Source organism: Amphibacillus sediminis NBRC 103570 (genome assembly GCF_001552275.1).
Classification (GTDB): Bacteria; Bacillota; Bacilli; order Bacillales; family Amphibacillaceae; genus Amphibacillus_B; species Amphibacillus_B sediminis.
This window is the reverse complement of record NZ_BCQW01000010.1, coordinates 1-57,671: the sequence shown is the minus strand read 5'-3', so window position 1 is coordinate 57,671 and position 57,671 is coordinate 1. Positions and strand designations below refer to the sequence as shown.

At 38.4% G+C, this 57,671-nt stretch carries 49 protein-coding genes, 1 tRNA gene, 2 pseudogenes and 1 riboswitch (1 of these 53 running past the window's edge); of the genes and pseudogenes, 33 read left to right on the top strand and 19 right to left on the bottom strand.

Features of this window, described 5'->3' with window-relative positions; translation table 11 throughout:
• The 7 genes and pseudogenes from ASE01S_RS08180 to ASE01S_RS08150 all read left to right on the top strand — a co-directional run.
• On the top strand, positions 1-1,566 hold the 3' portion of the coding sequence (locus tag ASE01S_RS08180; RefSeq protein WP_067840870.1) for an ATP-dependent Clp protease ATP-binding subunit. It extends 552 nt beyond the left edge of the window; the window shows 1,566 of its 2,118 coding nt (coding positions 553-2,118); the start codon falls outside the window, past its left edge; it ends in the stop codon at positions 1,564-1,566.
• 283 nt (positions 1,567-1,849) lie between these two features.
• Complete coding sequence (vanG, locus tag ASE01S_RS08175) at positions 1,850-2,896, top strand: D-alanine--D-serine ligase VanG (protein ID WP_067840867.1); 1,047 nt, start codon at positions 1,850-1,852, stop codon at positions 2,894-2,896.
• Entirely contained in the window at positions 2,893-3,657 is a 765-nt protein-coding gene (locus tag ASE01S_RS08170) for a D-alanyl-D-alanine carboxypeptidase family protein (RefSeq protein WP_067840865.1), read from the top strand. Before vanG ends, ASE01S_RS08170 begins: the two co-directional genes overlap by 4 nt.
• Positions 3,654-5,812 (top strand): annotated as a pseudogene (gene vanT, locus ASE01S_RS08165) (serine racemase VanT catalytic subunit). The gene ASE01S_RS08170 and the pseudogene vanT overlap by 4 nt, the downstream one beginning before the upstream one ends.
• Before the next feature lie 267 nt (positions 5,813-6,079).
• On the top strand, positions 6,080-6,919 hold the full coding sequence (locus ASE01S_RS08160) for a dimethylarginine dimethylaminohydrolase family protein (RefSeq protein ID WP_067840862.1): 840 nt from the start codon (positions 6,080-6,082) through the stop codon (positions 6,917-6,919).
• A 227-nt stretch (positions 6,920-7,146) separates the two neighbouring features.
• Positions 7,147-7,479: an ArsR/SmtB family transcription factor gene (locus tag ASE01S_RS08155; RefSeq protein ID WP_067840860.1), complete on the top strand. Its 333-nt coding sequence runs from the start codon at positions 7,147-7,149 to the stop codon at positions 7,477-7,479.
• 449 nt (positions 7,480-7,928) lie between these two features.
• A complete protein-coding gene (locus ASE01S_RS08150; protein WP_067840858.1) occupies positions 7,929-9,935 on the top strand; it encodes a heavy metal translocating P-type ATPase in 2,007 nt (668 codons plus the stop codon).
• A 337-nt stretch (positions 9,936-10,272) separates the two neighbouring features.
• Here ASE01S_RS08150 and ASE01S_RS08145 read toward each other — a convergent pair whose 3' ends face one another.
• From ASE01S_RS08145 to abc-f (ASE01S_RS08120), 6 genes are all read right to left on the bottom strand, one after another.
• Positions 10,273-11,052, bottom strand: a complete 780-nt coding sequence (locus ASE01S_RS08145) for an ABC transporter permease (protein ID WP_067840855.1) — start codon at positions 11,050-11,052, stop codon at positions 10,273-10,275.
• The gene (locus ASE01S_RS08140; protein ID WP_067840853.1) at positions 11,049-11,951 is read right to left on the bottom strand and encodes an ABC transporter ATP-binding protein; all 903 of its coding nucleotides are present in this window, start codon (positions 11,949-11,951) and stop codon (positions 11,049-11,051) included. Before ASE01S_RS08140 ends, ASE01S_RS08145 begins: the two co-directional genes overlap by 4 nt.
• Before the next feature lie 22 nt (positions 11,952-11,973).
• A complete protein-coding gene (locus ASE01S_RS08135) occupies positions 11,974-12,177 on the bottom strand; it encodes a PLDc N-terminal domain-containing protein (RefSeq protein WP_067840850.1) in 204 nt (67 codons plus the stop codon).
• A gap of 169 nt (positions 12,178-12,346) precedes the next feature.
• Positions 12,347-12,982: an SdpI family protein gene (locus ASE01S_RS08130; protein ID WP_067840848.1), complete on the bottom strand. Its 636-nt coding sequence runs from the start codon at positions 12,980-12,982 to the stop codon at positions 12,347-12,349.
• Entirely contained in the window at positions 12,979-13,251 is a 273-nt protein-coding gene (locus ASE01S_RS08125; protein ID WP_067840845.1) for an autorepressor SdpR family transcription factor, read from the bottom strand. Before ASE01S_RS08125 ends, ASE01S_RS08130 begins: the two co-directional genes overlap by 4 nt.
• 444 nt (positions 13,252-13,695) lie before the next feature.
• Positions 13,696-15,264, bottom strand: a complete 1,569-nt coding sequence (gene abc-f, locus ASE01S_RS08120) for a ribosomal protection-like ABC-F family protein (protein ID WP_373277941.1) — start codon at positions 15,262-15,264, stop codon at positions 13,696-13,698.
• A gap of 534 nt (positions 15,265-15,798) precedes the next feature.
• Here abc-f (ASE01S_RS08120) and ASE01S_RS08115 point away from each other — a divergent pair.
• The 3 genes from ASE01S_RS08115 (at position 15,799) to ASE01S_RS08105 (ending at position 18,496) form a co-directional block, all read left to right on the top strand.
• Positions 15,799-15,871: transfer RNA gene (locus ASE01S_RS08115), tRNA-Ala, on the top strand.
• A gap of 149 nt (positions 15,872-16,020) precedes the next feature.
• Positions 16,021-16,479, top strand: a complete 459-nt coding sequence (locus tag ASE01S_RS08110; protein ID WP_067840843.1) for a PH domain-containing protein — start codon at positions 16,021-16,023, stop codon at positions 16,477-16,479.
• A 469-nt stretch (positions 16,480-16,948) separates the two neighbouring features.
• Complete coding sequence (locus ASE01S_RS08105) at positions 16,949-18,496, top strand: FAD-dependent oxidoreductase (RefSeq protein ID WP_067840841.1); 1,548 nt, start codon at positions 16,949-16,951, stop codon at positions 18,494-18,496.
• 205 nt (positions 18,497-18,701) lie between these two features.
• Here the strand turns inward: ASE01S_RS08105 and abc-f (ASE01S_RS08100) are convergent, their stop codons facing one another.
• Complete coding sequence (gene abc-f / locus ASE01S_RS08100) at positions 18,702-20,522, bottom strand: ribosomal protection-like ABC-F family protein (protein WP_067840839.1); 1,821 nt, start codon at positions 20,520-20,522, stop codon at positions 18,702-18,704.
• 97 nt (positions 20,523-20,619) lie between these two features.
• Positions 20,620-20,766, bottom strand: coding sequence for an RAxF-45 family protein (locus ASE01S_RS16335; RefSeq protein WP_281176894.1), 147 nt, complete (start codon positions 20,764-20,766; stop codon positions 20,620-20,622).
• A 141-nt stretch (positions 20,767-20,907) separates the two neighbouring features.
• Between ASE01S_RS16335 and ASE01S_RS08095 the strand changes: the two genes are divergently transcribed.
• From ASE01S_RS08095 to ASE01S_RS08080, 4 genes are all read left to right on the top strand, one after another.
• Positions 20,908-21,438, top strand: coding sequence for a PadR family transcriptional regulator (locus ASE01S_RS08095; protein ID WP_067840837.1), 531 nt, complete (start codon positions 20,908-20,910; stop codon positions 21,436-21,438).
• An 86-nt stretch (positions 21,439-21,524) separates the two neighbouring features.
• Positions 21,525-22,214 carry an ABC transporter ATP-binding protein gene (locus ASE01S_RS08090; protein ID WP_067840835.1) on the top strand — a complete coding sequence of 230 codons (690 nt, stop codon included), beginning with the start codon at positions 21,525-21,527 and terminating at the stop codon, positions 22,212-22,214.
• Positions 22,215-22,225: 11 nt separating this feature from the next.
• Positions 22,226-22,939: an ABC transporter permease gene (locus ASE01S_RS08085; RefSeq protein WP_067840833.1), complete on the top strand. Its 714-nt coding sequence runs from the start codon at positions 22,226-22,228 to the stop codon at positions 22,937-22,939.
• 125 nt (positions 22,940-23,064) lie between these two features.
• Positions 23,065-24,774, top strand: coding sequence for an ABC transporter ATP-binding protein (locus tag ASE01S_RS08080; RefSeq protein ID WP_067840830.1), 1,710 nt, complete (start codon positions 23,065-23,067; stop codon positions 24,772-24,774).
• Positions 24,775-24,903: 129 nt separating this feature from the next.
• Here ASE01S_RS08080 and ASE01S_RS08075 read toward each other — a convergent pair whose 3' ends face one another.
• The 5 genes from ASE01S_RS08075 to ASE01S_RS08055 all read right to left on the bottom strand — a co-directional run bounded on the left by ASE01S_RS08075 (position 24,904) and on the right by ASE01S_RS08055 (position 30,054).
• Complete coding sequence (locus tag ASE01S_RS08075) at positions 24,904-25,173, bottom strand: SDR family oxidoreductase (protein WP_067840827.1); 270 nt, start codon at positions 25,171-25,173, stop codon at positions 24,904-24,906.
• Between the two features lie 116 nt (positions 25,174-25,289).
• Positions 25,290-25,649 (bottom strand): MarR family winged helix-turn-helix transcriptional regulator, encoded by a 360-nt coding sequence (locus tag ASE01S_RS08070; RefSeq protein ID WP_245630342.1) that lies wholly within the window; start codon positions 25,647-25,649, stop codon positions 25,290-25,292.
• A gap of 606 nt (positions 25,650-26,255) precedes the next feature.
• Entirely contained in the window at positions 26,256-26,696 is a 441-nt protein-coding gene (locus tag ASE01S_RS08065; protein ID WP_067840822.1) for a flavodoxin domain-containing protein, read from the bottom strand.
• Positions 26,697-26,711: 15 nt separating this feature from the next.
• Positions 26,712-27,761, bottom strand: a complete 1,050-nt coding sequence (locus ASE01S_RS08060) for a ribonucleotide-diphosphate reductase subunit beta (RefSeq protein ID WP_067840819.1) — start codon at positions 27,759-27,761, stop codon at positions 26,712-26,714.
• 16 nt (positions 27,762-27,777) lie between these two features.
• A complete protein-coding gene (locus ASE01S_RS08055) occupies positions 27,778-30,054 on the bottom strand; it encodes a ribonucleoside-diphosphate reductase subunit alpha (protein ID WP_067840817.1) in 2,277 nt (758 codons plus the stop codon).
• A gap of 392 nt (positions 30,055-30,446) precedes the next feature.
• Positions 30,447-30,530, top strand: a riboswitch (cyclic di-GMP riboswitch).
• Positions 30,531-30,689: 159 nt separating this feature from the next.
• On the opposite strand from ASE01S_RS08055, the gene ASE01S_RS08050 reads away from it, so the two are divergent.
• Both ASE01S_RS08050 and ASE01S_RS08045 read left to right on the top strand, forming a co-directional pair.
• Entirely contained in the window at positions 30,690-32,789 is a 2,100-nt protein-coding gene (locus ASE01S_RS08050) for a FapA family protein (RefSeq protein ID WP_067840815.1), read from the top strand.
• A 607-nt stretch (positions 32,790-33,396) separates the two neighbouring features.
• Positions 33,397-35,220, top strand: a complete 1,824-nt coding sequence (locus ASE01S_RS08045; protein ID WP_067840812.1) for a methyl-accepting chemotaxis protein — start codon at positions 33,397-33,399, stop codon at positions 35,218-35,220.
• Between the two features lie 163 nt (positions 35,221-35,383).
• Here the strand turns inward: ASE01S_RS08045 and ASE01S_RS08040 are convergent, their stop codons facing one another.
• Positions 35,384-35,632, bottom strand: a complete 249-nt coding sequence (locus ASE01S_RS08040; RefSeq protein ID WP_067840810.1) for a YuzB family protein — start codon at positions 35,630-35,632, stop codon at positions 35,384-35,386.
• 223 nt (positions 35,633-35,855) lie between these two features.
• Between ASE01S_RS08040 and ASE01S_RS08035 the strand changes: the two genes are divergently transcribed.
• On the top strand, positions 35,856-36,509 hold the full coding sequence (locus ASE01S_RS08035; protein WP_245630341.1) for a helix-turn-helix transcriptional regulator: 654 nt from the start codon (positions 35,856-35,858) through the stop codon (positions 36,507-36,509).
• Positions 36,510-37,069: 560 nt separating this feature from the next.
• On the opposite strand, the gene ASE01S_RS08025 is transcribed toward ASE01S_RS08035, so the two are convergent.
• A complete protein-coding gene (locus ASE01S_RS08025) occupies positions 37,070-37,495 on the bottom strand; it encodes a helix-turn-helix transcriptional regulator (RefSeq protein WP_067840803.1) in 426 nt (141 codons plus the stop codon).
• 135 nt (positions 37,496-37,630) lie between these two features.
• Between ASE01S_RS08025 and ASE01S_RS08020 the strand changes: the two genes are divergently transcribed.
• A complete protein-coding gene (locus tag ASE01S_RS08020) occupies positions 37,631-37,912 on the top strand; it encodes a hypothetical protein (RefSeq protein ID WP_067840800.1) in 282 nt (93 codons plus the stop codon).
• 120 nt (positions 37,913-38,032) lie between these two features.
• The gene (gene recX / locus ASE01S_RS08015) at positions 38,033-38,839 is read left to right on the top strand and encodes a recombination regulator RecX (RefSeq protein ID WP_067840797.1); all 807 of its coding nucleotides are present in this window, start codon (positions 38,033-38,035) and stop codon (positions 38,837-38,839) included.
• Positions 38,840-38,994: 155 nt separating this feature from the next.
• On the opposite strand, the gene ASE01S_RS08010 is transcribed toward recX, so the two are convergent.
• A complete protein-coding gene (locus ASE01S_RS08010) occupies positions 38,995-39,975 on the bottom strand; it encodes a metal-dependent hydrolase (RefSeq protein ID WP_067840794.1) in 981 nt (326 codons plus the stop codon).
• Positions 39,976-40,355: 380 nt separating this feature from the next.
• Here ASE01S_RS08010 and mutY point away from each other — a divergent pair, with 380 nt between their 5' ends.
• The 4 genes from mutY to ASE01S_RS07990 all read left to right on the top strand — a co-directional run bounded on the left by mutY (position 40,356) and on the right by ASE01S_RS07990 (position 44,705).
• A complete protein-coding gene (mutY, locus tag ASE01S_RS08005) occupies positions 40,356-41,444 on the top strand; it encodes an A/G-specific adenine glycosylase (RefSeq protein WP_245630340.1) in 1,089 nt (362 codons plus the stop codon).
• A 60-nt stretch (positions 41,445-41,504) separates the two neighbouring features.
• Positions 41,505-41,684 (top strand): gamma-type small acid-soluble spore protein, encoded by a 180-nt coding sequence (locus ASE01S_RS08000; protein ID WP_067840792.1) that lies wholly within the window; start codon positions 41,505-41,507, stop codon positions 41,682-41,684.
• Positions 41,685-42,223: 539 nt separating this feature from the next.
• Positions 42,224-42,754 (top strand): nucleoside tri-diphosphate phosphatase, encoded by a 531-nt coding sequence (ntdP, locus tag ASE01S_RS07995; protein WP_067840789.1) that lies wholly within the window; start codon positions 42,224-42,226, stop codon positions 42,752-42,754.
• Positions 42,755-42,947: 193 nt separating this feature from the next.
• Positions 42,948-44,705, top strand: a complete 1,758-nt coding sequence (locus tag ASE01S_RS07990; protein ID WP_067840787.1) for an ABC transporter ATP-binding protein — start codon at positions 42,948-42,950, stop codon at positions 44,703-44,705.
• A gap of 214 nt (positions 44,706-44,919) precedes the next feature.
• On the opposite strand, the gene ASE01S_RS07985 is transcribed toward ASE01S_RS07990, so the two are convergent.
• Together ASE01S_RS07985 and ASE01S_RS07980 are read right to left on the bottom strand one after the other, a co-directional pair.
• Positions 44,920-45,996 (bottom strand): FUSC family protein, encoded by a 1,077-nt coding sequence (locus ASE01S_RS07985; protein WP_067840784.1) that lies wholly within the window; start codon positions 45,994-45,996, stop codon positions 44,920-44,922.
• A gap of 287 nt (positions 45,997-46,283) precedes the next feature.
• Positions 46,284-47,591 (bottom strand): glutamate-1-semialdehyde 2,1-aminomutase, encoded by a 1,308-nt coding sequence (locus ASE01S_RS07980; RefSeq protein ID WP_067840782.1) that lies wholly within the window; start codon positions 47,589-47,591, stop codon positions 46,284-46,286.
• A gap of 165 nt (positions 47,592-47,756) precedes the next feature.
• Here ASE01S_RS07980 and ASE01S_RS07975 point away from each other — a divergent pair, with 165 nt between their 5' ends.
• The 6 genes from ASE01S_RS07975 to ASE01S_RS07950 all read left to right on the top strand — a co-directional run bounded on the left by ASE01S_RS07975 (position 47,757) and on the right by ASE01S_RS07950 (position 52,502).
• Positions 47,757-48,191 (top strand): potassium channel family protein, encoded by a 435-nt coding sequence (locus tag ASE01S_RS07975; RefSeq protein ID WP_245630339.1) that lies wholly within the window; start codon positions 47,757-47,759, stop codon positions 48,189-48,191.
• Between the two features lie 53 nt (positions 48,192-48,244).
• Entirely contained in the window at positions 48,245-48,715 is a 471-nt protein-coding gene (gene bcp / locus ASE01S_RS07970) for a thioredoxin-dependent thiol peroxidase (protein ID WP_067840776.1), read from the top strand.
• A 370-nt stretch (positions 48,716-49,085) separates the two neighbouring features.
• Entirely contained in the window at positions 49,086-50,036 is a 951-nt protein-coding gene (locus ASE01S_RS07965; RefSeq protein WP_067840774.1) for a D-2-hydroxyacid dehydrogenase, read from the top strand.
• A gap of 2 nt (positions 50,037-50,038) precedes the next feature.
• Entirely contained in the window at positions 50,039-50,605 is a 567-nt protein-coding gene (locus ASE01S_RS07960) for a cob(I)yrinic acid a,c-diamide adenosyltransferase (protein WP_067840772.1), read from the top strand.
• 202 nt (positions 50,606-50,807) lie between these two features.
• Complete coding sequence (gene perR / locus ASE01S_RS07955; RefSeq protein ID WP_174520234.1) at positions 50,808-51,239, top strand: peroxide-responsive transcriptional repressor PerR; 432 nt, start codon at positions 50,808-50,810, stop codon at positions 51,237-51,239.
• 390 nt (positions 51,240-51,629) lie between these two features.
• The gene (locus ASE01S_RS07950; RefSeq protein WP_067840768.1) at positions 51,630-52,502 is read left to right on the top strand and encodes a nucleotidyltransferase-like protein; all 873 of its coding nucleotides are present in this window, start codon (positions 51,630-51,632) and stop codon (positions 52,500-52,502) included.
• Between the two features lie 606 nt (positions 52,503-53,108).
• Here ASE01S_RS07950 and ric read toward each other — a convergent pair.
• Positions 53,109-53,822 (bottom strand): iron-sulfur cluster repair di-iron protein, encoded by a 714-nt coding sequence (gene ric / locus ASE01S_RS07945; RefSeq protein ID WP_067840766.1) that lies wholly within the window; start codon positions 53,820-53,822, stop codon positions 53,109-53,111.
• Between the two features lie 361 nt (positions 53,823-54,183).
• On the opposite strand from ric, the gene ASE01S_RS07940 reads away from it, so the two are divergent.
• The 4 genes and pseudogenes from ASE01S_RS07940 (at position 54,184) to ASE01S_RS07930 (ending at position 57,208) form a co-directional block, all read left to right on the top strand.
• A complete protein-coding gene (locus ASE01S_RS07940; RefSeq protein WP_067840763.1) occupies positions 54,184-54,873 on the top strand; it encodes a Crp/Fnr family transcriptional regulator in 690 nt (229 codons plus the stop codon).
• Between the two features lie 388 nt (positions 54,874-55,261).
• Positions 55,262-56,215 carry a UV DNA damage repair endonuclease UvsE gene (gene uvsE / locus ASE01S_RS07935; RefSeq protein WP_067840761.1) on the top strand — a complete coding sequence of 318 codons (954 nt, stop codon included), beginning with the start codon at positions 55,262-55,264 and terminating at the stop codon, positions 56,213-56,215.
• Between the two features lie 163 nt (positions 56,216-56,378).
• Positions 56,379-56,471: pseudogene (locus ASE01S_RS15775) on the top strand (acetyltransferase); the annotation flags it as partial.
• A gap of 59 nt (positions 56,472-56,530) precedes the next feature.
• Complete coding sequence (locus tag ASE01S_RS07930) at positions 56,531-57,208, top strand: NAD(P)H-dependent oxidoreductase (protein WP_067840758.1); 678 nt, start codon at positions 56,531-56,533, stop codon at positions 57,206-57,208.
• Positions 57,209-57,671: the final 463 nt, after the last annotated feature.

Below are 57,671 nucleotides of genomic sequence, written 5' to 3'. Positions count from 1 at the left end.
CAACAACGAAATAATGTTATTCTGTTTGTTGACGAAATTCACTTATTGGTTGGTGCCGGTACCGCGGAAAGTTCACAGATGGATGCGGGGAATATTCTAAAACCAGCCTTAGCTCGTGGCGAACTGCAATTGATTGGTGCAACCACATTAAAAGAATATCGTCAAATTGAGAAGGATGCGGCACTTGAACGTCGCTTTCAACCTATCATGGTACAAGAACCTTCAACAGCAGAAGCCATTGCAATCTTACAAGGTATTAAAGATCGCTATCAGGCTTATCATCATGTTACTTATAACGATGAGGTAATCGAACAAGCCGTTCTATTATCAAAACGCTATATTCAAGATCGCTTCTTACCAGATAAAGCGATTGATTTAATTGATGAAGCAGGTGCTCGGCTAAACTTGGTACATGCTGAATCAGATAAATCTATGATCGAAGCACGTTTAGCTGAGATTGCGAAAGAAAAAGAAGCAGCAGCTGAACAGGAAGATTATGAGCGTGCTGCTAACTTACGTCACCAAGAGCTTAAGCTTGAGAAAAAACTTGCAGAAGCAGAGCAAAAGCCTTCAGCTGAAGTAACGGTTGAAGAGATCCAAACGATTATCGAGGAAAAAACGGGGATTCCCGTTAAAAAGATGCAAGCAGATGAACAGGCTAAAATGAAAAACCTTAAAGAACAGCTGGCTTCTAAGGTAATTGGTCAAGAACATGCAGTGACTAAGCTTGCCAAAGCGATTCGTCGAAGTCGAGCTGGTTTAAAATCGGCAGACCGGCCGATTGGTTCGTTCTTATTTGTTGGGCCAACAGGTGTCGGGAAAACGGAATTGACGAAGGTGTTAGCAGAAGAGCTGTTTGGAACAAAAGATGCCTTAATTCGCCTTGATATGAGTGAATATATGGAGAAACATGCCGTTGCTAAGATCATTGGCTCACCTCCCGGCTATATCGGCCATGAGGAGGCTGGTCAGTTAACTGAGAAAGTTCGTCGTAAACCTTATAGTTTAATTTTACTTGATGAGATTGAGAAGGCCCATCCTGATGTGCAACACATGTTTCTACAAATTATGGAGGATGGTCACTTAACCGATAGTCAAGGTCGAACAGTTAACTTTAAGGATACAGTGATTATCATGACAAGTAATGCTGGGACAGCTTTAAAGAGAAATCAATTAGGGTTTACTCAAAATAATAATGAAGCAGTATCCACATTAGAGAACTTAAGAGACTATTTTAAACCTGAGTTTTTAAATCGCTTTGATGCGATTATTCCATTCCAAGCCTTAGAACAATCTGATTTAGTTAAAATCGTTGACTTAATGTTGAGCGAGCTAGATCAACGTTTGGACCAACAAGGCTATCAGCTAGAAGTGGCGGAGGAGGCCAAGGCGTATTTAGCAGAAAAAGGCTATGATCCGAACTTCGGTGCTCGACCACTTAGACGCGTTCTTCAAGAAACGGTTGAGGATGGCATTACTGATTTACTTTTAGAAGAAGAGGATGTTAAGTTAATTAAAGTGAACTTAGAGAAAAACCAGATTGTCGTGACAAAAGGACAAGAATAAAAAGGATCTTGCTAAATTAACCAAGGGCAGAACGTAACCACGTTTTTGCCTTCTTGGTTTATTTTGTGTTTAATCGTGCGAAATTGTGCGAACCAATCTCATGACATGCTAAGTCCAAACTTGTCAACTAGGAGAAACATAGTCTATCAGATGATTAGACATTTCTATACATAATCGATATGATCAAAGAAATGAAACCTTTATCATTAATCTTTCGTCATTTTAATTAGAACAACTATAGTTAAGAGATTAATAAAAAAATAGAGTAAAGGGTGTAAACATCATGAAAACAGTCGCAGTTTTGTTTGGGGGACATTCTGGTGAATATCAGGTTTCTCTTCAATCCGCTTATTCAATTATTAATAGTATTAATTTAAAAGAGAACAAGCTTATTTTAATTGGAATTACACGTCAAGGTGAATGGTTCAAATACTCAGGAGATATCGAAGCCATTAAGAATGATACATGGTGGCAAGATTCTACTTCATGTGTTCCTGTAGTTATTTCCCCTGACCGCAAAACGAAAGGTCTGCTAGTATTCAAGAATGACACCATAACGACAATGCCCATTGATGTTGCTTTTCCTGTTTTGCATGGGAAAAATGGTGAAGATGGTACGATTCAGGGTTTATTAGAGTTAGCAGGGATTCCATATGTAGGCTGTAATACACTGAGTTCTGCTCTTTGTATGGATAAAGATCTTGCCCATAAGCTTGTAAAAACGGCTGGGATCAAGGTTCCGGAATCGATTGTGATTTATGACAAGTTGTCAGAGGATGAGCTGTTGAATAAAGTCAGTCATTTGGGCTACCCATTGTTTGTTAAGCCTGTTAATGCGGGGTCATCATTTGGGATTACCAAGGTATTAGCAAAAGAAGAGTTAGCGAAAGCAGTAGAAACGGCTTTTGAGCATGATAGCAAGGTGATTATTGAGGAAGGAATTAATGGCTTTGAAGTTGGCTGTGCGGTACTAGGGAATGAAACTCTTACCCTTGGTGAAATAGATGAAATCGAACTAGTTGATGGCTTTTTTGATTATACAGAAAAATATACACTCAAAACAGCCAAAATTCATTTGCCAGCAAGAATTAATCGCGAGGTAGCTAATCGAGTCAAACAGGCTGCTGAAATTATTTATCGGACACTAGGATGTTCGGGATTTGCAAGAGTTGATTTATTTTTAACACCAGATCAAGAAATTGTCTTCAATGAGGTTAACACTATTCCTGGCTTTTCAACTTACAGCCGTTATCCCAATATGCTGAAAGGGATTGGGATGAGCTATGAGCAAATTGTCAATCAATTAATTGAACTAGCGGTAGGCTCATGAACACTCTAGTTTTTGAAAAAAGCGACATCACGAAAGGCTATTTAGTCCTTGCAAATGCATCACACCCTGTAAGCGGAAAGGTCACGTCAAACAAGCTTGTACCGATCCGATCAGACTTTGGAGAGATTTTACTGGATCAACAAGCAGCGATTATGTTGGCAAATATTACAGCTGTACTAGATTGTGCTGATCAGGTTCTGCCCGTTAGTGGTTATCGTTCCTATCAAGAACAAGAAATGATTTACCAACAATGCTTGGAAGAACATGGTCGAGCTTTTACCGAAAAGTTCGTCGCTTTACCGGGCTGTAGTGAACATCAAACCGGTTTAGCAATTGACCTTGCTGAAGCCAAAGCAGAGATTGATTTTATTTGCCCTGACTTTCCTTACACGGGAATTTGTGGGCGTTTCAGAGAGCTAGCGATTGAATACGGCTTTATAGAGAGGTATCCTGCTTGGGCTGAAGCGATTACGCAGATTGGTCATGAACCATGGCATTTTCGTTATGTCGGCTTTCCGCATTCAAGAATTATCACAGATAAAAGGCTAACATTAGAAGAATATACCGAGTATCTTAAGTCATTTTCCTTCGCTAATCAGCCCTTATGCTTTGAATCAGATAAACAAGTTTATGAAATAGGTTATACAGCGGTGAATGATCACCAGCCAACGATCATAGAAATTCCAGATGGTGTGGCTTATCAAGTCTCTGGTAATAATCAAGATGGTGTAGTAGTAACCGTATGGAGGGAGAAAGAATGACAGCAGTAACGAAGAAAAATTATCCAGGAATTGATTACTTTAGAATAATTGCTGCCGTTTTAGTTGTAGCAATTCATACATCACCATTATTAGGTATTAATGAAACAGCAGATTTTATTTTGACTCGAATTATCGGACGAGTTGCTGTTCCCTTCTTTTTTATGACATCAGGTTTTTTGCTATTTGCTAGAGCGAAAGAGGGCCAGCTACCTTTTTCACGCTTAAGCAAATTCTTGAAAAAAACATTAGTATTATACGCTGTTGCCATACTCGTCTATCTACCGCTAAACATTTATACAGGAACTTTGCTAGAATGGGATCTTGCTAGCTTTGTTAAAGCACTTGTATTCGATGGAACGTTTTATCATCTTTGGTACTTACCAGCTGTAATGCTAGCTGCTTTGATTACTTGGATTATGTTAAGATTTTTACAGCCAACTGTTGCCTTTAGCATTGGTATTCTTCTATACTTAATCGGACTTTTTGGTGATAGCTATTATGGCTTTATTGCAGAAACTCCATTTTTTGAGTCGATTTACCAACATATTTTTCAAATTTCTAGTTATACACGAAATGGTCTATTTTTTGCACCGATTTTCTTTTTACTCGGGGCAAGCTTAGTCAGAATGAAGAAAGAAATCTCGTTCAAGGCAAGTCTAATCGGTGTGCTGATATTTTTCATACTTATGCTTAGTGAAGGGCTGTGGCTACATAGCCTTGGCGTTCAACGTCATGATAGCATGTATATCATGTTGTTGCCATGTATGTTGTTTTTATTTCAAGCATTACTATTTTGGCAGGGTAAAAGTTATGTTTACTTTCGAGATCTATCTATGCTGATTTATTTGATTCATCCGGCTATCATTGTTGTTGTTCGTGGAGTCGCCCAGGCAACGGGCTTACAGAATTTATTAATTGATCACAATCTTATCCATTTTATTGCTGTTACAGTCGGTTCAATTGCTGTATCCGTCATTCTTGGCTGGTTCTGGCAAAGAGGGGGGAATTCGTCATGACTCAGGTGATGACTCGGTTAAATGATCGTGCGTGGCTCGAATTAAATCTGTCTAACTTACGTCATAATGTCGCTGTTTTGCAAGCTGCCTTTCCAGACGAGTGTAAATTGATGGCAGTAGTCAAAGCTAATGCCTATGGACATGGTGCTGGTAAAATAGCACTCTACCTCAATGATTTGGGTATCGATGCTTTTGCTGTTGCGACAATTGATGAAGCGATTGACCTACGTAACCAAGGACTAAAAGCAGACATCTTAATTTTAGGTTATACCGATGCGTCAAGAGCTGAGGAACTCTTTCGTTATAGTCTTACACAGGCCGTCATTGATTATCAACATGCTGAAGAGCTAGCGGCTTTTAATCTGCCTATCAAAGTGCAAGTAAAAGTAGATACAGGCATGAATCGATTGGGACAAAGCTATCAGGATTATGATCAGATCGCTAATATTTTTAGCTTTGAGCATCTTGAAGTGACTGGAATCTTTACACATTTATCAGTAGCTGATAGTTTAATGGAAGCGGATGTAGAGTTTACGAGGAAACAAATTACGCGTTTTTACAGCTTGATTGAGCAATTAAAAGAACGAAAGATTCCAATACCAGCTACCCATATCCAAAGTAGCTATGGTATTTTAAATTATCCTGAGCTTCGCTGCCAATATGCTCGAATTGGCATCGCCTTGTATGGTGTGCTAAGCTCATCTAACACTCCGACTCGGTTGCAACTCGATTTAAAGCCAGTGCTTGCTTTAAAAACGAAGGTTGCATTAGTCAAAAATGCTAAGCCGGGTGAATATGTGGGGTATGGCCGTGCCTATCAGGTTAAAAAAGATACAACGATTGCTATTATACCAATTGGCTATGCAGATGGATTGCCTCGAAGCCTTTCAGAGCAACAATGCGATGTTTTGATTAATGGCTCTCGTGCCCCAATAATCGGACGAGTTTGTATGGATCAGCATATGGTTGACGTCACGGATATTCCTCATGTAAAAAGAGGCGATATTGTCACACTAATTGGCAAAGATGGAACTGAAGAAATACGTGCAGAAGAAGTTGCTGGACATGCAGATACGATTACAAACGAACTACTTAGCCGGTTAAGTGAACGGATAGAGCGATTTTTAACGAATCATTAATTGTTAGGAAAAAATCTGGGCATGCCCAGATTTTTTTTATCATTTTTAGAGGTTATTACTTTTGCTAGAAGCAAGTCGTTTACTATCTGGACAACTTATACTCGTTTTTTGAATATTAGACGGTCACACACTTATATGAATAAATAAATGATAATCGTGAATCATGTAAAGTAAAGGTCTCGCATTTCCACAAGCTGGCAGATATCAGCTTGGACAAATACAAACTTCTGCTATAATATAAAGAGACATAAAACGGGAGGTCAGGCCATGCTTGTAGAACAAGTTGTTTGTCAAAACGAGTACGATAGGCTAGAACATGTTGTTGTAGTACCACCTAAGTTTATGCGGATTGGTAAAGTGATTAATGAAACTCAGAAGCTTTACAAAGAGGATAATATTGATATTAACAAGGCAACGGAGCAGCATCAACAATTTGTTAGTGTTTTAGAAAGAGAAGGCGTCAATGTGATCAAACTTGATCCTGACCCTTCATTAAATGAACAGGTGTTCACTCGTGATATTGGATTTACAATTGGCGATAAGGTCATCATTGCTGCAATGGCTAGTAAAGTTCGAGCAGAAGAAACGAAGTATTTAATTGAAAAGCTCGACGATTATCAGATACCTTATCAAGAGCAGCGTTCGTCTTCGATCGAGGGTGGTGACGTTCTAATCGATAATAATAAAATTTGGGTTGGGATTAGCGATCGTACCACTCAAGAGGCGATTGATCATTTAAAGTTAGAGCTTCCTAATTACCAAATTGAGTCGATTACCTTAACTGAAGGGATTCTCCACCTTGATTGCACCTTCAACATCGTTTCACCTGATTTAGCCCTGATTTATCAGGCTGGAATGGTTAAGTCTGATTACCAAAAGCTTAAATCCACTTATCAGCTTATTCATGTCGATGATGAGGAACAATTTACGTTAGGGACGAATGTTCTCTCGATTGGTGAGCAAAAGGTTATTAGCCTTCCTGAAAATAAAGAAGTTAATCATGCATTACGTGAACGAGGTTTCAAAGTTATTGAAGTTCCATTTAATGAAATTATCAAATCAGGTGGCTCATTTCGATGTTGTACCATGCCAATCACACGTCTGTAATTTAATAACCAAATAAAAGAGGGATTTAACTTCCTCAGCAAAGTCCCCACTTCTATAAGTGGAGAGATGAATACCCATTGGTCTTTCAATCAGTGGGGTACAAACCTCGGCTGAATCAAGTTAAACCCTCCAGCGAATACCACAGAATTTCAGTGGGAATTTATCGAGCAAAGCATCTGGGTGTAAATACGCCAAGACAGATTTGATATAGGAAGTGGGGAGAGATTATGTCTGAAGAAATAAATGATCAAGAAATGACACAAGAGGCTTATGATTTGGATGAGGAGACGCTCTTTGTTGTTTCTCAAACTTTTAAAGCATTAAGTGATCCAACACGCATTCGTATTTTGCATTTACTATCTTGTAAATCACATTCGGTTAATGAGATTGCAGAGCAGCTTGATCTGAGACAATCAACTGTCTCACATCAGCTCCGTTTTTTGAAAAATCTACGCTTAGTAAAGTTCCGAAGAGAGGGGACAACCTTGTACTATACGCCAGATGATCAGCATGTTATGGACATGCTCAATCAAATGATCGAGCATGCCTGTCACAATTAAGGATCATGTTAAGTAATGGTCTCACTAAAAACACTAATGTTTAATCACAGCCTGATTTATGCTGTATGCATTAGTGTTTTTTATGTAGTGTAAGTGGCTGGGGCTGCGATTACTCGCCCATCGAAGGGCTTCTGTAAGACACCCACTACAAGAAATAAAGGAAGATCATGTCTAAGTGTGAGATCAATAGCCAGTAACGGCCCGATTGGTTCAACTAACGATCAGTGGGGGAGAGAGGACGCTGACTAAGTTTGCGACGTCGTGTCGCAACGTCTGCACCAGCACATCCTCTGCGCCGAAACCCCCACTGAACGAAGTTTCACTTTTCAATAAATTTTTGGATATGCAACTTATTAGGAAACGAGTGATTAAAGCCTATTGTTTTCGATTTTAATATATGATAATATGTTCATATATTAAAATTACAAATTTGAATAGAGGGGATAGCTATGACAACACAAGGAGAAACTCTAAACGGGGATTATCATCACCACCACAAACATAATCATGGTGGGATCTTTGGTGAACAAACTGAATTAATTTTTTCAATTATCTCTGGCCTTATGCTAGGTATTGGCTTTTTGTTAAGCTTCATTAATACAATAGATACTTGGATTAGCGTTTTGCTATATGTGAGTGCTTATTTTTTTGGTGGTTATTTCACGACCAAAGAGGCCTATAACACGATGAAAAAGGGCGGATTTGAAATTGATTTTCTAATGCTCTTAGCTGCGATCGGGGCGGCAATTCTAGGTCAATGGGCTGAAGGAGCATTACTGCTATTTTTGTTTAGCTTAGGCCATGCTTTAGAGCACTTTGCTTTAAATAAAGCAGAAAACTCAATTGCAGCATTAGCACGTCTTACCCCTAAAACGGCGATTGTTCGTAAAGGGAACAGACAGGTTGAAGTCCCTATTGATCAACTCAAGGTTGGTGAGACAATAATTGTCAAACCCAATAGTATCATTGCGGCTGATGGTCTAGTGGTTAAGGGGAAAAGTAGTGTCAACCAAGCACCAATTACAGGAGAGAGCATCCCGGTAGATAAACAACCAGCTAATGATGATTCGCTTGCTTTTGACCAATTAGCACCGAGCCATCAAGTCTTTGCAGGAACAATAAATGGTGCTCAAGTTCTTGAGGTCAAAGTTTTAAAAAAGGCACGTGATACAACCCTCGCTCGACTTATTGAGCTTGTTAATGTGGCCAAAGAACAGAAATCACCAACACAGCACTTTACCGATAAGTTTGAAAAGTACTATGTTCCAGCCATCTTGGTTATCGTTATTTTATTACTTTTTGCTTTTCTTGTGATTGATGAGCCCTTTAGTGAAAGTTTTTACCGTGCTATTACCGTTCTAGTCGCAGCAAGTCCGTGTGCGCTAGCCATTGCAACACCAAGTGCTGTTTTAAGTGGTGTGGCACGTGCAGCAAAAGCCGGTATTTTAATTAAGGGGGGTGGGCCACTCGAAACACTTGGCCAGGTCAAAACGATTGCTGTAGATAAAACAGGTACGTTAACTAAGGGTGAGCCAAGATTGACAGACGTGATCCCTTATCAGGATATAACTAGAAAAGAAATACTGACCACTGTACTGGCTGTGGAACAATTAAGTGATCATCCATTAGCAAAAGCTGTCGTTCAAGGTGCATTATCAGAGTTAAAGGATCAACCGAAGGAACAAGCTCATGCGTTGCAAGCCTTTAATGGGCGTGGCGTCCAAGCTATCTATCAGAATTGTAAGGTGTTTATTGGAAACCGAAGCCTTTTTGAAGAGGAATTATCGCTTTCACTTCCAGCTGAGTTGGCAGAACGGCTGATTGAACTTGAAGCAACGGGAACAACGGCTATGGTAATTAGAAAAGGAGAGCAATACCTAGGCATCATAGGACTCATCGACCAGCCTCGACCAGAGTCTCATGCCGTAATTAGACAATTACAAGAAATCGGGATTAAGCGGATCGCAATGTTAACAGGTGACAACCAACAGGTAGCCAATCGTATTGCTGCTGAAATTGGGATTAACGATGTTTATGGGAGCTTACTGCCTGAAGATAAAGTGACAATTATAAATCAATTAAAAGAACAAGAAGATAAAGTTGCGATGATAGGTGATGGGGTAAATGATGCACCAGCAATGACCAATAGCTCGGTAAGTATTGCAATGGGTGCAGCTGGCTCAGATGTTGCCCTAGAAACAGCAGATATTGCGTTAATGGCAGATCATTTAAAAGCTCTCCCATTCGCCATGCAATTAAGTCGGAAAAGTAAGGCGATCATCAAACAGAATCTTTGGCTCAGTTTAGCCGTTACAGCACTCTTGATTCCTGCCTCGATCTTTAATTTTGCAGGCATTGGTATTGTGGTACTTATTCATGAAGGGTCTACTATCGCGGTTGTATTTAATGCGCTTCGCTTACTTGCCTACCAAGTAGATGAAAAGTTACCTGTTTAAACCTTTAACCAAATTCCACTAGGGGAAACGGTGATCTGACCATAATTGGCAGCCGCAGTTTCTCCTAATGGAAAAATTCCTATTTATCGTAGTGTAACTGTCTGGGGCTGCGATTACTCGCCCATCGAAGGACTTTTGTAAGCCTCCCCTTCAAGAAATAAGGGGACACGTCATGTCAAAGTGGGCGATCCAACATCCAGTAACGTTCAGTGGGGGAGAGAGGAAGCTGACTAAGTTCGTGACGTCATGTCGCAACGTCTGCACGAGCATATCCTATGCGTCGAACCCCCCACGAATGAAGTTTTACTTTATCCGATCGCTTTCAACGTCGACAAACTTATTTGAATAAAAGTTTTTGCTTTAATGTGTAGCAGGAGGTGATGAGTAAAATGATACTTAATATCACCGTGATCAGAGCAGTTCCCCAAAGCTCAGGAGCGATGTGATGACTGTGCAACATGACGCCAATATGCTGACTTAAATTGTTTGGAAACCATGGTAGTCGATTAGAAAAAATACTATTAAAAATGGACATGGCAACCAGTGTAAGTAAAGTTAGTCCAGCTACTAAACCAGGCGCTTGAACGATTGTGTTAAAAAAGATCGCTAATGAAATAACAAATATAATCCAACAGCTATAAAAGATGATCATCATAATCCAATCGCTAAATGGGATGGTTGCATATAAAATATTGACATAGTACCAGCCTACAAGCATTGCAAAGATAAATGCAGGAATGAAGAAGGATAGTTTTGTTAACCATTTAGCTATAACATAATTATGGAGCTTAACTGGCTTAACTAACACGAGTTCAGTAATGCCACTTTTCCGCTCACCGGCAATGGTTCCCATCGTTAGTAATATAACAATTAGCACGCCAAAGGTACTGAATTGAGCCAAGCCCATCATTATGGCGTCGGCAGCGGAGATTTCAGGAAGCTCTAACAACATTCCCTCTGGAATTCCATCAACTTTCTCCAAAATGATAGGTAAATAATAATTCGAGATCGGGTCCATAATAGCAAAAAGGACGAATACGATAGGTACCCATATCCAACTATAATTTCGTGCGATTTCTTGCCATTCTTTTTTGTAAATAGTGATAAGTTGTTTCATTTGCCAACCACCTCCACGAATAGATCCTCTAGTGTGGTACGAGAAACGGTAAACTGCATTAATGGCCAATTATGAGCTAAAGTGGCTTTAAGTATAGATTGACGAGCAAGTTCAGTGTCATCAATGATACACACCAAGTTATCTTTAACGATATGGACATCAATGATATGATCAAGCTGCTTAAGCTGTTCAATTTGTTGTTCGGTGTATTGAATGAGGCTGAGCTCAATTTTTTGTGTTTGGTACTTTTGACGTAACTCCTTTAAAGTGCCTTGTTCTACTAATTTCCCCTTATCCATTAACAGAAGGGCATCGCTGATTTCTTCAGCATCATTTAAAATATGTGTTGAGAATAGGATGGTCGTTTCTTGTTTTAACTCCTCTAGTAAGGTAAGGATCTCACGGCGACCAATTGGATCAAGTGAAGAAACAGGTTCATCTAGCATGAGCAGCTTTGGCTGATGGATCATGGCTTGAGCAATTCCTAATCGTTGCCTCATTCCGCCAGAATATTTACTTATTCGCTTTTTCTTAGCCTCAGCAATCCCAACTTTTTCGAGTAAATGTTTAGCACGTGCTTTTGCCTGATCTTTAGTTAAGTTAGCTAATTGACCAACATAGACGAGAAACTCTTCACCTGTCATCCAGCCATGGAAGACGGGGTATTGTGGTAAATAACCAATATATGACCGAATATCTGTGTGGCTATCTGCCCCGGCAAAAGCGATTTCACCTTTGGTAGGCTTAATCAATCCTGCTAACATTCTAAGTGTTGTCGTTTTACCAGCCCCATTGACACCAAGCAATGCCACACAACTACCAGGCTGTAGAGAAAAGGAAATGTTATTGACAGCGAAAATGCTATCATAATTTTTGGTTAAGTTGTTAACATGAAGCATATCTGTTCAGGCTCCTCTGCATTTAATTTTGTCGTCGTCCAATTACGAAGAATGAAATAGGTCCAATTGCACTAACCGTGAGGATAATAAATAACCATAACCACTTAGAGCCTCTTGTCTCTTCTGTCTTAAACCAAACAATAAGTGCAACAACCATTAAAATAAACTGTAAAATGATAAGTGGGAGAAGAAATTCAAGTATACCTTGTAATTCTGCCCATTCCATCTTAATCACCTCCTTTTTAGAAAATTAAGCTTAAGCGGATTGGTAAAAAATAATGATTTAGATTTATTATCATTATCAAAAATGATAATAAACTAAGTTTATCTCTTTCATTTAAGCTTGTCAAGATTGAAGGACAGTTTGACCGAGACAGCTCGATCAAACTGCAGTTCTATTTCGTAAGTTTTCGATGAAGCAGATACGAATAGACGAACGGGATAATAACCAAAATTAGAATGGTCAATAGAATAATAGGTAATAACATTGCTTCATTAAAGAAAGGCATAAAACAAAAGATAAACCCAGTTGCAATCAGTAATCGTGCTCCAATCCGGTGGGTTTTACGCCAAACTTCCTCATTCTCAAGGGTCCAAGGTGTCCGAAAGCCAACAAACCAATTAGGGCGAATGGTTTGCATATGATTGCCTACTGTAATAAACAGCACTCCGATTAAAATAGGAACGAAATGATGAATACCGATATCGTAGCCAATGCTGGTTAGAATAGTTAACAGATTAATAGCAAAAAATAAAACTAAGATACTGTAAGTGATCGTGCCGTAAGATTTAGAAAAAATCTTATGCTTATTCTTTTTTGGATCAACCTTTGGTAGGTTAAAGATTAAACCATATATAATTAGATATAAACCTAGATTTGATAGCATAGCAACCATTCGAGGTGCATACCAGTTTACGGTTCCATCAGCACCCCATTGCATTGGAACTTGATCTGGAAGTTGCTTATAGAAGAAAACCCAAGTACCAACTAAAATGATAAACATGATCAGAGGTAATAGATGTTTTTTCATTCCGATTCATCCCCTTTATTAATAAAATGCATCGCCCAACTAATTAATTCTTGAAATACAGTCGCATTTAAACTGTAAAACACAAATTGCCCTTCTTTTCTATCATAGACAAGCTCCGCCTGCTTAAGAATTTTCAAGTGTTGTGAGATACTAGGTTTAGACATATTAAAATGGTTTGAAATTTCTCCAGCGGTTAAATCCTTATTTTTTAATATGCTTAGAATCTCTCTTCTGGTTGGGTCAGCTAACGCCTTAAACGCTTCTTTCATCATCACTTCCCCTTTGTAAATTAGTTAATTAGTTATTTACTTAAATATTAAATTATTTTCTCTAAGTTGTCAATAAGATGAATACAAATAGGCAAAAAAATGAGTCTGAGACAAAAGTATAATTAGATAGATGAGATCCGAACATTAATACAAAGACATATACCGTTTCGACAAAACCCTTCGCTTTTACTTGCCAGCACAAAGGAGACATCTTGATAAATTCAGTGTCTCCCTAGCACTTACCAGCATAAAGGAGACATCTTGATAAATTCAGTGTCTCCCTAGCCGTGGGCACGGCTTTAGCTAACTGTGTGAAGAAAGGCACTTCACACAGTGGATCTTCAGCTCGTGCTTTCCCATAGGAGTCTTCGTTTTTGTTTCCACTATGTTAAATGTTCGGATTCTCATGCTATCTATTTCGTTTTGTCCCAGCCTCATAGAACTTTACTGGTCATTATTCAACTGTTGTTTCTTTTTTAATAATTGTTGGAATTCTTGTTCAAGTTCTTCACTAGGTTCGATACTAAGTTTACCTAATACTTCTGAAATACGTGTTTCCAAAATCATTAGATCTAGTTCTTCTTCTTCAGGCATTAGCCGTTGTTGATAGTCGTGTAGTGATCCAGGGAAGAAGCTGAGTTGTTGATGCTCAATTAAGATCAATTTTTCAGCTAGCTGCTCAACCAAACGTTGATCATGGGAAACAAAGATCAGCGTGCCCGGATAGTCAAGCAAAAGTGATTCGAGTGCTTCAACAGCCTCTAAATCTAGAAAATTCGTTGGTTCATCTAATATTAGAGTATTGACATGACTCACAAAAAGCTTGGCTAAGGTCACTTTTACTCGTTCTCCACCGCTTAGCACTTCAACAGGTTTATAGACATCATCACGATAAAAATGGAGTCTTGCTAAAACTGTTCGAATTAATGTTTCCGATTGTTGTGAAGTCTCACGGACATTGTTTAAGATTGAATCGTAAAGCTTTAATTCGGTAAGTTTTTGACTAAAGTAGCCAATTTTGAGAGCAGGGGAGAGGGACATACCCTCGACCTGATCGATGATTTGCTTTACTAAGGTCGACTTCCCCACTCCGTTATTACCAATAATGGCTACTTTATCCCCACCATTAATTTGAAAGCTAGCTGGGGCCCATAACTTGCGAGCACCGACATAACCTTCTATGTTGGCAGCTCTAATTACAACGCGGCCTGTTAAGCGATCCACTTCAGGTAATTCCATTTTAATTGGATCCTCCTGATAAACTTTATCAACTTTTTCAAGCTTGTTTAACCGAGTTTCAATGGCTTTTTTTGTTTGTTCAAGCTTTTTTTGCTTTTTGGCAAAGTATGGTTTAGCTCCTGTAATCTTTGCTTCTGATCGGCTAACTTGCTTTGGCTTTTTAGTTGCCCGCTGTGCTTTTTGTTCCTTTAAAACTAAGGCGCGCTCAAGCTGCCTTTTTGTTTGAAGATATTGTTGATAGGCAGCCTCTTGTTGTTCAATTTCTAAGCGTACTTGCTTTTGATAGTCACTGTAATTGCCTTGATAGACTTTAATTTTTTTTTGGTCAATTACCCATATTTGCTTACAAATTGTATCAAGGAAATAGCGATCATGGGCAACGACAATAATCGCACCATGCCAACGCTTGAATTGCTGAGCTAATTTATCGATGTGTTTTTTGTCCAAGTTAGTTGTTGGTTCATCCGCTAATAAAAGATCAGCTTTTTTAGCTATTGCTTTGTCAATATAGCGTTGTGATACTTCTCCTCCACTTTCCGTTGTGCTCGTGTCCTTAAGCTGTGGCAACAATTGCATTGTACCGAATCGTTTAACATGACCATGTTCCGGTTGATCATGTCCAGCTATTAAGTTTAGCAATGTTGATTTACCTGAACCATTTTTACCAATCAAACCAATTCGCGCCTGCTTATCAACTTGCAAGTGATCAATTTCAAACAGGCTTGCTCCGTTTATTTCTTTTTTTATATCAGTTAATTCAATCAAAATCATCATATCACTCCATTATCTGGAGACAAAAACGCCTCCTTATTCTAAATGGCAAGAATAGGAGGCATAGGCTAATAAGCATACTTAAACAAATTAGCTACATTGTTCAGTGGTTCATGTTATACCGATGACATCCTATTCTTGTTTATTAAATCAAGACATATTAAAATAAGCTTCTAAATAAGCTGAAAAGTTCACTTGATTTAATTAACCGTGTAAAAATAGGATTAATACTTCATCGGCCTAACCATTCACCCTTTCCGTTTTAAATTAATTATAGTTTAACCAATGACAGCTAGCTTTGTCAAACCCCAGAACGCCTACATTTCTATAAGTGGTCAGATCAATCTACCATGCAGTGAGGAGCAGTGCCGCTAAGATAAAACCTCTAGCGGATGTCACGGACTCCAAGAAGAGCAAAGCTTGATAAAGTCTGAGCGCAAGTACACCAAGGCACTTTTGACTAAGGTTAAATTAAAGTCAATTAAGGATTGTACTTTTTATTAAAATCCGCTATAATATTCTAGGAATTAAAAAAACGGGGCCTTAGCTCAGCTGGGAGAGCGCTACGCTGGCAGCGTAGAGGTCAGGGGTTCGATCCCCCTAGGCTCCATCATTGGGTATGTTGACTTTCTTTCGATTTTGAAAGAGAGTTTTTTATTTATTATTTAGATTAAGGGCGTGATCTGCTTAGTTTATCTATTCTTAATCAGATGCTGATGCAACAATGACAGTGTAAATGGGAGAGGGGGCTATTTTCTTATGATGTTTCGTCCAAAAGTAGATGCCTTTTATATTAACTTAATGATTATTGTTATACTGACGATCGGACTGGTGTCATTTTTGCCATTAGGACTTGACGAAGGAGTTAAATTACCAGCAATTCTTAAATCAGTTTCACTCTTCTTGGTTATGGCTGGTTTTATCTTATGGTGTTGCTGTACAGTCAAATATGTTTTTCATCAAAACTACTTACTAATAAAGGGTGGGCCATTTAGGAGTCGAATTTCGTATCAGGCTATTACAAAGGTTGCACCAACAAAAGCAATTTTATATGGCTATAGAATACTGACCTCAAAAGATGGGATTGAGATTTTTTATAAAACAGCTGCTTTTGGTAGTGTGAAAATTTCACCAAAAAACAAAAGTGAGTTTATCGCAGAGCTTAAAAAAAGATGCTCACATTTGCAGATTCATGGATACGGAATGGACGATGCTTAGCTATTTTTGATTCATAAGAGCTCATCATTTTTTCAATTCGATAGAGCTAGAAAGCACACCTTTTTCGATAAAGTGAAACTTCGTTCAATGGGGGGGTTCCATTCCCCACTGAACGTTAGTTAAACCAATCGGGCCGTTACTTCCGCTTATAAATGACGTGTTCCCTTATTTCTTGAAGTGGGAGGCTTACAAAAGCCCTTCGATGGGGCGAGTAATCGCAGCCCCAGCCAGTTACTCTGCGATAAATATCCCGATCTATTAAATGTTACTGTTGCCACTGTGTCAAGATGTAGACTAGCCTTCTCAGTACTCAAAAGAGTATTGAGAAGGCTGTTTGTTTTTGAAAAACTTATCTTGGGGGAGCATTTGATTTTCGCTTCAGGCAACACACAAGTGAAAGTTCCTCGTTTAAAAGAACAAAAATTGGAAACCCTAAAGGAGATATCAATTGATAAATGGAGGGTTACTGGTGACAGTTCAAGAGCCATATTGGCGAGATAAGATAAGTATACCGAATTTTAATCCATTGAATGAAGATGTGAAAGTGGATGTTGTAATCGTGGGAGGAGGACTAACAGGTATTACGACAGCCTACCTTTTAGTCAAGGAAGGAATAAAGGTTGCTTTATTAGAAGCAGACCATTTACTGAATGGTACTACAGGTCACACCACTGCCAAAATAACTGCTCAGCATAATTTAATTTATGACGAGTTTATTAACCATTTCGGCCAAAGTAAGGCAAGGCTGTATTACGAAGCTAATATGGAAGCGATGCAATTGATTAAGGACACGATCGATGAACATCAAATCAGTTGTGACTTCAGCCAACAAGATGCCTATTTATATGCAACAACTGAACAATATACAAGTAAACTGAAGCAGGAGTTTACTGCCTATCAAAAACTAAACATTAATGCTGAGCTAGTTGATGATATCCCATTTAATATCAAAGTACAGGGTGCTTTGAAAATGGAAAACCAAGCGCAATTTCACCCGCTCAAGTATTTGACGCAGCTCATTAAAGTGATCACAGATGGGGGCGGGCTAATTTTTGAACAAACAACTGCGGTAAATGTAAAAGAAGATAATCACCATACAACTGTCCTTACCCGTAACGGGCACCGTGTTAGCGGAAAACATGTTATTGCTTGCTCACATTTTCCTTTCTATGAAGGAACAGGATTTTATTCAACAAGAATGTATGCAGAGCGTTCGTATGTGCTCGCATGCAAAACGAAAAAAGACTATCCCGGGGGCATGTATTTAAGTGTGGATCAACCAAGTCGATCGCTTCGATCTGCCATGATGAATGGAGAGGAAATTGTCCTGATCGGTGGAGAAAGTCACAAATCAGGACAGGGAAAGTGTACCTGTGAGCATTATAAAGCGTTGGAAGCATTTGGACAGGATGTCTTAGGGATCGATCAAGCGATCTACCGCTGGTCCACACAGGATTTAATTACTTTAGATCGAATGCCATATATTGGTCCAATTACCTCAACACAACCCAATGTTTTGATCGCAACGGGCTTTAGAAAATGGGGGATGACGAATGGGACAGCAGCTGCACGCTTACTTAAGGATATTGTCTTAGAAAACGATAATCCATATCAATCGTTATATACACCATCTCGCTTTTATGCAGATCCAAGCCTTAAGCGATTTTTTAGAGAAAATGCTGATGTGGTCAAGCATTTAGTTAAAGGAAAAATGGAAGTGTCTCACAAGAAGCTACAAGATTTAGCTAACGACCAAGGGGCTGTAGTGAACTTAAAAGGGGAACGAAAAGGTGCTTATCGAGATAATGAAGGTCAACTCCATATCGTTGATACGACTTGTACGCATGTTGGTTGTGAAGTGAATTGGAATGCAGCTGAACGAACGTGGGACTGCCCTTGTCATGGTTCAAGGTTCTCTTATACGGGCGAAGTTATAGAAGGACCTGCGGAAAAACCATTACAGCGAGGCCATCATGATATGCTCGACAACATTACAGATAAGGATTCGGGTTACTAAAGCAATAGCTAATCTCTAATCGAGCGATGCCAGTAGAGATGGATAGGCTAAATTGACACTTCTATTTCGAGTTAATAGCTTTAGTTTTCAACAAATGAAAGGCTAGATTTAAGCTTTATACAAAAGAAATAGGCAACTCATATCGAGCCCTGATTAAATAAACCAGCTTGCACCGTTGCAAGCTGGTTCTCTTCATGAACTATACCTAGTCAAGGGTCTCAACAAGCTTAGCCCACTCTGCTTCTAGCCGTTGTTTTTGCTGAACAATTTTTGATTGTTCAGGCCCGATGACCTGCTCTAATTGTTCTTCTAGCTTGATAATGTCTGCCTCGAGCTTGTTCAGTTTAGTTTTTGATCGATCAGAACGGGTCTTGGATGTTGCTTGTTTATTCGAAAACACTTGGCTAGCAAGCTGTTGTCTTTTCTGTTTTGCTTCTTGATAATTACCTAAGTAATGATGAATTTGCCGGTCTTCAATCCAATAAATTTTAGTGAATAATTTATTAATAAAGTAGCGGTCGTGGGATACGGCAATAATCGTGCCTTGGAATTGCTCAAGGACATCCTCAAGCACCTCAATTGACTCAATATCTAAATGGTTGGTTGGCTCATCTAAAACAAGTAAGTTAATATCTTGCTGCATCAGTTGAGCTAGCCTGAGCCGCATTCGCTCACCCCCGCTTAGCTGGCTAATTTTCTTATACACGTGGTGTCCGTAAAACATAAAACGAGCTAAAAAATGACGCGCTTCAGACAGTACTACCTTATCTCTAAAGACATCCATGACAGATTCGGATGATAAGTGAGCAAAGGGTTGTTGTGATAAATAACCAATCTTCAGCTGACTACCCTGCTTAACTCCACCTTGGTCTGGGTCAAGCTCGCCAAGCATTATTTTTAATAATGTTGACTTGCCAGTTCCGTTATCCCCTATGATAGCAACACGATCTTTGAAGTAGACAGAAAGATTAATGTCCTCAAAGAGAAGTTGATCCTGGAAAGCTTTACTGACATTCTTGAGTACGATGACGTCTTGACCACTACGATTTGCTGCACTAAGATCTAAACCGATTCTTTTTGCCTCTAAAACAGGCTTAGACAGCTTCTTCATTCTTTCTAAAGCACGTTCCATATTTCGTGCTCGTTTATGCAGCCCTTCATTAGGTGGGTTAGCTTGATTTGCCCATATCCTCAGTTGTTTGATTGTTTCCTTCATTTTTTTTATCTTTTTCTGCTGATCTTGGTAAGCCTTAAATTCAGCTATGAGTCTTTCTTCCTTAGCTTTCATGAATTGACTATAATTCATTGGATAAATCGTTAACTGACCCTCCTCTAAATCAATGATTTTATTGACGATTTGGTCAAGGAAATAACGATCATGAGAAACAAGCAACACGCTACCAGAGTAGTCTTTTAGAAAATCACCTAGCCATTCGATTGCGGACATATCTAAGTGGTTGGTTGGCTCATCTAGGATAAGCAACTCTGGTGCCTGTAGTAAAGCATAGGCAAGCCCAAGTTTGGTCTTTTCACCACCACTTAATGTACAAAAGTCCCGATCTAATAAATGACTGATCTTTAGCCCCGAACTAATGCGAGCAATTTTAGCATCAATCTCGTAGCCGCCTGATAGGGAAAATTGGTCCTGCAATTGCCCATATTGATCAATTAACCGATCATAATATGGTAAGTCAGGTTGGGTTAGCTTTTGCTCAATGCGTGTCAGCTCATGTTTTAATTTTAGCAGGGACGAAAAGGCCTCTAATAAAAATTGATAGGCTGTTGTCGTGTTAGGTGTGTTTGGTATTTGAGCTAAGTAGCCGATGTTCAGGTTTTTTTTCCAATGAACAGCGCCATGATCAGGTGTTTCTTCACCGGTGATGATTTTGAGCAAGGAGCTTTTTCCGCTACCATTGCGACCAACTAGGCCAATTCGTTCACTTGTTTTAATTTCGAATGTTATATTTTCAAAGATAGTGTGACCACCATAAATTTTACTAATCTGATTTACGCTACAAATAATCATGTGTTGTCCTCCTAAATAGAACTCTACACACATGAACAGAAATAAAAAAAGCCATGGAGAACAACGTCTCTCATGGCTCAACAAATCGATTTTTACGTCATGTGGGTAAGAGATGTTCTGACTGTAGTGTTGCTATACGGTTACTAAAAAAGGGCATACGTATCCCGTCAACAACTAAAATGGCAAATTTTGCTCGGCTGCAAAGTAAGCATTTAATCATATTTTGACAAACCGAAACAGTCATATTCAACATCTTTACCCACCTCCAATCTTTTGATTATAGTCTATTTTACGTGAAATGATTAAATTTTGCAATTTTATCTTGACAGGATCATTCCATTTAAGTATATTATGAATATTCAAAGTTGACTATATGGAGGTTGAGATGACAAAATTATTAGTATTGGCTTTACTAGAAATTAAGCCAATGTCAGGCTATGATATTAAGCAAATGTTACAACTGTCAGATGCAGAGCGTTGGGCTGGAGTTTTAATTGGCTCGATCTACAATGCCTTGAAGAAGCTGGAGCAGGATGGTTATATCAAAGTAAAAGAAATTGCCCAAACAGGTCATCGCCAGAAAGCGATTTATCATATTACAGCTGAAGGGCAACGATACTGTCGGGACCTGATTGTTGAGTCGCTACAGAACGCGACAGTGAGTTATCCAACAACTCTATATGCCGGCTTATCCTTTGCGGATCGACTCAGTGTAGAACAAGCTAGAACAGCACTCTTAGAACAAAAAGACAGGCTAGAAACTGAATTTACCGCATTAGAGGAAGGCCTAGCTCTTAAAAAATCTGCTACAGGCAATGTGCTGCCACCTATGACCGAGCTAGTTTTTAATCATATGTTTGATGTCATTGCCCTGCAACAAAAATTTGTTGACCAAGCATTGGCCATTATTAAATAATTCCTTAGTCGCCTTTTTTAAGGCGATTAAAAAATAACCATATAGTCAAAGTTGAATATACATTCTTGTTTAAAGGGGTGAATTATATGAATTTAATTGAAACAAATCAGGTTAATCAGTTTTACGGTAACCATCAGGTCATACATGATCTAAATCTATCCATACCTAAGCATAAGCTTATCGCTTTGATTGGTCCAAATGGGGCTGGTAAGTCAACAACGATTGCTTTGCTGTTGGGCCTAATTAAACCTACAGCTGGCACAATTACTTATTGGGAAGAAGCGTTTCATGCCTTAACGGGAGTGCAATTACAGAGTACGCCTTTATTCTCAGACTATACGGTTGAAGAAAATATTAAACTTTTTGCAAGCTTTTATCGTATTGACCTGACTGAAGAGCTCCTAACAGAAAAGCTGGCCAGCTTTGACCTAGTCAAAAGCCGAAAAACGCAAGCTGCTAAGCTCTCGATTGGTCAACAAAAGCGATTAGCGATTGCCTTAACTACGATTCATCAACCAGAATTGGTTATTTTAGATGAGCCAACTGCGGGATTAGATCCGAAGGCACAAAAGCAGATACGAAATATGTTAATAAGTATGAAGGATGAAGGGGTGACCGTTTTATTCTCTTCACATGATATGGAGGAAGTAACACAAATTGCTGACTATATTATAATGCTCAATCACGGTGAGATTGTCGCTCAAGGTATTCCAACAGAGCTTGTCGAAAGACATCAAGCCAAAAATCTCGAAGAACTATTTTTTCAATTCGTATAGGAGGGGTTGTCATGCGTACAATTTTTTGGATCACGATCAAACATGCCTCTCGTGATCATTATTTATTAACGTGGTCGATTTTTATTCCATTGGTCGCGATTATTTCCTTAACATATTTCTTCGATTTTACACCGACTATAACCATGTTATTAGCAATTACTGCTATTAGTATTTTAATGTATGGTTTTATGACGACAGCTTTTCAAATTTTATCCCAACGAAGACGTGGTGTCTATCATGTATTACGCCTTACGCCAATGCCATTCGTACATTATATCATCAGTACCGCCTGCTCTTGGGCCTTTATTGCTAGTTTAGCAGGAACGATTATCTTCCTATTAGGTATGCTTTTCTTTCAAATATCGATTTCATTGATTGCTTTACCACTTATAATAGGATTGCTGTTTTTAGCAGCAGTCGGGTATGTCAATCTTGGTTTTCTCATTTCGAGTAAGGCAAAGAATGAGGGGCAGATGAGTATTATGGCAAATGTGATAACCATGCCACTTATTCTTGTTAGTGATGGCTTTTATAACTTAGACTTAGCACCTAGGTGGGTTCAGCAATTGGCTAGATATAACCCTTTTCAATGGCTATTAAATGGTTTGAGGGCAGCTGTCGAACACAACTATCATCAATATTTATTAATTGTACTTTTTTTAATAGGCTTTATCGTTGTAAGTAGTTTAATTGCTGCTCGGACATTTAATTATCGAATTGACTAGATCGTAAAATTACAAATCCCAAGACAAGTTACTTGTCTTGGGATTTATTTAGCGATATAATATAATTTACTTTTTTTTGAGTTGCAATAGAAAAAGAAGCAGCATGTTAAGAGGGGGGGATATCGTTGCTATCACGTTTTTTCGCATACTATAAGCCATATAAGGGCTTATTTTTGCTAGATTTTTGCTCAGCAGTTTTAGTAGGTTTGTTGGAGCTGGCTTTTCCGCTTGCCGTTAACTTTGTGATTGATCGGTTGCTGCCGGAAGGGAATTGGTCAGTTATTTTATGGTCCTCACTAGGCTTATTGTTGATTTATGCTCTAAATACCGGGCTTCATTTTGTTGTCACCTATTGGGGGCATATGCTTGGGATTAATATTGAAACGGACATGCGCCGTAAGTTATTTAAGCATATGCAGAAGCTTTCCTTCAGTTATTATGACAACAGTAAGACTGGACATTCTATTTCCCGGTTAACTAAGGATTTAGAGGAAATAGGAGAGGTTGCTCACCATGGACCTGAGGATGTTTTTGTAGCTCTGATGACATTAATAGGCTCATTACTTATCATGTTATCAATTGATTGGCAGCTTGCTCTTATTATCTTTACTGTGGTGCCATTAATTGTTGTCTTTGCTATCCATTTCAACAAAAAAATGACGACAACCTTTAGACGAATGTTTCGTGATGTTGCAGATATTAATGCAAGAGTGGAGGATAGTTTAGGTGGTATTCGTGTGGTTAAAGCATTTGCTAATGAGCAATATGAGCAGGAGCAATTTGCTAAAAACAATACCCAATATCGAAGTACCAAACTAGCTTCCTATAAAATTATGGCCCAAAACGTCACAGCAAATTACATGCTGATGCGTCTTATTACGCTATCTGCTCTTATGTTTGGTTCTTATTTTGTTATTGGTTCATCTCTATCACATGGTCAGTTTGTTGCCTTTATTTTGCTAACCAATATTTTAATTGGACCCATCCAAAAAATTAATGCAGTTATTGAAAGTTATCCGAAGGGCTTTGCTGGCTTCAAACGTTACACTGAAATTCTTGATACAGAGCCAGAGATTCAAGATGCACCAGATGCAGTAGACATTAATGTCGTAGGAAACATTAAGTATCAGAATGTTAGCTTCGGCTATGAAGGGTTAGAAAATGTCCTAAATGATATTAATTTGACGATTGCCCCTGGTGAAACAGTGGCCTTTGTTGGGCCGTCAGGTGCTGGTAAAACAACACTATGTAGTCTTTTACCACGTTTTTATGATGTGACAGCAGGTGCGATCACCATTGATGACATAGACATACGCAAAGTTAAACAATCATCATTAAGAAGTCAAATCGGTATCGTACAGCAGGATGTATTCCTCTTTTCGGGTACAATAAAAGAAAATATTGCCTATGGCAAGCTTGATGCTACTGATGAGGAGATTCTAGCTGCTGCACATAAGGCACGATTAGATGATTTTATTAAAGAACAACCAGACGGTTTAGAGACCGTTATCGGTGAACGAGGGGTTAAACTATCTGGTGGTCAAAAGCAACGTTTGTCTATTGCCAGAATGTTTTTAAAGAATCCGCCAATTCTTATTTTAGATGAGGCAACCTCTGCCTTAGATACCGAAACAGAGATAGCGATTCAAAAATCACTGAATGAATTGGCTAAAGGCCGGACAACGCTAGTGATTGCACACCGTTTAGCCACTATCAAGCACGCTGATCGTATCGTCGTTGTGACGAAGAATGGTATTGAGGAAGAAGGCTCCCATGAGGAATTAATCACTAAACAAGGTCCATATAGTCGCTTACATCAAGCGCAATTTGGCTAAAAATAAGAGGCTGACTCAAAACATTTAGAATAGTGATATGCTCCCCCTAAGGTAGACAGATTAAAAAATAAAAATCTGTTTTGCCTTAGGGGGAGCTTTTTATGTCCAATAAGTTTTATTCAAGTAAGTTTAAGTATGAAGTAGTGTCATCTTATAAAAACGAGAACTGCCCGGTGAGGCCAAATCAGGGTAATAAGATATATAGACAGCACTTATCCCCTCCAACAGTGGTCTCCAGGTGGCTTGATCATTCCAATTAAAAGGTAGTTTGCTGGATCGTGAGCCAATCCTTATTGGCATCACTTGCTTAGTAAGTCGTTCTGCCACTCTTCTTCCGGTTTTCCCAGTACCTCCTAGAACTAAAATGGGACCCTGAGGCTTTCCCACACTTTGATTCATAAAAATCCTCCTTGTATATGTGTTTATTTTTAAAGCCTGGTGTCACGACTTTCTCCTCCTTCCATCCAGACTTTAATTTGTTTGTACAAGCAACTATTTGGGTGAAAATAAAGACCTTAATCTTTATTTTCCAATTGATCACTTATCTTATCTAGACGAAGGGTTAATTCGTCCCCTTCTTTTTCACCCAATATGTCTCTATATCGACGACGAAGATTCATCCAACATTCATGAATGGTTTTCTCAAGATTTTTTCCTTTTTCCGTTGTATAAATGAGTGACATCCGACCTTCTACAATACTATAGACCAAACCTTTGGAATTAAGCTTTTCAATCAGACGCGTTACGGTAGAAGGCTTGAGATGGAGAATTCCACTTAACTCCTTTTGAGAAATTCCTTCCTTATCATAAACAGCCATTAGTAAATAAGCATAGGTTGGTGATAAGCCACTCATTGCAAATTCATCCTCCGCCATTTTAGTAACAATCCTACTTAAACGACTTGACGTAAAGTATAGGCATTCCTTCAAATAATTATCAAGCATAACTAATACCTCAATTCTAACTAGCTTATATTTAATATTGTTTGTACATACATATAAATCTTTTAATACATTGTCAAGGGAAAAATCGTAATTTACGAAAAAAGCTATAGAATAGGGTACCTTAGGCTATTTTTAAAAACAAATGCAGCTTTAGAATAAAGTTTGATCAACGTAATATTCATTCTAATGCTTTCTTTTTTGTATTTAATGAAAGGATAACTTTTCAATTTGAATAAAGGATAAGAAAAAAACTCGGTTTTCACCATAGGACTTGGTGATAAGCCGAGTTTTCTAATGATATTCAATAACTAGTCGATGCAATTGGCGATACTCTAGCGGGAAAAGCTCAAGCAGAAGATCCCACTAAGAGTAAGAGGAGTGTTGGGCTAAAATCGCCACGTCCTAGTGTCAATGCTTAACTGACTTATATCTTGTAAGCACGATGCTATGTCGATAGAAAGGAGTATCTGTCAACAAAAGTGTTACACTCAATAAGTGGCATTCATATTTAAGGATTTTGCGATGTCCTAACCTCTGTTAGACAAGGACATGCTCACGGGTTAATCGATCACAAAATGCACTAACTTTACGATAGTCTTCTTGCTGTGGCATCAGCTCAACTTTTAATGTAACAGCAAGGTCAGTATGGACATAGAGCATATCTCGGAACAGATCAACGGCACCGCAAAAGTATGGATAGAAGCTGTCACCCGTACCAAAGACTCCCGTTTTGACATGTTTTAAATCTTGTTCTTCCATTTCACAGAATAATGGGTCCATCTCAGGAGGAATGTCTCCATTGTCCCATGTATAGCTGCCTATTGCGATCAGATCGTAGTCAGCCAAGCATTGATAGTCTAGTTCATCAATGGGAATTAACTGAACATGATTCACGCGTTGCTTCATTTCAGCATAAATAGCTTCTGCTAAAGCAAGCGTATTTCCTGTAATCGAACTGTATATAATCGCTGCTTTCATAACGACCGTTCCTTTCTAAAGCTCGTCAAAACCATTAGAAGAAGAGACCTTCGTATAGGTTCGTGATTTTTGCTCAAAGAAATCTGATTTGGTTTCGTTCATCATTTCATCACTAAAAACATGAATCCAAGCCATTGGATTGTCACGCTCAGGATAATAATTGTCTAAACCGATTTGACGCAAGCGCTTATTAGCTAAGTATTCGACATATTGATGAAACTCTGTTAGATCAATGCCTGTAATATTCTGAAGGATATAATCGGCCCACTCCTTCTCAAGTTGGACAGCTTGATCAATCGTTTGATAGGCAAAGTTAATATTAGCCTCAGTATTTAATTCTGGATTTTCAGTAAGAAGAATCCGAATAAATTGTGAGATGAAATAGGCATGCTGCATTTCGTCACGTTGAATGTAACTGATCATTGAGCTTGTCTTCAACATCTTTTGTTGACGAGCTAAATGATAAAAGAAGGCAAATCCAGCATAAAAGTAAATCCCTTCTAAATTAATCGAATTAATCGCTAGCTCAAACAAACGCTGTGGTGTTGGTTCCTGATGAAAGGCATCATAACTATCTAAAATAAGTTGATTTCTTTTTTGCACAATTGGATCAGCTTTCGCTTGATTAAAGCGCTCATTCTGCTCACTTAGAGGAACGAGTGAACTTAATATATAAGAGTAAGACTCATTGTGAACAGCTTCTTGCTGAGCAATGACGGCAAAGATAGCTTTAAAGCTAGAATCACTCACATAATCCATGACTTGAGTCATGGTTGGGGTTTGCAGGCTATCGAGGGATGCCAGCTGCGTATTAACCCGCAGAAATACATCTTTTTCGATATCAGATAGCTGATCCCACTGCTTAATGTCATCCTGCATATTAATTTCTTGTGCCTTCCAAAAGTTCGCAAGTAAGGTTTGATATAAATCATACATTTGCGGGTAGGCAATATCATTCCAGTTTAATAAGCCGGAGGATTGACCATTGATCAATCCTGTCGACTTATTAGGGTAGGTTGGATTTAATAGTTTTATTTTTGTTAAAGGTGTATTTGTATCTGACATAAAACATTCTCCTTTATTAACTATGGCATGCTTCACATTCTTCTATTTCCGTCTGGGATGTACTTCTAACGTAATAGGTTGTTTTTAAACCATGTTCCCAAGCGGACATGTGCAGATTTAATAGATCGCGAGCCTTAATGTCATGGCGTACATATAAATTAAAGCTAATGCCCTGATCGATATGGCGTTGGCGTTTAGCATTTTGCTTAATACTCCAGACCTGATCAAGCTCATGTCGAGCGCGACGGTAGTAAGCATAGGTACGATGGTTAAGGTCGGGTGCTGTTACTTTAAATTTAAAGTTTTTCTTTTCTTCAGCGTATTCAACTGCATAGATTGGATCAATCCCATCTGTTGAGCCACCAATCTTAGCTGTTGATGAGTTCGGTGCAACAGCCATCAGCCAACCATTTCGTAGTCCTTTTTCAGCAACAGCTTGGCGTAACTCGTCCCAGCGTTTTCCACTGTATTGGCGACGTTCAAAATAACGACCGGTTTGCCATTCTGAACCAGCAAAGGCCTGATAGGCTCCTTTTTCTTCTGCTAAATCCATCGATGCTTTGATCGTATAATAGGCGATATCCTCGTAGATACGATCAGCATAATCAACGGCTTCATCAGATTCCCAATATAAATGCTCGAGTGCGAGTAAGTGATGCCAGCCAAATGTACCTAAACCAACGGCGCGATATTTTTGATTGGTAGCCTGTGCTTGTCCGACACTGATTGTGTTCAGATCGATCACATTATCTAGCATTCTAACTTGTACATTTATTAAGCGTTCAAGCACATTTGCTGGAACGGCTTTTGCCAAATTAATAGAAGATAAATTACAGACAACAAAGTCACCAGGCTTACGAACAATGACAATATTCCCGTCTTCATCTTGATATTCTTTGACAATTGCAGTCGGGGACATGTTTTGGGCAATTTCTGTACAAAGATTACTTGAATAGATCGATGTACGTCCTAAACCACGAACATGTTTATTTGGGTTCTGTCGATTGACTTCATCACGGTAGAACATATAAGGTGTCCCTGTTTCAAGCTGTGCGACCATAATGCGAGCCATAATATCCATAGCTCGATAAGTTTTACGTGACAGTAACGGATGATTAACCGCCTCTTGATATTTCTCTGTAAAATATTTTCGGTCTTCTTCATCATAAAAATCTTCTAAACCTAGTGGATTCCCTTGCTCGTCCTTCCAGCCCATTATTTGCTTAACTTGATGTGGACAAAATGTATGCCATTCCCCAATACTCTTACCATTTTCATCAGTAACCTTTAACTGTTCCATAAATAAGTCCGGGATACTGACACCGGTAAAGATATCGTGTGCTTTTCGGCGCTCATCTCCATTATTTGTTTTTAAATCGAGAAAACCATTCATGATATCTTTATGGAATATATCCAAATAAACGGCAACTGCACCTTGTCGTTGGCCAAGCTGATCAACGCTAACAGCAGTGTCATTAATTAAGCGAATCCAAGGTACAACACCCGATGAATTACCCTTAAATTTCTTTATATCAGAGCCAAGTGCTCTTACTTTTCCATAATAGACACCGATTCCACCGCCATCTTTACTTAGACGAGCGATATCCCAGTTGTTTAAGTAGATCCCATCGAGAGAGTCATCAACTGTATCGATAAAACAAGATGAAAGCTGTCCATAGCTCTTACCAGCATTCGATAGAGTTGGTGTAGCAACAGTCATATAAAGATTACTTAACGCCCAGTATGCCTCTTTTACTAATCCAAGTCGTTTTTCCTTTGCTTCATTTTGCATCAGTGTCATGGCAATAATCATAAAGCGTTCTTGTGGTAACTCGTACAAATGACGTTCGTGGTCACGAGCTAAATAGCGATCTGCTAATAAAAACAAACCGATATAATTAAATAGTTGGTCACGGTCAGCAACAATTTCCTTTTCAAGCTGATCAATTTCTGCTTGGCTATATCCATCAAGGAGTGCAGAACTGTAAATTCCTTCGTCAACCAAGGTCTGAATTAAAGCAAAAAAATTGCCATACTTTTTAGTGTGGCTATACCCCCGATTAGATGCTGCTTCCTGATAAAGCTGGTCGAGATAAAAGCTCGCAGCAATAAATGTCCAATTTGGTTGATCCATTGCAATTTGATTTAAGGCATAGAAAAGAGCTGCTTCTTGTTTATCTTCATGGTTTTCTCCTACCTGCCTTATCTTTTCTTTCAATCCTATTAAATCAACTTTGTGCACTTCTGCAAGCTGATCTAGCTTTTGTTCAATTTGATCAATAACAACTGACATCATGTCGTCCTCCTTGATATGTTGAAATAGCAAAATATTTAGCTATATTTTTATGCTGAATTATGTAAAAAACTAAAAAATACTATAACTAAAAAATACTATATATAGTGATCAAAAACAATTTTGATCACTATATATAGTATATTAAAACATAAATGTCTATTTGTCTATTAAAAAGTATTTTAAGTTTGAAAAGATTGACCACTCTATTATCTCAAGCTTTACGTTAAAACGATATAGGGAAAATATCCTAAAAGAGATAGCTTGATTAAAGCTAGATTTTGTCTGGAAATATTGGTGGGGTAATAAATCATTATAATTTAAGACTTTATCTTGCAATGATAGTACTTAATTACTATAATGTTGTTAGGAAAAATTAATTTAAAGCTGCATAACGATAAAGGCAAACTTGTTGAAAAACAAGGACGCAAAGCCACGGGTCTAAGGATTATTTCTATGATCGCCGGGTCACCGAAGAGATGCGGATACGATATAACTATATCGACAAGTCCACTCTATTTGGGTGGGCTTTTTTTGCACAAAAAATAACAGCACGAATCAGCCTCGAGGTAATAAAAGCTTGCGCTATCGGATTGTTGTTATGAAGTTATTAATGCAGAATTGGAGTGGAAATTGTGCAAACGTTTATTTCAAAAGGTGCGACGGTACAGGAAGCCATTGATTTGGGATTAAAGACGCTCAATCTGAAGATTGAACAGGTTGATATTGAAATTATCCAAACTGAGAAAAAAGGATTCCTAGGGATAAGGAGTAGAGAAGCCATTGTGAAGCTGATTCAACTTCAGACTGATCAACATGAACAAACGGACTCAAGGGCAGCTTATGTTGATCAAGGTATGCTCCATCATAATAAACTCCTTGATGATGTTGAGCAGCTATTCAAAAATGATTCGAGTGAAGAATCGTTTAGAGGTGATCAAGTAGATAATCGAAATGTAGAAACACTTGATTATAACCAAACGTCATTGGAAGGAAAGGTCTGGGTCCGTGATGGTCAAATTCATGTTCGAGATGGACAAAAGCATCATCCATCCATTAATATCGGCAATGGTATTAAGTTAATAAAAAATGGCCAAATCGTTGAAGATGGCTTTATCTTTGTAAAAGAATCAGATCGACTTGAGATAGAAACGGTGACTGAACAACAACCAACCGAATGGAAGGTTACAATTTCGGATAATATGCTAGAGGCACAGTTAGAGATCAGACCCGGTTTTATTATAAATCGGACAGTTAAGGACATGTCACCCTGTTATCAAATGACGTTAGAAACAGAAGAACATTATCAGTTAAATCAAACATTAACCTATCAAAAAGTATTAGCTAAGCTTGACCAACTAAACATAACATTTGGAATTAAAGAAGAAACGATTACTGAGGCGCTTCAATCGCAGGAGGGAGGAGTCTTTATCATTGCTAAAGGTACTCCTGCTACTGAGGGGAGCGATGGTTACATGGAGGTAAAGGTTGAGACCAAAGTCACCGATTCTTTAGCTGAAAATCAGAATAAACAGGTCATTGATTATCGAGAGCGAAAAAAAATCCCAACCGTTGAAAAAGGCCAAATTATAGGAATGATTCGATTGCCAATACCAGGACGTGCAGGTCGAACGGTCACTAACGAAGTGATAAAAGCTAAACCCGTCCAACCTGTTCAAGTTATATCACAAAGTGGGACGATATTATTAGCTGATCGAATTATTGCAAATGAAAATGGTCGTCCTTATATAGAAAAGAACGGAAATATTGTTAAAACAAAGGTTCTACCCCAAATGGTACACGAGGGCAATGTTGATTTAGAATCGGGGCACATTCAATTTCAAGGGGATGTGCAAATAATCGGGCAAGTGACAGAAGGGATGATGATTAAATCAGGAGGCAATGTGAATGTACATCAAGATGTTAGTGGGGCAACGATCCATGCCGCTAAATTAATCCAAATACATTCAAGTGTTAATTCATCTTATATCACAGTAGGTGGAGAAGTCGATCCAGAATTACAATATTTATTAGAAACGGTCCAAACAAAAGCTGAACAAATGTATGCCATGATCAATCAAATTGTTACTTCTGATTTATATAAGGAAAGTCAATATCATGAGTCAGGGATCGGAGCACTTATCACACTAATTAAGGAAAAACGCTTCAAAACATTAACCTCAGAGGTACGTTCGTTTATAAAAATGGTCACAGAGCAAAAGCTAGGATTAGTCGACCAAGAATGGGATGATCTGGCGAACGAACTAAATAGGTTATTTTTGCGTTTATCACATCAAAATCAATCGTTAACTCAATTTGAACAAACCATTAATAAAATGGCTTTGCTTCTCGAGATTAGTAAATGGCAAAATAATAAAGATGCAGCCATTAACGTGGTTAATTGCCTGAACAGTCGTCTATACAGTACTGGTGATATTATTGTTACTGGTCGGTCGTGTATTAATACTTATATCCAAGCCGAAGGAGTGGTAAAGGTTCACGGAATTGTTCGGGGTGGCGAAATCTATGGGCGCAATGGGATCGAAATACATGAGGTAGGGGGTAAGATGGGGACAAAAACAGTTGTCATTGTTCCAAGTGATCAACAAATTTCGATTGACAAAGCTCATGAAGGTACAATTATTAAAATTGGAGACCAACAATATCATGTTCAAGAGGAAAAAGTTGGTATTCGTGCTAGACTCAATCACGAGCATCAACTCATGTTACATTAGCCATCATAACGAAATGATGTCAGCCTGTATCTCCTCCGTAACCACACAGGCTTCATTGATCTGGACTTAACCAATAAAAATAAGAAAACGATCTACTTTATCGCAGTGTAACTGTCTGGGCTGCGATTACTCGCCCCCATCGAAAGGCTTTTGTAAGACTCCCGCTATAAGAAGTAAGGGAACATGTCATGTCTAAGTGGGAGATCCAACAGCCAGTAACGGCCCGATGGTTCAACTAACATTCAGTGGGGAGAGAGGAAACTGATTAAGTTCGCGACGACGTCTGCACTCGCACATCCTGTGCGTCGAAGCCCCCACTGCACGAAGTTTCACTTTATGATCAGTTTGCTCAAATGATCGAAAGTCAATAAATGATTAGACATAGTCAACAAGTCACAGATAACGCTAGCAGGTTAGTTGTTGCTAAGACTATATTACTGTTTTGGAACGATGAGTTAAGACCTTAATTTGTCTAATAAGCTAGATAAAGGTAATTTAAACTTGTATTATCTGTAAAAGAAGTATACTATATGATTATATAGTTCGTCTGTCCGATGAACTATATTTATCAACAAATGAAAGCGTTTTATAGAAAGGGGAAAACACCATGTTCAAGCGTTTAAGACAGGTGAAGCTAAGGCCTTTAAAAGGAAAAAAAGCGAATAACTCGATTAACGTAAAGCCCTTCCTTAAGCAAAGGCAGCCTAAACAATCTAAAGCTAAATCAGCTCATAAATTTGGTCTACATAACCTTTCAATCGGCTGGAAGTACGGCTCAATCTTTCTGATTATTTTTGTTCTCTTGTTGACCTCAACTGGATTAGTAGCCTATGCGATTAGAGATGCACAGCGAGATATGCGAATATCAGAACGCCAAGGAGATCGTGCAGTACTGACGACTGAATTGAGCCAGCTAATCCAATCTAAATCTCTATCAGCTACAGCGTTCATCCAATTTAAAAATGAATCACATCGTAATGAATATGAAGAAAAACAAGCTAGAGTAGAAGAACTCCTCAATTATTTGGCAGAAAATATAAACAGTGAGCAGCAACAAACCTTATATTTAGAAGTTGTAGATCACAACAACCAGCTTGATGAAATGTTTTTTGAGGACGTGTTAAATGCTGCTGAACAAGATGAAACTTTATTGCGTCTGTATAGTAACCGATTTAGTTCCTTAACAGCTACAACAACTGCCTATTTAGAATATTTGCGTGAACTTATTATAGAGGAACGTGATGAAGCAGTTTTAAATGCTGAATCTAGTCAGCAGTTTGCTTTAACCGTATTAGTTGCTTCTATGTTTCTATCTTTCGTAATTGGAATTATATTACTTATTCTTCTGACACGCTATGTCTCAAAACGCTTAAAAGCAGTAGTTGTAGTCAGTGAACGGATTTCTAGTGGTGACTTGACCGTTGAGGCCATTGACTATCAAGGCAATGATGAGATTGGATTATTAGCCAAATCGATGAATGAAATGAAGCAGCAGCTTATTCATATGATTAATCAAATTAAGGAAACATCCTTTATCGTTAGTAGTCAAAGTGAACAATTAAATCAATCTGCTCATGATGTCAGATCTGGAGCGGAGCAAATTGCCGCCACAATGGAAGAATTAGCATCTGGCACTGAATCGCAAGCGAGCTTTGCTAGCAATTTAGCTGGAACGATGAAGGATTTTGCTGAGAGAATTACGACTATAAATGCAAGTAGTGAAACAATCAACCAATCATCCTCCAGTGTATTGGAACAAACCGAAGCGGGTAGTCGTTATATGACTAAATCAATTGAGCAAATGGAGAGTATTGATCATATTGTTAAAGAAGCAGTAAGTAAAGTAGATGGTTTAGATCGTCAATCTAAACAAATTAGTAAGCTTGTATCTGTTATCAAGGATATAGCAGACCAGACCAATTTATTAGCATTAAATGCTGCCATTGAAGCGGCACGTGCTGGTGAGCATGGGTTAGGTTTTGCAGTAGTAGCAGACGAGGTAAGAAAGCTAGCTGAGCAAGTTGCTCACTCTGTTGTCGATATCACTCAAATTGTTCAAACGATCCAGTCAGAATCACAACTTGTATCATCAGCACTTGAAAAAGGTTATCAGGAAGTGGCGCAAGGAACAAAAGACATTGAGGAAACTGGTGTTCGTTTTGAGTCAATTGAGCAGGCGATTGCTGACATGACAGCACACGTTCAAACAGTGATGACAGGCTTAACAGCACTTGCAAATGATAGTGAAAGTGTCAATGCCTCTGTTCAAGAGATTGCCTCTATTTCAGAACAGTCTGCTGCAGGTGTTGAAGAAGCTTCGGCCTCAGCAGAAGAAGCTTCCGGAGCTATGGAACAAGTTGCAGAAGGTGCTGGTAGTTTACTAAGCTCTTCTCATAAATTAAATAATTTAATTGAAGAATTTCAATTGTAATCAATTGATATGGGTACAACAGATTGAACGATCAAAAAAGGCACATGGCAGTTATAGCCATGTGCCTTAGAATATTAATAACCCACTTTCTACCTTGTTGATAAGCTTGATTACTATGGTTGAGTCGGTTATTAATTGCACTTTGTTAAATAATTGTATAGGTTTAAGAGTAGAAGAGGGTAAGCTCTTCCTCGATAGCCTTTCTAATGTTAACAATGCAGTCGTCCACGTCTTTTCCTTTTATTCTTCTCCCATTAACGAGTGCATAGGGTCTTAATCGACACAGTCCACAAAAAGAGAGACACTCACTTATTAGAACAGATACTTCAGGGTATTCTGATTCAAATAATTGTTCGGCTTCTATTGTTTGTAAAAGGTTGCTTTCACAGATTTCGACAATAACAATACCCATGGTATCCCACTCCTTTTTATAAGATGCTTTATTAAATTTCAAATTATATCTTAATCTGAGTAAATTGTCAGTTTTTATGCTTGGAAATTATAATGTGACAAATTTGTCTAAAATGCAAACTTTCTAAATAAATAACTATAAAAAGGAAAGTTTGTTATTTACTTCACAAACTTTTTTCGGTAAGATAGAGTCATAAAGGCAGGTGTTGGGAGTGGTGAAAGATATGTCGACAAGAGAAGCGATTTTACAACTATTAAAAAAGAGTAAGGAATTATCAGTAAGCGGTTTAAAAGAATATCTAGATATTACTGAAATGGCGGTAAGAAAGCATCTTGTTAAACTAGAGGGTGAAGGGCTGGTTAAAGCTAGAACAGTGCGCCAACCAATGGGGCGGCCCGTTATTTTTTATAGTTTAACTGATCAAGGCCATAATCTCTTTCCGACCAATTATGACAAAATTGCTGTCGAAATTCTCCAAGATATTCAAGATAGTATGGGGAATGAGGCGATTGATAAATTATTTGAAAATAGAGAGCAGCGGATGCGGAAAACTTACCGACGTCGTATTTATCAAGACGATCCATTAAAGGAACGGGTAAAGCAACTCGTTGAGGTTCAAAGAGAAAACGGTTATATGGCAGAATACCATGAAGAACAGAGAACGGAAGATCATGACTTAATTTTCTCATTTGAACAATTTAACTGTCCGATTGCTGCTATTGCTGACCGATATGATAAACCTTGTCAATGTGAACTTCAGCTTTTCAAAGAAGTATTAGGCACAGACCAGGTCGAGCGCGTTACTTGTATTGCAAAGGGAGAGAACAGCTGCAAATACCTTGTAAAGGAAGCTGAAGTTGAATTATCAAGAAAATAGGGTGCGGAAAAAGAACGGCTGACTCCTGTCAAAAATGAGGGGGTTAGCCGTTCGTGATTGGAGAGAAAGTTCAGTTCAAAGTGATCATGACACCTTTTGGCTTCACTCGGCAGAAATCTCCCGCTTTATCGCAGTGTAACTGGCTGGGGCTGCGATTACTTGCCCCATCGAAGGGCTTTTGTAAGACTCCCGCTAAAGAAGTAAGGGAACACGTCATGTCTAAGGGGGAAATCCAACAGCCAGTAACGGCCCGATTGGTTCAACTAACGTTTAGTGGAGGATGGCCCCCCCACTGTACGAAAATTCAATTTATAAGTGGTGAGAAGAAATGCCTATTGGTCTACCATGCGGTAGGGATACAACCCCCGACTGAATTAAGTAAAACATGATGCCGCAGCTTCTCAAAAAAAATTATCGAGCATAGCTCGATAAAATCCGACGTAAATAGGTCAAAGCGCATTTGATTATAGCTTGTTCTCAGACGATCATAGCATATATTTCTAATATCTCTAACTGTTTGTTTCTGAGACTGTATCTCGAGCTTGTTAAGCCTCGCATGGCTAAAGACGTTTAGTCTCAGTGATCGTTGTTTTTAAAATCCGTAAGGCCGCTCTTTGTTGCTTTACGGTTAGCTGACTTAATTGTACAATTTGCTCCTTTAACGGTGGATTTTTAATTAGGTAATCCACTACACTTAATAATGACTCATCTATAACCTCTCCATTATCATGCTTCGTTTCATAAAATTGTTGAAAATCATTGAGAAATTGATTTGAATATCTATTTAGACCTAATAAATGATCAATCGATTGTTTAAAGACATGGCTAAGCTTGATGATGGATGTTAAGTCAGGTAAAACATCGCCATTTTCCCATTTAGCGATAACAGACCGTGAAACCTTTAATTCATCGGCAAGCTTTTGTTGCGTCCAGTTATATTGTTTACGAAAATATTTGATATTTGCTGCTAATTGCGAGCTAACCATTCCAATCACTCACTCATTCAATTAAAGTTATGTGGTAATCCTAACATGATTTAGGTCTTTATTTACATTTCTTGTTGTTCTTAGTAAGGACATGTAGTAAAATGTTCTTATTAAGAACGTTTGAGGGGTGGTTATGTGGTAGGATGTTTACTTATTAATAAACATGAGTGGCAACAGAATTCGAATGATCTGAAGTTTTTTACAGCATTTGAACAATCGATTACTTTCTCAAGTATACAAGGTTACCCAGATTGGATCTGTCTAAAGCTAGAGGTTGAAGATAAGATCCCAGTTTGGCAATTGGCTCTGGAACTTGAATGGACGAACACAACAACCAGTTATGGATTTGGCGAAACCCTTGCGGAGGCAAAAAAAGCTGCGATTGAAACATTAACTAAGCGTCTACAATATAACTAGCATCGTCTCGTCAATATAGTTTGTCCAATTGCTAGTTTATTACGCGTTAGATCTGGTAGCTCGTCTATGTCAATATCTGTTCTTGTCATGCTATAATAGTCAAGGAGAGGTGATCGTGTAGTGTTCACTATTACAAAAATTACTGTCCAGAAAAAACAAAATCGCTATAATATTTTTCTAACAGATCAAGCTGGAAATGAAAGCTATGCCTTTAGCGTCGAAGAGGACCTATTAATTCGAGAAGGATTAAAAAAGGGTCTTAAATTAGACCAAGCTACAATTGAAAGCTTGAGGGATAAAGATAACTTACAAAAAGGCTATTCACAGGCCCTGGTTTATTTAGGCTATCGAGTGCGATCCGTTCAAGAGATGCGAGGGTATTTAGTTGAAAAAGAATATCACCCAGAGCAGGTTACCTTGATTATAAACCGGCTAATATCCGAAAAACTACTTGATGATCATGCATTTGCCGTTGCTTTCGTTGATACGAGGAAGCAAACGAGTACGAAAGGGCCACAATCGATCAAACGAGAACTTACAGAAAAGGGAGTTGCCCAAACGATCATTAACCAGGCTTTAACACGGTATACTTTTGAGGAACAAATTGCTAAAGTACAAAAGTGGTTAGCTAAACAGTCTAAGCGAACAAGTCGACAATCACATCGACAAACGCAATTAAAGTATAAGCAGACTTTAATGCAAAAGGGGTTTGAGCTGGATGTTATTGAACAAGCTCTAGCCAATGCTAATGATTATAATAATGAAGAAGAGTGGAATGCTATTGTATATCAAGGAAAAAAAGCGTTTGAGCGTTATAGTCGTAAAACAGAAGGCTTTCAACTCGTTCAGAAAGTTAAAGGATTCCTTTATCAAAAAGGTTTTAGTCTTGAACAGATTGACATGTTTGTTGATCAGTACTTGAACTAATTAGCTGTTTTCTATCAAGAATATATTTTGATCTGGGGTACAGCGATCACTAATCAATCGCAATCCTACAAAAATGGTTCCAAACGATCCAGTTAATGTTTGGAACCATTTTTTATGCTGTTTCAATAACGACTGACTTTCAATCGATGGCTAGCTCAAATATCTTCAATGATTAATTTGTCCTGAAGCTTTGCTTCAGAGAAAACCCAACCGGTATAAGAACTAATAATTTTCAGATCATCAGTTATTTTTACAACGGCAACAAAGGGATAGTGGTCTTTAGCGCGATAGCGTAGATCAATAAAGCGTACTTCTGTATAATCGGCGTACTCGATTTGTTCCCAACGATAGATAGATGAGAAGGATAGAAAGGCTGCTACGTTTTTATCTGTTTTAACCGTTGCCATTATTTTATTATTAGGGATCGGGATACGCTGAAAGTGGTCGACTATTTGGATATTTCCTTCAATTGCCCTAGCGACATAGAAACTATCTTCGGTCTTAATGGCTAATCGCCAAATGTTTTGTTTAATTGTTGGCGATGTGTAAATATCTTCTACCTTTCCATAATAGAGTGTAACCTTCTTTTCAAGTGCTTTTTTTTGCCAATATCTTTTTAAGTAGTAGAAGACAAGTAGTAGATATATGGTAAGAAAGGTTATGGCAGGGTTAAAGCCAAACAACCAAAGTGCAATACCGATAAGATGACTACCAAAGATAATTGGATCAAAGGTATTAATAAAACCGAGGGCAATCCATTTATTAGTAAATGGCCGTAATGCTTGTGTTCCATATGCATTAAAAATATCAACAAACACATGTAAAAATACAGCCAGTGCTATCCAGCGCCAAAGGACGATGAATGGTAGTTTAGGTATGATTAAATAAATAATACCGGAAATCAACAACCCCCAAATAATGATTAAAGGGAGGGAATGGGTAATACCACGGTGATGCCGTAAATAAACAGCATTGCTTTTAAATTTAAGAATGGTGTCAAAATCAGGTGCCTGTGAACCGATAATTGTTCCGGTCATAACAGCACCAAATAAAAGAGGATTATTTTGTATAGCGGGATCAAGCGTTGCCATACCACCAATTGCGACTCCCATTGCAATATGGGTACCGGTATCCATGTTCACTCGCCCCTTCCGAAGATTAATATACATTTTTAATCATTAAGTTAAATGTGTGCTATAGTTATTAGTAGCCATTTTTTTATTGAATTAAACGTGGTTATTATAATTTATCGCAGTGTAACTGGCTGGGGCTGCGATTACACGCCCCATCGAAGGGCTTTTGTAAGACTCCCACTTTAAGAAATTAGTGAAAACGTCATGTCTAAGTGGGAGATCCACCAGCCAGTAACGGCCCTGATTGGTTCAACTAACGTTCAGTGGGGAGAGGAAGCTGACGAAGTTCGCGACGTTGTGCCGCAACGTTTGTACGAGCACATCCTATGCGTCAACCCCCCACTGAACGAAGGTTCACTTTATAATACGAGGATGAGTACATAATGAAATTACAAGAGTATATGACATATATCAAGAATTTTGACACAAAAGCTTTCCAATCAGCTCTTGTAGATTGGTTTAAGCAAAATAAGCGTGATTTACCATGGCGTCTAGATCAAGATCCGTATAAAGTTTGGGTCTCAGAAATTATGCTCCAACAAACACAGGTTGATACAGTGATTCCTTTCTTTAACCGGTTTATCGAAAAATTTCCAACGCCAACTGCGCTTGCGCAAGCCGATCAGCAAGATGTCTTAAAGGCTTGGGAAGGCCTTGGTTATTATTCACGAGCACGCAATCTTCAGTCAGCCGTTCAGGAAGTACAGGAAAAATATCAAGGCAAGGTTCCTGCAGATCGTGAACAACTCAGTCGTTTGAAAGGGATAGGTCCGTATACACAAGGAGCTATAATGAGTATTGCCTTTAATCAACCAGAGCCAGCCGTCGATGGTAATGTCATGCGGGTATTATCCCGCCTATTAAAAATTGAAGCTGATATTGCGAAAGCCAGAACAAGGAAAGGAATAGAAGCTATTGTCAGGGAGATCATATCAAAAGATGATCCTTCAAGCTTTAATCAAGGTTTGATGGAGTTAGGAGCGCTAATATGCCGTCCTAAAAACCCCGATTGTTTTAATTGTCCAGTTCAAGACTACTGTAAGGCGTATAAGGAAGATATTCAAGCTCAACTTCCAGTTAAATCAACAGCAAAAAAACAAAAGACTTTACATTATTATGTGTTTGTTATCGAAAATAATGCTGGAGAAATACTAATTGAACAAAGACCTGAAACAGGTTTATTAGCACAGCTTTGGCAATTTCCAATGATTGAACCAAAAAATATCGATCCAGATTTTATTCGCCCTTTTGTTGAAGAATACTTTCGAGTAGAAGCATCCAAAGTTAAAATGCTTGAGCCTGTCAAGCACGTATTTTCACATGTTATTTGGCAGTTGTCAGTTTTCCATATCCATGTAGCTGATTTGAGTGAGCATGCCGATGAGCAACGACTTGTTACTAGAGATCAATTAAGTGAATTCCCATTTCCGGTATCGCATCAAAAAGTCATCCAACAGTTATTAGACTGTTGAATTTTTCTAGCATATTAATCACGAAATTGGTTACATTAATCGATGTGGAGGTGATATAAAATGGCTAGAAATCAAAACCAAAATCAAAACCAAACTCAAAAAACAGATGTTCAGCACGTTAAACGTCAAAACCAACAAGCACAACAAGGTCAAGGACAATTCGGGACTGAATTTGCTTCTGAAACCGATACACAACAAGTAAGAAAACAAAATCAACAATCGCAACAAAATAAGCAGTAACATCCCGATATATCGCATAAAAAGAGCTTTCGTCTGTGGCGAGAGCTCTTTTTATGGTTGGGTATAGGGGAAGGATTTGCTGAGCATTTAATTCCCAAAGATGTACTGAAGATTGATAAGGTACCAATCGAAGATCCTTAATTTTTAGAACATCAAATAGATCTGATTTTGTCAATCCTTTTTATCGCAGTGTAACTGGCTGGGTTTGCGATTACTCGCCCCATCGAATGGCTTTTGTAAGCCTCTGACTGGAAAAAATAAGGGGACGCGTCATGTCTAAGTGGGAGATGTAACAGCCAGTAACGGCCCGATTGGTTCAACTAACGTTCAGTGAATGGCCCCCAATGAACGAAGTTTCACTTTATTCGATTATTATTTTGTGTTTGTCGATAGGATAAGTAAAACTTCGGTACTTGCTATTGAAGGATGCCGAGTTTTTTTTAAATGTAGGCGCAGTGGCAGAATGATTCAATTTGTTTTCTTTTATTTAAAGAACGTTTATAATAAGAGTAGTTATTAGTTACAGAGAGGTTGATATGATGGCTGGCCCAAAACCCGGATTACCCATACAGATTCAGAGCTATAAGCATAATGGGCAACTCCATCGTACTTGGCAGGAAACAACGATCCTAAAAGCAACAAGCACACGTGTCATTGGTGCGAATGATCGAACACGGGTAACCGAAAATGATGGTCGCTCCTGGCTCACCCGGGAACCAGCGATTTGTTTTTTTTATACCAAACATTGGTTTAACGTCATCAGTATGCTACGTACAGATGGAATTCACTATTATTGTAACATGAGCTCTCCATATGTGTTTGAATCAGGTGCCGTTAAGTATATCGATTATGATCTTGATGTAAAGGTGTTTCCGGATATGACCTATACATTACTTGATGAGGATGAGTATGAACAGCATCGAAAGCAAATGAAATATCCAGGTGTTCTTGACCGCATCTTGTGGGACAATGTAAATCACCTAACTTTTATGATTAGGCAAAGAAAGGGTCCTTTTTCACATGAATTAATTGAACAATTGTACGAGCTCTTTTTAACCTATCGCTTGTAAGAATGTGTAATCAAAAAAGTCGCTAAATGATTAGCAGGAGTTTTACCATTTTAAGCATATGCGTTAGTAAAAAACAATTGAGAAACTGCATATCAGCTAGTGACATTTTGCAAAGCCTCAATAAGAAGATCGCTTAGTCTTGTCAGTAAAAGATGACAAGACTTTGTTGTGTGGAGAAAGGAGAGTCGATCAAATGAGTAGTATCCGTAGGTATTTATCCTTTGTAAAACCATATAAATGGCGGATTCTTCTAACGATCATTATCGGAATAATTAAATTTGCTATCCCATTACTAATGCCTTTATTCGTTAAATATATCATTGATGATATTGTGACTGTACCAAATCTATCGGTTAGCGAAAGGCTGGACCAGTTGTTTTGGCTTTTATTTATTGCTTTCATTATTTTTGCTGTGATCCGTCCACCTGTTGAATATTTTAGACAATACTTAGCACAATGGGTTGGGAATAAAGTCCTTTTTGATATTCGTGAGCAATTGTTTGATCATATCCAAAAACTTAGCTTAGGTTTTTATGCTAAATCGAAGACGGGTGAAATCATTTCACGCGTCATCCACGATGTTGAACAAACGAAGGATTTCATTATGACTGGCCTGATGAATATTTGGCTCGATATGACAACCATTGTGATTGCCATGATCATTATGTTTACCATGGATGCTAAAATAACCTTTATTTCGCTTGCTCTATTTCCAGTCTATGCGCTAGCAGTTCGAATATTTTATGGCCGCTTAAGAAAATTGACACGTCAACGCTCTCAAGCTTTAGCAGAGGTGCAAGGACATCTCCATGAACGTGTCCAGGGGATTCCTGTTACTCGTAGCTTTGCATTGGAGGATTACGAGCAAAAACAATTTACCAAGCGTAATCAACGTTTTCTTAATCAAGCTCTTAGCCATACCGAGTGGAACGCCCGAACATTTGCTGTTATGAATACTGTCACCGACTTAGGGCCTCTTGTTGTAGTTGGTTTCGCTGGCTATTTTGTTATCACCAGTGGTCTATCGCTTGGGACTATGGTGGCGTTTGTCAGCTATATGGATCGAGTTTATGCACCATTAAGACGGTTAATCTCCTCATCAACCACTCTTGTTCAATCGATTGCTTCAATGGATCGCGTCTATGAATTTATTGATCAAGAGTATGACATTAAAGATGATAAAAATGCTCAAGCCATGCCACCTGTTAAAGGAGAAATCGAATTCGATCATGTCCATTTTCAATACCAGGAGGATGAAGTAAGTGTATTGAAGGATATTGATTTACATGTCAATAAGGGCGAAACGATTGCCTTGGTCGGAATAAGTGGTGGAGGTAAATCAACTTTAATTAGTTTGATTCCTAGGTTTTATGAGGTAACTTCTGGAGCGATTCGAATTGACGGGATTGACATAAAATCGGTTCAAGCTCGCTCATTGCGGGATCAAATCGGGATGGTATTGCAAGATAATATTTTGTTCAGTGAGTCAATTGCAGTGAATATCCGAATGGGAGATCCTGATGCTTCCAATGAACAGGTGATTCAGGCCGCTAAAGCCGCCAATGCTCATCATTTTATTGAGGCATTACCACAAGGTTATCAAACTCTTGTAGGAGAGCGTGGTGTCAAGCTTTCTGGTGGGCAAAAGCAACGCATTGCGATAGCACGTGTCTTTTTAAAAAATCCACCAATTTTAATTTTGGATGAAGCGACTTCAGCATTAGACCTTGAAAGTGAGCATTTGATTCAAGAGGCGATAGAAAAGCTTGCTGCGAATCGTACGACATTTATCGTCGCTCATCGACTCTCAACCATCACGCATGCTGACCGAATTATTGTGATAAATCAAGGAGAGATTGCTGAACAAGGTAATCATCAGCAATTAATGGAACAGCGTGGACATTATTACGATCTCTATCAAGTTCAGCACCTAGAACAACCCACTCCCTAATAGGGAAAGAGCGTGTGATAAACTCGATTGTCGCATACTTGAAAAAATAAAAGGGGCTGGGACATAACTAAATAATGAAACTGAGTATCCGAACATCTGAACTAAGCGAAGTGCTTTGCCGAAGCGTTAGAAGCATTGCGGCATTGATGTTCGGATTTTTCTTATCTAATTACTCTTTTGTCCCAGCTACTATTTGATTTAGCTTTATGAAGCATTACTCAAGCTTTCGTGATGGAATAATCTCAAGTTTTTCCTCACCATGGAATTGTTCATAGCTATTTAACAAGGTTTGTAAATGTGTTAATTCTTGATGATATGTGATTAAGGTTGTAGCCAATGGTAAGAAAGTCAGGTAGTCGGTATCGTTTCGTTGGTACATATCAAGCAAGCTATCAACTAATTCTGGTATGTTTGAATCAGTAAGGTGATGGACGTGTTGTTGCTCACTACGTTTAATCCTACGCATAAAACCGAGTAGCAAATGCTCATGGGCATGAATGGCAAGATCAATTTCTTGTACTAATTTGTCTCGCACTTGTTCCGGAATCAGATTAGCTCGGTTATCTACACTTTGAATGGCTTTAAGCACAGCAAAGCTTTTATGCGTGACTTTAATGAGCTGGCGAAATACGACAAGCTTACGAGCCCTTAATAAACGATTTTTTTGGAAGTATACTCTTTCCTCTGAGAAAAGTGAATATAGCTCATCCATTCTTCGGATTTCACCGTTTATTTGTTTCATCTCTTTTTTCAATGATGGATCATCAGAGAGATGGCGAATCGTAACCCTTAGCCATTGCAAAATCTCCCCTGTGATATGCTCAATATATTGAAATAATGTTGTCTCGTATTTAGGAGGCAAAAACAATAAATTAACTAAAGATGCCGAAACGATTCCGAGCATTAAGGAAGAAAAGCGCAAGAAAGCAAACTGATAGATTTCCATATCTGTTCTCTCCATGACCGAAATAACCGCAATCAAAGCAATTGAAACGGCGCTTTTTTCAAGCTTGAAAAATCTACAAAGACTAATCACAATGACAACCGCAAAGCCTACGACGACCGGATCGTTACCGATAATATAGGAGATGATGGTTGCCGTACAAACTCCGACCAAGTTGGCCTGCAATTGCTTGACAATCGTTTTAAATGATTGATATATGGATGGCTGCATCGCAAAAACAGCCGCAAATCCAGCAAATACAGTTGATGGAAAGCCAATCAATGCTGCCGCATAGAGGGCAATTGCTACAGCTAAGCCTGTTTTAAATATTCTAGCACCTAATCTCATCTGATCAGTGCTCCCTTCTTTCAACGAAAATCGAATTATATCACTTTTCTTCTTGATTTCAATTCTAATAAAAAAGGACCTTTTCGGAGATTATCTCTGAAAAGGCCAAGTACTTTCATGCTTTGAAGGGAAGTCATACAATTTTGACAAATAAAGCATGAGTTGAAAAATAAATTTTCAAAAATAGCATAGCACATTTCAAACTGATAATCAATTCAAAATATAATAAATATTCATAATTATGCATAAAACTCAGAAAATAATGATCTGGTCCTAAGTTATTTTTCCTAATGGTTCGATTTTTGATCACTCATTTCTTGAAAAGCATGATCTACTGCTTCGATAGTAGCCTCAATCTCCTTATCTGTATGGGTGATGGTCAAAAACCATGCCTCAAATTTAGATGGAGCCAAGTTAATACCTTGTCTTAACATTAGGTGGAAAAACCGACCGAACATTATACTATCTGTAGCTTCTGCATCTGCATAGTTTTCTACTTTTTTATTCGTGAAATATACAGTCAATGCCCCCATTAAACGATTTATGGTTAAATTTATTTTGTGTTTGGCTGCTGCTGCTTCAATGCCATCTTGTAGCTTCGCGCCTAAGCGATCAAGCTCTTGATAAATACCAGGCTGCTGCAGCACCTCCAAGCAGGCAATACCGCTTGACATAGAAAGGGGATTACCAGCCATTGTTCCAGCTTGATAAGCAGGACCTAGCGGAGCGACTTGTTCCATAATATCAACTCGACCACCGTAAGCTCCGATTGGCAGCCCTCCACCAATTACTTTACCGAGGGCAGTAAGGTCAGGTTCAATTCCATAAAGTTGCTGTGCACTACCATAGGTAAACCGAAAAGCGGTGATGACTTCATCATAAATAACAAGTGCGCCAGCTTCATGAGTCAATTGATTAACTTGCTCCAAAAAGCCTGGCTTAGGCTCTACAATACCAAAATTTCCTACAATCGGTTCAACTAATACTGCTGCAACTTGATCACCCCAACGTTGAAGCGCTTGACGATAGGCCTCAATATCGTTAAAAGGAACTGTAATTACTTCTTGAGCAGTCCCCTTTGTCACGCCGGCAGAATCAGGATTGCCAAGTGTCGATGGGCCAGAGCCTGCTTGAACAAGAACGATATCACTGTGTCCATGATAGCAGCCAGCGAATTTAATTATTTTTTCACGTCCAGTAAAGGCTCGAGCAACACGAATCGTTGTCATTACGGCCTCTGTACCCGAATTAACAAAGCGTACTTTTTCTAATGAAGGAATGGCTTCCTTTAACATTTTGGCAAATTTGTTTTCCAGCTTTGTTGGTGTACCGAATAAGACACCAGATTCAGCTGCTTTATTGATTGCTTTGGTGATATGTGGGTGTGCGTGTCCAGTAATGATCGGTCCGTAGGCCGCTAAATAATCAATATATTGATTACCATCGACATCCCAGAAGTACGGACCAGAGCCACGCTCCATATAAACAGGAGTGCCACCCCCTACTCCTTTATACGCACGTGAAGGTGAGTTAACGCCTCCTACAATATGTTGTTGAGCTTCATCATGTAATGCAATTGATTGCGAAAAATCCATTAAAAAACCTCCATCGTAAATATCGTCATTATTATAACATTATCAAACTAGAATCGGAATCGAACTTGGACTACTTTAACATTATATTTCATATTTTAAAGTAAGTCTTGATCTTATCGTGAGTTATGAGACATTTGGTATGGCGCTACGAGGGAGTGGTTTATGATGATTATCGTTTCCATCATGATAATTGTGGGAATCATTATGAGTAGTTTGGTACAGTTTTTTGGTGGGAAAAGCTATCAAAGGGGTTATTTCTCTTATGAAATTTTCTACACTTTAATTGTCGTGTACGGCATTATCTTATTCGGATTTGGCTTACTCTATGCCCTTTTAGCAATCAATCATGAAGTTTTAGTGCTAACTGATAACCAGCCGGTCCCTGAAGACTTTCTAGGGTTGCTACTAAAAAGTATTTATTTCTCAGGGACAACCTTATTAACCATAGGCTATGGTGATATGACACCGATTGGCATAGCTCGGCCATTAAGTTTAATTGAGGCTTTAATCGGGTATTTAATACCAGCAGCTTTCTTTTTAAGGATTGTTTTCTTCAAACATTTTCCAGATCGAGAAGAACGCTATACAGATTATTTGTGAAATAACTGAAAATTGGTTACGATATCTGTATAAGTTATAGAGGAGGAGATACTATGGCGATACAAGAAGGCGATAAAGTACCAAATCTCCCACTTGTTACAAGTGATGGAGACAAGCTATCTTTGCTTGATTTTCCAGGACAGAACATCGTGTTATATTTTTACCCGAAAGACAATACACCAGGATGTACAACGGAAGCATGCTCGTTTCGTGATTTGCATGAAAGCTTTGAGGATTTAAATACAGTGATTCTTGGCGTGAGTCCTGATTCAAAAGAAAGTCATGAAGCATTTAAAGACCGTTACAATCTACCGTTTACGTTAATTGTTGATGAGGCACATCAGTTAGCCGAGGAATTTGGGGTCTGGATTTTAAAAAAGAAACCTGATCGGGAATATTACGGTAATGAACGTGCTACTTTTATTATTGATCAAGAAGGTATCATCCGAAAAGTATATCGAAATGTTGATGTTGAGGGTCATGTTGATCAGGCCTTACATTATATCCGAGAACATTTAAATTAGTCGCAGCAATCGCTAGTTATCATTTTTATATTTAACTAGCGATTTTTATCGCAGTGTAACTGACTGGGGCTGCGATTACTCGCCCCATCGAAGGACTTTTGTAAACCTCCCCCTTCAAGAATAAGGGCACATGCTATCTCTAAGTGGGAGTTCCAACAGCAGTAACAGCTCGATTGATTCAGTGGGGGAGAGAGGTAACTGTCTAAGTTTGCAACGTGGTGTCGCAACGCATGCACTAGCACATCCTAGGCGTCGCTCCTCCCACTGAACGAAGGTTCATTTTATGGTGCTACGAATTGTTTTTTGACATCTAGCCACATAATGCTTTACAGTAAAAACATATAATTAAACAAGATAGTGGGGGATTGTCGTGCTCGTTGTATCAACAACTAAACTTGGTGATCAATTAGAAAAAAAACTAACAGATCAATATCCAGCTCTAATTTTCAAGTTTTTTAAAAATATAAAAGAAGCAAATACCCTTATTAAGGAAATGGATATTTTAATGACTTTCGGTGAGGACCTTACCGATGATGATATTTATCGTGCCACAAAGCTTAAATGGATAATGGTGCTTTCAGCGGGTGTTGATCAAATGCCTTTTAAAGCGATTCAAGAACGAGGGATCGTCATAACGAACGCTCGAGGCATACATAAAGTACCGATGGCTGAATACGCTATAGCTATGCTGTTAAACTATTATCGTCAAAATCTTCAATTTGCTCACCAGCAAGCTGAAAAAAGATGGGATAAATCAATTCCTACCCGTGAGATTTCGGGGCGTACGATGACGATAGTAGGGGCAGGTGCCATTGGTGAGGAGTTGGCACGTTTAGCGAAAGCGTTCTATATGACGACATATGCCGTAACGAATTCGGGAGGTTCGCGCCCTTACTTTGATCAAGTCTTTAAGAATGATTCGGTTAAAGCAGCATTAGCTCAAGCTGATTTTGTTGTTTCGATATTACCAAGTACGCCTTCAACTAAAGGCTATTATCAAGCTGAGCATTTTGAAGCGATGAAACAGGATGCGGTTTTTCTAAACATGGGTCGAGGGGATGCGGTAACTGAAAAAGTCCTCTTGCATGCTTTGGACACCAATCAAATTGAGCATGCTATACTTGATGTAACGGAAATAGAACCATTGCCAGAAGATAGTCCAATTTGGTCACATGGCAAAATCACCTTAACACCTCACATCTCCGGGAAATCGGCCCACTATTTGTCACGAGCAATGGTTATCTTTGAGCAAAATTTAGATCATTTTTTAAAGGGTAAATCATTACCGATTAATCAAATAGATCCGGCAAGGGGGTATTAATATTGTCAATTTATACACGGACTGGTGATGACGGTGAGACAAGCTTAATCTCAGGTCAACGTGTGGCTAAGAATGATTTGCGAGTGCAAGCCTATGGAACATGTGATGAGGCTAACGCAGTCATTGGTCTGGCAGTTAGTATAGTCGATCAAGGCGGGTTAACCTGGTCCTTATCAGAGCGCAAGACATTTTTATCATGTATGGAAATGACTCAAACGTTGCTTTTTTACGTTGGATCGGAACTGGCTACACCACCGGGACATGATGTGCCATGGCCATTAGAAGCTAAGCATATTGAACAACTAGAACAAGCAATTGACCATTGGGAAGAACAGTTACCACCAATTAAGCATTTTATTTTACCGAGCGGTCATCAAGCATCAGCAACCTTACACCATGCTCGGACAATTGTTCGCAGAGCTGAACGTATTGTAGTTGAGCTGAAAAGTCAGTTAAATCCATTAGTCCTGTCATTTCTGAATCGACTTTCTGATTTACTTTTTGTCGCAGCACGATACGTTAATCAATTCAGTGCCTGTGACGAGAAATTTTTCCGCTATAAAAAGTAATAAAAGCCAGCCATTTACCTCAAAGGATAGCTAGGATGACGTACTTTTATTGACAGAATGTTAACTGAGCGGTTACACTAAGATTATAAGGATTATAATATAATAATAGAAGTAAATTAAAAATAGGTAAGCAAAATGAATATTCGTGATGTACAATGAATCTTAGTTGATCGTAATATTAGTGAAAGTGAGGTGGATGGCGATGCATGCGAATGAGCTTCAAGAGGCAGTCGAACGTTTAAAGGAATCAGGTGTGCGGATTACACCACAACGTCATGCTGTTTTGGAATTTTTGATTCATGCTGAAACACACCCGACAGCGGATGATATCTATAAAGCACTAGAGGGTAAATTTCCGAACATGAGTGTCGCAACTGTTTATAATAACTTGCGTGTCTTTAGAGAAATTGGTCTAGTTAAGGAGCTGACTTATGGTGATGCTTCAAGTCGGTTCGACTACAATACAACAAAGCACTATCATGTCATTTGTGAATCCTGTGGTAAAATAGTTGACTTTCATTATCCGAGCTTGGATGAGGTTGAAGCACTAGCTGAAAAGGTCACAGGCTTTGAGATAAGCCATCACCGTATGGAGATTTACGGAAAATGCCCTGATTGTAAAACCACTCATTAAAGTACTATCATTCAACCCTCTTTGATAACAAAGAGGGTTTTTGCGTTTCTTCACTTAAGTGGTTCGGATTTTATCAGCAACCACGTTTAAAGCTTTATCGGTGAACAGTGGTATAAGACTTCCTGAATAGTGATTGCCGTTAAGTTGGATATCAATTAGAACTATATAAAAAGTAAAGTTATTTTCAGCAGGAGATAACTCACGTTTAATACTGAAAAAACGGTATTCTAACTAAAAATAAAGTTTATCATGCCAACTTCTGTTTTTTCGATTACAATACATCAATAATTTTCTGTAATACTAAATGCGGATTTTTAAAGAAATTAAAGGTTTTTTGCTTTTTCTTGTCGAATAATTATTTCTAGAAAAGATACGTATAGGAGTGGAAATGTGGAAGCATTATTACGTACTATTTATCAGGAGCGCGCAAGTGAATCGAGAACATTAGGTATTATAATCTTAGAAAAACAATTAAATCATAGCCCGATTACTGATAATTTTGATGCTATTTTATTAATCATTGTTAAGGATAGTGAGCAACCTTGGTATGTTAAACATTATCAATTTGAAGCTGGAACAGCTGCGATGCATGTTGTTAATGAACAGCAGCTAAAATTATGGATTGATACCAGTACGTATCGTCGGGTCGTGCAATGGGTTACAGAGGGGAAGGTCATATTTGATCGGAATGAATACATTAGCGAACTAAGAACAGAGCTCGATCAATTTCCGAATGAGAAGCGTTATTTAAGAATGGCGATCGAATTTGCTAAGCTTACACGAAGCTATCGCGAAGCGAAGCAGTTTTTTGAAACAGAGAATCAACTTGACTGCTACAATAAAGTAATCTCTGCTTTGCATAGTTTAGGTAGGCTTACCCTTATTGGACAAGGCTATCATCCTGAACGCATTGTTTGGGATCAAATTAAACGACTTGACCCGCCAACCTTTAAACTATATGAAGAATTACTTTCGAGTGATGAGCCTTTAGCAGATCGATTAGGTTTAATGATGCTTGCAATCGATGTGTCGATTAATAGTAAATCAAAAATAGCAGCTAAGCATTTACTTGATGTTATGAAAACAAAGCAGGGAAGCTGGAGCTTCGGTGACTTAGCCAACCATCCTGACCTCCAGTATTATCAGCTTGATCTAAGTATGATGCTAGATTACCTTGTTGAAAAACAACTTATTACAATTGAATTATTAGAAGCGAAGGGGCAAGGTGTTTACCATCGATTGTATCGACCTGCGAACGAATAAGAAAATATATTACACTAAACAAAAATTCAGAATGGCAGATATTGTTAATGTAGAGGGGAGCTTCTTATCTTTAAAACAAGGGACCAACGCGCCACGTTCCATACAATTCTCGGTCAGAAGGACGGGGAAAATGAAAAATGAAATTGGATTTGTCTTCATGGCGATGAACATGAGGAAATGCATCGGCCATATCAGGCAGATTCAAATCAACGGTTGTCAAGGAAAAACAAAAAAGATCTCCGTCACTTTTTCTGGGTGACGGAGATCTTTTTTAGTATCAGAGACTACTTTTGTCCCAGTTCCTTTCCTGCCTTTAATTAAGTCTCTTTCTCTTAAACAAATAGCTTACTTTATTACCATGCATTTTCTGCTCATAAAGGTGATGGGCATCAATCCATTCTAGTCTTGGCGAAAGAGTGGGAGATTCGATAGCCAGTAACGGCCTGAATGGTTCAACTAACGTTCAGTGGGGGAGAGTAAGCTGACTAAGTTCGCGATGTCGCGCCGCAACGTCTGCACGAGCACATCCTATGCGTCAACCCCCCCCACTGAACGAAGTTTCACTTTATTTTTTCCACTGTCTACTTGACAGGGGAGAGTTCATTATTATTTTAATTGTTGTGCTAAAGCGCGTGGGAACAAGATGTTACTTTCTAAATGAATGTGTTCAAACATGTTTGATTCAAGGTCTTCAAGCCGCTGGTACACTAAACGATAAGTTCCACAAGCATTTTCTGGTGGTGTGAAATTGTTTGTCACCTCGCGAATTTCTTTTAAAAGATCTCCAGCATGGTTATGATCGCTCTCTAAATTTTCTACAACTTTTTTTAGTTTCGCTATATTTTCATCTGTGCGATTTTGCTCTATTTCTAAAATAAGTGGGAAATCTTCTGTTTCTTCCTGAATTAAGTGTTGTTCAAGTTCTACTTTTAACTCATTAAACAATCGGTGAATTTGAGCCAAATGCGGTTGTGCTGCACCATGAACTCGTAACAGTCGAGTAACATAAGGAGTCAAACTCGGTAATTCTTCATTTAGATAGCTGTGATGTTTATGGATAATATGGTCAATCAGTTCACGATCGGAAATATTCTCCCAATCAACTCTGGTTTCATTTAATGCGACCGTTTCATCATACAATGTGTTCAGTTTGTCTAAGACCTCATCTGCCGATAAGTTTTTTTCATTAATAGCATCTATCAGTGGGCGGTTTCCCCCACAACAAAAGTCAATGCGATAGGATTTGAAAATATCACTTGCCTTTGGAAATTTAGTTACAATTTCTCCTACAATAGCTTCTTCTGTAAATGTATTTGCCAAAATAAATACCTCCCATAATGTTTATTTGAATATAAGAATAGGATATCATTCCTCTGATATAGAAATGGTGATTTGAATCACAGAGTTATGTCTATTTAACGATGATTTTTTATCGCAGTGTAACTGTCTGGGGCTGCGGTTACTCGCCCCATCGAATCTTTTGTAAGACTCCCACTTCAAGAAATAGTCACGGCCCGATTGGTTCAACTAATGTTCAGAGGGCGATGGAGACGCCCACGCTGAACGAAGTTTCACTTTATGATCGTTTTTGATAGAATAGCTTAGTATAATAGAAAGGAAAGGTTCTGTATGCTTATTTCTAGGTGAAAAAATAGAATGATTTCCACTAAGGAGTTTAGCAATGAATGCATCGATAATAAAAAAACATTTACAAGCAGTGTCTTTATTTAAAGGGCTTTCGACAGACGAAATGGACCCGATTGTTGGCATTGCAAGAATAAGGACTTATCAAGCAGAGGCTTTTGTCTTTATGCAAGAGGAGCCCCTTGATCGTGTATTTTTTATTTATTCTGGTAAAATAAAAATTCATAAATCGGATTTGTCAGGTAAAGAACAAATCGTCTCAATACTTGAAGCGGGTGATATGTTTCCCCACGCAGGGTTCTTCAGAAATGGTAATTTTCCGGCTCACGCAGAGGTTTTGGAGACTGCTGAACTGATTGTGATACCCGTTCAAAAGTTTGAGAATATCTTATTGGAATACCCAGAAATTTGTATAAAGATGTTCAGGGTTTTAGGAGAGAAAATAGTGGATCTGCAGAGTAGGCTAGAGGAAAAAATGCTTCGAAATACATACGAACAAATTGTCATGCTTCTGCTTCGTTTAACACAATCGAATGGTGTGAAGATTAAGGAACATTATCGACTTACCTCACATTTTACCAATCAAGAATTAGCCAATATGATTGGAACAACCAGAGAAACAATGAATCGGACACTTAATCAATTAAGGAAAAAAGGCATGATTCAGCGTGATGAGGCAGGGTACTTTCTTATTAATAGGGACAAACTAGAGAGGGAGATTCTTTAAGCGGAAGTTCAATGAGTCATGCTGTATATCTCTGAGTTGTCTTGTTCTTTATGATCGAATGTACAATGAATATCAGGTGTTTCGCAGTTAATAGGGACGCTTATTCCTATGCTCGGTAATTTTTTGATATAAAAAATCTTCTTATTGAAAGGTCAATGAATACTTGGTTAAAAGTGATGCCTGACTAGCATGCAGATCCCTCTACCCATTATGTATGGTGTACTTATCTCTTTATATTAGCGGTGATTGTACGAAGTTTGCTTTGTTACTTCGTATACCTATGATTTGAAAACAAATAGACATACTAAAATAGAATAATGACGTATAATTAGAAAGCGGGTTATTAATAAAAGTGAAAGGGTAGAGCACTCAAACAGGAGGTTGCGAGATGATTCTTAGGTTTGGATATGTTTCTACAGCACTGTCTTTATATGAAGTGTCTCCTTCCCGTACACTAACTTTTGCGAGTTGGAAGAAACTTGACAAACAAAGCAGGATGGAAAAACTATTTGAAAAAACGGAGCAAAATCTAAAAAGTACAATTCGGATACTTCATTATAATATTGACCAGGGGATCGACATGTATCGAATGTCCTCATCACTCGTGCCACTTGCCACACATCCAGAGGTAAAATGGGATTACCTGACGCCTTTCGCTAACCTTTTTGAAGAAATTGGCGCTTTGGTCCAGCAATATAACTTGCGAGTTAGCTTTCATCCCAATCAGTTCACTTTATTTACGAGTCCCCAGGATCATGTCACGAGCAATGCGATAATTGACATGACCTATCATTATGAAATGCTTGAAGCAATGGGCTTACATAAAGATGCAAATATTAATATCCACGTTGGTGGAGCTTATGGGAATAAAATAGAGACACTTACTCGTTTTCATCTGAATTTTGCAAAACTAGCTAAAGATATTCGGATGCAAACGACATTGGAAAATGATGATAAAACTTATACTGCGGAAGAAACGTTGCAAGTCTGTGAAAAACAAGCTATTCCGTTCGTTTTTGATTATCATCATCATTGGGCAAACCCGGGGGAAGGTTCATATGAACATCTTATTCCACGTATTTATTCGACTTGGGAAAGCACGGGAAAACCACCTAAATTTCACCTATCTTCACCTAAGTCTGATAAATTAATTCGAGCACATGCTGATTATGTGGACGTCGATTTTGCTATTCCATTTATAAAAGCATTAAAAGATTATGGAAAGTCAGCAGATATTATGATCGAGGCAAAGGCAAAAGACAAAGCAGCATTAAAGATTGTGGAGGAGCTGAGCAAAATACGTGGTTTTAGGCGGATCAATGGCGGTGCGATAGAGGTGTAAATTAACTTTCTATTTCTTTTTGACAAGGATAGAACGAACTTGATAAATTAATTCTAGATAAGCACATTCCATCCTAGACCGCTAGACAATCCGACGGATTAAGGAAAAGAATAGGTTAAACAATCACGATTGGAACTGTTTATGATTTTGGGAGGAGCACTGTAATGTAGTTATTACATCAGCTTCAGTCGTTATTAAGGACAGACCCGATAATGTTGTAGTGGGCGGTAATCCAGTCAAAATAATAAAAAAATAATTAGAAATTTTCTTTATAATCACCAATGAAACTAAATTAAAAAATGGGAGGACACAAAAATGAGCAATGAGCTTAAAAAACAAGAAATTATCGATGCATATCGCTTTAGACACGCAACCAAAAAATTTGATCCGACAAAGAAAATATCAGATGAAGATTTTGAATTTATTTTAGAAGTTGGTCGACTTTCACCAAGCTCTATTGGTTTAGAACCTTGGCAGTTTGTTGTGGTACAGAACGAGCAATTAAGAGAAAAATTAAAAACCGTATCATGGGGAGCACAAGGCCAACTCCCTACTGCCAGTCATTTCGTGTTAATTTTGGCACGAACTATGAAAGATACAAAGTATGATTCAGATTATATTAAAAATCATCTGAAGCAGGTAATAAAATACCCTGAAGAAGTGATTGAAACAGTTGTGAACGATAAATTTAAAAATTTTCAAGAAAAAGATTTACTGTTACTTGAAAATGAAAGGACCTTGTTTGATTGGGCGAGCAAACAAACGTATATTGCATTAGGAAACATGATGACAGCCGCTGCACAAATCGGGATAGATTCTTGTCCGATTGAAGGCTTCCACTATCAATCTGTTCATAAGATTCTAGAAGAGGAAGGCTTGCTTGAAGATGGTCATTTAGATATTTCTGTCATGGTGGCATTTGGTTATCGAGAAGCAGAACCCCGACCGAAAACAAGAAAAAAACGTGAACAAGTGGTTAAGTGGATTGAATAGTTAAGTTGCTTAAGGTTTGTTTTCTATTTAATTTCGTGGAGTGTCATGGAAAACCTTGAAATTTGCTAAATATGATTTTAAGAAACCATTCATGTAAGTTTGAATGGTTTCCGTACTTTATAGAATATGTTCAGTGCTGGAGATCCAAAGAAATAATGATTTATGATAATAAGGAAATGATGTCTTCGTTTGCATGCATTGATCATGAGGTAAACGTCCATCATTTCCCTGTTGCTTTTTTGATTATTCGTGATATTATTATATCTCCCAACAGCGTTATCTGAAAAAAGGCGCTTTACGAGAATTTTAGCTAAATAAATTATTGACCACATTATCTGAAGATGTTATACTAACTTGGTTGCTGAAAGCGAACAGTCACATTTGAATTACTTATTAAAAAAATGTTGACATTATATATTTTTCATTATATAATATATGAGCTGTCGCAAATAAGTGACGAACC

Coding starts and splice junctions, on each gene's coding strand:
- vanG (WP_067840867.1), top strand. CDS start 1,850: ATGAAAACAGTCGCAGTTTTGTTTGGGGGACATTCTGGTGAATATCAG.
- ASE01S_RS08170 (WP_067840865.1), top strand. CDS start 2,893: ATGAACACTCTAGTTTTTGAAAAAAGCGACATCACGAAAGGCTATTTA.
- ASE01S_RS08160 (WP_067840862.1), top strand. CDS start 6,080: ATGCTTGTAGAACAAGTTGTTTGTCAAAACGAGTACGATAGGCTAGAA.
- ASE01S_RS08155 (WP_067840860.1), top strand. CDS start 7,147: ATGTCTGAAGAAATAAATGATCAAGAAATGACACAAGAGGCTTATGAT.
- ASE01S_RS08150 (WP_067840858.1), top strand. CDS start 7,929: ATGACAACACAAGGAGAAACTCTAAACGGGGATTATCATCACCACCAC.
- ASE01S_RS08145 (WP_067840855.1), bottom strand. CDS start 11,052: ATGAAACAACTTATCACTATTTACAAAAAAGAATGGCAAGAAATCGCA.
- ASE01S_RS08140 (WP_067840853.1), bottom strand. CDS start 11,951: ATGCTTCATGTTAACAACTTAACCAAAAATTATGATAGCATTTTCGCT.
- ASE01S_RS08135 (WP_067840850.1), bottom strand. CDS start 12,177: ATGGAATGGGCAGAATTACAAGGTATACTTGAATTTCTTCTCCCACTT.
- ASE01S_RS08130 (WP_067840848.1), bottom strand. CDS start 12,982: ATGAAAAAACATCTATTACCTCTGATCATGTTTATCATTTTAGTTGGT.
- ASE01S_RS08125 (WP_067840845.1), bottom strand. CDS start 13,251: ATGAAAGAAGCGTTTAAGGCGTTAGCTGACCCAACCAGAAGAGAGATT.
- abc-f (WP_373277941.1), bottom strand. CDS start 15,264: ATGATGATTTTGATTGAATTAACTGATATAAAAAAAGAAATAAACGGA.
- ASE01S_RS08110 (WP_067840843.1), top strand. CDS start 16,021: ATGATGTTTCGTCCAAAAGTAGATGCCTTTTATATTAACTTAATGATT.
- abc-f (WP_067840839.1), bottom strand. CDS start 20,522: ATGATTATTTGTAGCGTAAATCAGATTAGTAAAATTTATGGTGGTCAC.
- ASE01S_RS16335 (WP_281176894.1), bottom strand. CDS start 20,766: ATGACTGTTTCGGTTTGTCAAAATATGATTAAATGCTTACTTTGCAGC.
- ASE01S_RS08095 (WP_067840837.1), top strand. CDS start 20,908: ATGACAAAATTATTAGTATTGGCTTTACTAGAAATTAAGCCAATGTCA.
- ASE01S_RS08090 (WP_067840835.1), top strand. CDS start 21,525: ATGAATTTAATTGAAACAAATCAGGTTAATCAGTTTTACGGTAACCAT.
- ASE01S_RS08085 (WP_067840833.1), top strand. CDS start 22,226: ATGCGTACAATTTTTTGGATCACGATCAAACATGCCTCTCGTGATCAT.
- ASE01S_RS08075 (WP_067840827.1), bottom strand. CDS start 25,173: ATGAATCAAAGTGTGGGAAAGCCTCAGGGTCCCATTTTAGTTCTAGGA.
- ASE01S_RS08070 (WP_245630342.1), bottom strand. CDS start 25,649: ATGGCGGAGGATGAATTTGCAATGAGTGGCTTATCACCAACCTATGCT.
- ASE01S_RS08065 (WP_067840822.1), bottom strand. CDS start 26,696: ATGAAAGCAGCGATTATATACAGTTCGATTACAGGAAATACGCTTGCT.
- ASE01S_RS08060 (WP_067840819.1), bottom strand. CDS start 27,761: ATGTCAGATACAAATACACCTTTAACAAAAATAAAACTATTAAATCCA.
- ASE01S_RS08055 (WP_067840817.1), bottom strand. CDS start 30,054: ATGTCAGTTGTTATTGATCAAATTGAACAAAAGCTAGATCAGCTTGCA.
- ASE01S_RS08045 (WP_067840812.1), top strand. CDS start 33,397: ATGTTCAAGCGTTTAAGACAGGTGAAGCTAAGGCCTTTAAAAGGAAAA.
- ASE01S_RS08040 (WP_067840810.1), bottom strand. CDS start 35,632: ATGGGTATTGTTATTGTCGAAATCTGTGAAAGCAACCTTTTACAAACA.
- ASE01S_RS08035 (WP_245630341.1), top strand. CDS start 35,856: ATGTCGACAAGAGAAGCGATTTTACAACTATTAAAAAAGAGTAAGGAA.
- ASE01S_RS08025 (WP_067840803.1), bottom strand. CDS start 37,495: ATGGTTAGCTCGCAATTAGCAGCAAATATCAAATATTTTCGTAAACAA.
- ASE01S_RS08010 (WP_067840794.1), bottom strand. CDS start 39,975: ATGGATACCGGTACCCATATTGCAATGGGAGTCGCAATTGGTGGTATG.
- mutY (WP_245630340.1), top strand. CDS start 40,356: ATGAAATTACAAGAGTATATGACATATATCAAGAATTTTGACACAAAA.
- ASE01S_RS08000 (WP_067840792.1), top strand. CDS start 41,505: ATGGCTAGAAATCAAAACCAAAATCAAAACCAAACTCAAAAAACAGAT.
- ntdP (WP_067840789.1), top strand. CDS start 42,224: ATGGCTGGCCCAAAACCCGGATTACCCATACAGATTCAGAGCTATAAG.
- ASE01S_RS07990 (WP_067840787.1), top strand. CDS start 42,948: ATGAGTAGTATCCGTAGGTATTTATCCTTTGTAAAACCATATAAATGG.
- ASE01S_RS07985 (WP_067840784.1), bottom strand. CDS start 45,996: ATGAGATTAGGTGCTAGAATATTTAAAACAGGCTTAGCTGTAGCAATT.
- ASE01S_RS07980 (WP_067840782.1), bottom strand. CDS start 47,591: ATGGATTTTTCGCAATCAATTGCATTACATGATGAAGCTCAACAACAT.
- ASE01S_RS07975 (WP_245630339.1), top strand. CDS start 47,757: ATGATTATCGTTTCCATCATGATAATTGTGGGAATCATTATGAGTAGT.
- bcp (WP_067840776.1), top strand. CDS start 48,245: ATGGCGATACAAGAAGGCGATAAAGTACCAAATCTCCCACTTGTTACA.
- perR (WP_174520234.1), top strand. CDS start 50,808: ATGCATGCGAATGAGCTTCAAGAGGCAGTCGAACGTTTAAAGGAATCA.
- ASE01S_RS07940 (WP_067840763.1), top strand. CDS start 54,184: ATGAATGCATCGATAATAAAAAAACATTTACAAGCAGTGTCTTTATTT.
- uvsE (WP_067840761.1), top strand. CDS start 55,262: ATGATTCTTAGGTTTGGATATGTTTCTACAGCACTGTCTTTATATGAA.
- ASE01S_RS07930 (WP_067840758.1), top strand. CDS start 56,531: ATGAGCAATGAGCTTAAAAAACAAGAAATTATCGATGCATATCGCTTT.